The organism is Micromonospora sp. RP3T (assembly GCF_003027925.1).
Taxonomy (GTDB): Bacteria; Actinomycetota; Actinomycetes; order Mycobacteriales; family Micromonosporaceae; genus Micromonospora.
Window position 1 is genome coordinate 56245 of the sequence record NZ_PYPS01000001.1, and the last position, 55252, is coordinate 111496.

Genomic DNA, 55252 nt, shown 5'->3' on the forward strand with positions numbered 1-55252 from the left:
AACTGCCCCCAGGTCGGGTCGTAGCAGTCGGCGAGTTGCGCCGCCGTACCGCTGTCGGTCAGGTCGCCGCCGGCCATCACGGTGCCGGGCTCGCGGGCGATGATCTGCGCGGTCTGCGCGGCGCCGGTGGTGCTGCACGCCGAGATGTCACCAGCGTTGAGCAGCACGTTGTCCCCGGTCGGCGGTGGGCCGGTGGTGACGATCAGCATCGGCGCGTACGTGCCGGACTCCCGGCTGTCGTAGAACGCGCCGTCCGGGTTGGTGGAGGACAGCGAGAACGCCACCTCGCCGTTGCCGGTGACGGCGTCGGTGACGTCCAGCTCGTACCAGGTGTTGCTCCGGACCGTGCCGAGCGAGCCGAGCGGGCCGCCGACGGACGCCGGCCGGTTGGCGTAGGTCAGCGTGCTCTCCGACCAGGACGTGCCGACCTTCTGCGCGGTGCCGCCGTTGGGGCTGGGGGCGTTCGCGGTGTTCCGGACGTGCAGCCGCAGGCGGGCGCTGGAGACCGGGTCGGTCAGGCGGGTGACGGTGAACTGGAGGTAGGAGATCCGGACCGGGGCGGCGCCGACCACGAGGGAGTTGGTGCTGTTGAAGTTGGCGTTCGGGCTGGACGAGCTGACGTAGCTGTCCTGGGTGGGGGCGAACGGGATCGTGGTGGTGGCGGCCGAGGCCGGGGGCGCGCCGGCGAGCAGCGCGGCGGTGAGGGCCGACGCGGCCAGCCCGGCCTGGAGAGCGAGCCTTTTCATGGGATCTCCGATTTCCACGGCCGTTCGCTCGTGCCCGTCCGGGCGGACCGGCCGCCTCGTTGCGGGAACCCAGTTGACGTGGGGGCGCGTGACGCGGCCGTCACCGACGGCGAAAGGGCGGTGACGGCGGCGGTCGGAGGTGAGGACGCCTACGAGGCGGTGACGCGGCGGCTCAGCAGCTCGTCGATCCGACGGGTGATCTGGTAGGCCACCTCGGGCAGGTCGGCCAGGTCGAGGCGGTCGGCCCGGAGCGCGAACTGGGCGTGCAGCTCGCGGGCCACCGCGTCGCGGATCTCGGTCTGGAGCGGGCTGAGCCCGTCAGGATCGCCCACCACGTACGCGTCGTCCATCCGCCCATGATGACGGACGTGTTGCCCTTGCGTAAACATCGATAAATGTCTATGGTTTGCCAGAAAGCGCTTTCTAACTCAGAGTACACACGCGTGAAAGGTGAAACCGGATGAGACGCAAAGTCGCCACTCGGTGGCTGACCGGCGGTGTCGCTGCGGTCGCGGGCGCCGTCGTCGCGCTGGCGTTGCAGGTCCCCAGCGCGTCGGCCGCCACGAACCTGAGCCTCGGCGCCGGCGCTGACGGCTCCAGCAAGGCTGATGGCACCAGCTACGGCAACGTCATCGACGGCAACGCCGGCACCTACTGGTCGCCGAGCGGCTCGACCGGCACGGTCTCGGTCAAGTGGGGCAGCGCCACCACGGTGTCCTCGGCCGTCATCGTGCAGGCCTCGGGCGGCGGCTCGATCAGCGGCTGGCAACTCAAGAACTACGACACGGGCTCCGTCCTGGCCAGCGGCGGCAGCGCCCCGAGCGTCATCACCTTCTCCTCGACGTCGCTGAAGAAGATCTCCTTCGTCATCACCAGCGCGTCCGGCACCCCGCGGATCGCCGAGTTCGAGACGTACGCCAGCGGCGGGTCGACCCCGACCACCAGCCCGACCAGTGGTCCCACCAGCGGTCCGACGTCCGGCCCGACCGGCAACCCGGGTACGCCGACAGGTGCGTGGCCGTCGTCGGCCGGCTCGGTGAACATCTCGAGCACGGTCAACGTCTCCGGCACCTTCGACGGCGGGATGAAGACCTACTGTTGCATGGGTGACGGTGGGCAGGGCGAGTCGCAGGACCCGATGTTCAAGATCGCCAACGGGGGCACGCTCCAGAACGTCATCCTCGGTTCGCCCGCCGGTGACGGCGTGCACTGCGAGGGCACCTGCACGATCCGCAACGTGTGGTGGAACGACATCGGGGAGGACGCCGCCACCTTCAAGCAGACCAACGGCGGTACGTCCTACGTCATCGGTGGCGGCGCGCGCAGTGGCAGCGACAAGACCTTCCAGCACAACGGCAACGGCACCGTCAGCATCTCCGGCTTCTACCTCAAGGGGACCGGCAAGCTGTACCGCGCCTGTGGCAACTGCTCCACCTCGTACACCCGCCACGTGCGTGTCGACAACGTCCTCGTCGACGACATCGACATGCTCGCCGGCATCAACAGCAACTGGAACGACACCGCGACGATCACTCGCGTGGTCGTGATCGGCTCGGCGGTCATCTGCGGCAAGTACAAGGGTGTGGCCAAGGGCAGCGAGCCGAGCTACCTCGGTGAGGGCTGGAACGACGCCAACTGCAAGGTCAACAGAAGTGACGTCATCTTCCGGTAGTGGTGTTCGGACAGGGGCACCCGACGTCGGTCGGGTGCCCCTTTCGTGTCCGTCACCCGCCGAACCAGCCCGGCACGTCGAGGCGGAACACGTCGGCGGGGACCATCCGGCGCAGGTCGTCCTCGATGGCGGCGACCCGGTCCGCGCCGAGCGTGGCCGCCCACCTGTCGCGCAGCGCGTCGAAGACGACCGCCGAGCGGCGTAACCCGTCGTGGCCCCGGGCGGTCATCCGGACCAGTTTCCGGCGCGCGTCGGCGGGGTCGTCCACCCGTTCCAGGTAGCCGAGCGCGACCAGCCGGTCCACCGTCTTGCCGGCGGCCTGCTTGGAGACGCCGAGGCGCTGCCCGAGGTCGGAGGCGGTGGTGCCGGTCGGTCCGACGGCCTGGAGGACGAAGCCGTGGGCCGGGCGCAGCTCGGGGTGCCCGTGCCGGGCCAGCTCGGCGTGCAGGTCGTCGACGAGCGTACGGAAGCCGGCCAGCAGGAGCAGCGGCAGCGCGAAGCCGGGGCGGTCAGGCGTTGCCATGTTCGACAACCTGGTTTACGGTTTGGTCAACCACGTTGACTATCTTACGAGAAGGGACCCCTGATGTCCCGCTTCACCGCGTACCAACCCGACACCGCACCGGCCGCCGCCCGCCCGGTCATGGCCGGCGTCCACCGCAAGCTGGGCCACCTGCCCGCCGCCGTCGGCCTGATGGCCGGCTCGCCCGAGCTGCTCAAGGGCTTCCTCGCAGCCAACGCCGCCTTCGAGGCCACCGACCTCGACCCGGTCGCCCGGGAGGTGGTCGTGCTGACGGTCGCCACCCGCAACGCGTGCCACCTCTGCGTGGCCATGCACACCGCCACGCTCACCCGGCAGGACGCCGCGCCCGAGCTGATCGACGCGCTGCGAACCGGCGGCGTGCTGCCCGAGCCCCGGCTGGAGGCGCTGCGCCGGTTCACCGTCGCCGTGCTCGACCACCGGGGCGCGGTCGGAGACGCCGAGCTGGACGCGTTCCTGGCCGCCGGCTGGCAGCCACGGCACGCGCTGGACGTCGTGCTCGGCGTCGGGACATACACCATCTCGACGTTCGCGAACCGGCTCACCGCCGCGCCGCTCGACAAACCCCTGAGCGCGTACGCCTGGGAGCCGGCCGCCTGAAGCGGGCGTCGGTACGCCTGGGCGCCGGTCGCGGGCGCCGGTCGCGGGCGCCGGGCGTAAGGCGGCGGGCGTTGAGGCGGCGGGCGTTAAGCGGGGGCCCCGCCTCTACCGGAGGCGTTAACAAGGGGCCCCTCCTTCGCGTCGGGGGCGGCGCGGCCCCGGGTCCGACTCCAGGTGGTGCCCGCCTCGGTCGGCGCATATCCCGGTGTCGCCGGGGCCTTCGTGCTGGCTACGCTCCCCACCGGGGAGGACGTCGTCTATCTGGACGATCAGCTCAAGGGCCAGGTGATCGATCACACCGAGGACGTGCTGGCGGTCCGGTCGTCCTGGGAGTCGATCGAGGGGGAGGCGCTGCCGCCCCGGCAGTCGATGGAGTTGCTAGCGGAGGTGGCGGAGACATGGCGGACCTGACCGGCGCCCGGTGGCGCACCAGCACCCGGAGCAGCACCAACGGCGGTGACTGCGTCGAGGTGGCCGACAACCTGCCGCGCGTCGTCGCCGTCCGGGACAGCAAGGACCGCGCCGGAGCGGTGCTGACGTTCCGCCCGGCCGCCTGGCGCGCGTTCGTCGAGTCGGCCCGCCGGGGCTGACCCGCCCGTTCGTCAACCCTTGAGGAACGGCAGCAGCAGCGCGGTGAGCTTCGCCGGTTGCTCCTCGAACAGCCAGTGGCCGCAGTCCTCGACCACCTCGCCGGTGACCCGGTCGGCGTACCGGCGCACCTGCTCGGCCACCTGCCCGCCGAGGCTGGCCTGCGCGCCGACGGCCAGCACCGGCATCGGCAGCTTCGTGCCCCGGTACGCCGTGTTGTCCGCGACGTCCTGCCCGAACGCCCGGAAGTAGGCGAAGCTGGCCCGCAGGTGCGCCTCGTCGCGCAGGTGATCGGCGTACTCCTCGATGTCGTCCGGGCCGAGACTGCCCTTGTTCACCATGATCGAGTCGGTGAACCGGTCGACCCAGAGCGCCTCCCGGCCGGCGACGAGCTGCTCGGGCAGGCCGTTGGGCACGGTGAAGAAGCCGAAGTTCCACACCGCCGGGCCGGCCGCGGTGAGCGCGGGCATGGCGTAGACGCTCTCGTCCGGGACCGGCGCCTCGCTGAGCACCAGCCGGGCGACCGCGTCGGGGTGGGCGGCGGCATAGGCGTACGCGACCATGGTGCCGAGGTCGTGGCCGACCAGCCGGATGTCCCCGGCCAGGTCGAGCGCGGTGAGCAGCCCGTGCAGGTCGGCGGCGACCGTCTTCTTGTCGTACCCGCCGGGCGGGGCGTCGCTGTCGCCGAAGCCGCGCAGGTCGGGGGCGATCACCTCGAAGGAGCGCGCCAGCTCCGGCAGCACGTGCCGCCACATGCGCCAGCACTGCGGGTAGCCGTGTAGCAGGACCAGCGTGGGCCCCTGGCCCCCTCGGACGTAGTTGATCTCCACGTCGCCGACCTGGGCCCGCTGCTCGCTGAACCCCGCCGGCACCCGCTCGTCGTCCATGCCGCCGACTACCCGCCCGACGGGGCGTTAAAAGGGGCCCCCGCCTCTACCGCAGGCGTTAAGAAGGGGCCCTTCCTTGCACCTCAGGGGGGTGGGGGAGGATGGAGGCATGGGGCGTGGCTTTCCGTACGACGATCTCAAGGACTTCCTCGCGGCGCTGGAACGCGCCGGTGAGCTGCGGCGGGTGAGCGTCCCGGTCGACCCCACGCTGGAGATCAGCGAGGTGGTCACCCGGACCGTCCGCGCCGGCGGGCCGGCGCTGCTGTTCGAGCGGCCCACCCGGGGCGAGATGCCGGTGGCGGTCAACCTGTTCGGCACCGAGAAGCGGATGGCCATGGCGCTCGGCGTCGAGTCGCTCGACGAGATCGGCGCGCGGATCGGCGAGCTGCTCAAGCCGGAGCTGCCGCAGGGCTTCACCGGCATGATGGGTGGGCTCGGCAAGGTCATGCAGCTCAAGTCCATGCCGCCGAAGAAGGTCCGGACCGCCCCCTGCCAGCAGGTGGTCTACCGGGGCGACGACGTCGACCTGAACCGGCTGCCCGGGTTGCAGGTGTGGCCGGGCGACGGCGGCATCTTCCACAACTTCGGGCTGACCCACACCAAGCACCCGGAGACCGGCAAGCGCAACCTCGGGTTGTACCGGCTCCAGCAGCACGGCCGGAACACGCTCGGCATGCACTGGCAGATCCACAAGAACTCCACCGCGCACCACGCGGTCGCCGAGCGGCTCGGGCAGCGCCTGCCGGTGGCGGTCGCCATCGGCGCCGACCCGGCGGTCGCGTACGCGGCCAGCGCGCCGCTCCCCGCCGACATCGACGAGTACCTGTTCGCCGGCTTCCTGCGCGGGGAGCGGGTCGAGATGGTCGACTGCCTGAGCGTCCCGTTGCAGGTGCCGGCGCACGCGCAGGTCGTGCTGGAGGGGTACCTCGAACCGGGCGAGCGGCTGCCCGAGGGGCCGTTCGGCGACCACACCGGCTTCTACACGCCGGTCGAGCCGTTCCCGGTGCTGCACATCGAGACCATGACCATGCAGCGCGACCCGGTCTACCACTCGATCGTCACGTCCCAGCCGCCGCAGGAGGACCACGGGCTCGGCAAGGCCACCGAGCGGATCTTCGCGCCGCTGCTGCGGTTCCTGATCCCGGACATCGTCGACTACGACCTGCCCGCCGCCGGCGTGTTCCACAACTGCGCGATCGTGTCGATCCGCAAGCGCTACCCGAAGCACGCGCAGAAGGTGATGAACGCGATCTGGGGCGCGCACATGATGTCGCTGACCAAGCTGATCGTGATCGTCGACGAGGACTGCGACGTGCACGACTACAACGAGGTCGCGTTCCGCGCCTTCGGCAACGTCGACTACGCCCGCGACCTGCTCCTCACCGAGGGCCCGGTGGACCACCTGGACCACGCCTCGTATCAGCAGTTCTGGGGCGGCAAGGCCGGCGTGGACGCCACCCGCAAGCTGCCCACCGAGGGGTACACGCGGGGCTGGCCGGAGGAGATGCGGATGTCGCCCGAGGTGACGTCCCTGGTCGACAAGCGCTGGCAGGAGTACGGAATCTGATGACCGCGGTGGCGGAACGGCCCGGCCGGGTCACGTCCTTCCTGAAGCTCGTCGCGATCGAGCACTCGGTGTTCGCGCTGCCGTTCGCGTACCTGTCGGCGCTGACCGCGATGCGGGTCGACGGGGGGCGGGTGCGGTGGGGGGACCTGCTGCTGATCACGGTGGCGATGGTCGGCGCGCGGACGTTCGCGATGGCCGCCAACCGGATCCTGGACCGGCGGATCGACGCGCGGAACCCGCGTACCGCGAACCGGGAACTGGTCACCGGGGCGGTGAGCGTGCGGACGGCCTGGACCGGAGCGGCCGTCGCGCTCGTGGTCTTCCTGGCCGCCGCCGCGCTGCTCAACCCGCTCTGCCTGATGCTCGCGCCGCTGGCCGTGGTGCCGCTGGTGGTCTACCCGTACGGCAAGCGCTTCACCAACTGGCCGCACGCCATCCTCGCGGTCGCCCAGGCGGTCGGCCCGGTCGGCGCGTGGCTGGCGGTCACCGGCACGCTCGACGGCTCCGGCCCGGCCTGGCTGCTCGGCGCCGCCGTCGGCCTCTGGATCGGTGGCTTCGACCTGATCTACGCCTGCCAGGACTCCGAGATCGACCGGGAGATCGGGGTGCACAGCGTCCCCGCCCGGTACGGCCGGCGCTTCGCGCTGCACGCCTCCACGGTCGCGCACGTGGTGACGTTCGCGCTGTTCATCTGGTTCGGCGCGCTTGTCGGCTTCGGCTGGCTGTGGTGGATCGGGCTGGCGCTCACCGCGGTCGCCTTCGGCTACCAGCACCTGGTGGTCAGCCCCACCGACCTGAGCAAGGTCAACCGGGCGTTCTTCACCGCCAACGGGTTCGTCGGCATCGCGTTGTTCGTGCTCGCGCTGCTCGACCTGGTGGTCCGGCTCGGTCTGCGACCCTGACCGGGTCGGGCGGGTCGGCTCGGCGCCGGTGCCGGTCGTCCGCCGGGCGGTCAGGGCGTCGCGGCGACCGGGTAGCGGGCGCTCTCCAGCGTCCAGTCGACAGTGCCGCGCACGGCGGCGGCCACCCCGTCGAGATGGGTGGTGACGGCCTCGTCCAACGCCGGGCCGAACGACGGCACCGCCGCGCGCAGCGCCATGAAGCGGCTCATCTCGGCGCGCCAGTGCGCGGCCACCAGGTCGACCGCGGCCGGCAACGGCACGCCCCGCTCGGCGGCCACCGCCAGTACCAGGTTGTGCCCCCCGCCGGTGACCCGGTCCCGCTCCAGCGAGGCGATGTCGTTGAACCAGGAGAGCAGGTCGTTGGCGAGGTCGGCGTGACGGCGCAGCGCGGGATGGTGGTAGACCGCGTCGGGCAGCGGACGACCGGCGGCGAACTCGATCAGCGGGTACGACACGTACGCCGCCGAGGTGGCCCGGCGTAACCGGACGTACTCCGCGACGCCGGGCGGCCGGCCGGCCGACGTGGCAGCCGTCTCCCGGGAGACGCCGTCGAGGTGGTCGGCCACCGCGTCGGCGAAGCGCAGCCGCCACCGAGCCGGCATCCGGTGCCGTGGCTCCCGCCACGCCTGCACGAGCAGCCGGCGTAGCGGACCGGTGAACCCCGGGTGGCGGGCTCGCGGGCCCTCGCGGAGCAGCGCGAGCGCGCCGTCGCGCAGCGCGCGGATCTGCGCCGGGGCCAGCCCGTCCGGCCCGTCACAGGCGTCGTCGACCAGGAAGAACCAGGTGAACAGCGCGGCCAGCACCCGCAGGTCGGGCTCGGTGGCGTCCGGGTAGAGCCGGCCGGCGTACCGGGCGAAGCCGGCGCGGGCCAGCCGTCGGCGGGTACCCGGATCCAGCGGCAGGCCGAGCCGGTCGAGGTGGTCGACGAGCCAGCCCTGCACCTCGTCGGCGTACGGGGAGAACCGGGGCGCGACGGGGCAGTCGGAACGCAGCGCCCGCAGCACCGCCGCCGTCATCACCGGCCCTTCCATGGAGGTGGATCGCCGGATCAGAGAATCCCATGCGGCGGGAAGCCCCGTCGACCCACCGGACATTTGGCCTGGCAGGCTTACGGCATGCGCGAACCATGGGTGGTGGGCGTCTCCGGTGCCTCCGGGACGCCGTACGCGGCGGCGGTCGTCCGGGGTCTGCTCGACGCCGGCACGGCGGTCGACCTGGTCGTGTCCCGGGCCGCCCGACTGACCGTGCTCGACGAGACCGGCCGGCCCTTCCGGGACGCGCACTGGGCCGCGGACCTGGCCGCGTGGCTCGACCGCGACCTCGCCGGCGCGGACCTCCGGTACTGGCCCGCCGGTGACCTGGCCGCCGGCCCGAGCAGCGGCTCCTACCGGGTACGCGGCATGGCGGTCGTGCCGGCCAGCACCGCGGCCTGCGCCGGCATCGCGATAGGTCTCTCCAAGGACCTGCTCCAGCGCGCCGCCGAGGTGAACCTCAAGGAGCGCCGCCCGGTCGTGGTGGTGCCCCGGGAGACCCCGGTGACCCGCAGCCACCTGGAACACCTCATCGCGCTGCACGACGCCGGCGCGGTGGTGCTGCCGGCCAGTCCGGGCTTCTACGGTGCCGGCGCGTCGGCCTCCGCGCAGCAGTTGGTCGACTTCGTGGCCGGGAAGGTGCTCGACGCGCTCGGCGTCGAACACACGTTGTTCCGGCGCTGGTCGGGCACGCTCGCCGCGGACCGCCGGGACGTGCCCGACGCGGACCGCCGGGACGTGAGCGGCCGGGACGGCCGGGACGGGCACGGGGCCTGACCGGCTCACCACCGGAGCGGCCGGCACCGGCGCACACCATCGGCCGGGGCGCGGCCCGCCTCACCGGCCGGACCGCGCCCGCTCGCTCAGTACATGCCGGCGTTTGCCGGGCCGGGTCCGGTCGAAGCGGTCGGGCCCATGTTGCGGGCCTTGCCCATGTCCTCCGCCTCGTCCAGCATGCCCTCCCCCTCAAGCAGAGCTCGCACCTCGGATTCCCGAAACCGGCGATGCCCGCCTGGAGTCCGGATGCTGCCGATCCGGCCGGCCGCTGCCCATCGGGTCACGGTTTTCGGGTCCACCCGAAACAGCGCAGCGACCTCACCCGGTGTCAGCAGGCGATCTCCAGTGTCCACAGCCCCCTCCTCGCGTCGACGAAGCCCCCGGCTGAACACACTGCCCCCGGCCGGTGCGAGCCCAGAGCCGTCATGAGGGACGTATGGCAATTACAGCACCAGGGACCGGGCGTGTCCGCCAAACGCGAAATACGCACACACTGCGAAGTTAGGAAATGGTACCGGCGTAGAACCTCCGTGACGGGACGTTTGTGAATGGCAACGTACCGTCATGTTCAACGGGTGCCGTCCGCCTCCGGTCACGGCTCAGAGGATAGGGTCACTCTCCGTGGACACGATCGACCTGGCCCTCGTGGAGCTGCTACGGGGCAACGCCCGCCTGTCGTACGCCGAGCTGGCCCGGCAGGTCGGCCTCTCCGCGCCGGCCGTGCACGAGCGGGTCGGCAAACTGGAGTCCGGTGGGGTGATCCGGGCGTACCGCGCCGAGGTCGAGCCGGAGGCGATCGGGCTCGGGGTCACCGCGCTGATCGGCATCGTGGAGAACTCCGACGCGGACACCGACGACGTGCTGGAGGCGTTCCGCCAGATCCCCGAGATCGAGTCCTGCTACTTCATGGCCGGCGTCGAATCCTTCCTGCTCAAGGCGCGGGTCGGCACCATCGCCGAGCTGGAACAGCTGATCGTCCGGCTGAACCGGACGCCCGGGGTCGCCTCCACCCGCACCGGGATCGCGCTGTCGACCAAGTGGGAGAACCGCCCCCAGCCGCTCGAACCTCCCACACCCTGACGACCCGTCCGCCGGCCTCGCCCGGCCGGCCCGGGGACGCCATTTCGCTGCGCCTACAACCTTGATGGCGTAAACGACTCAGGCGAGCACCAGTGCCTCGCCCCTCCCGCCTCGCCCCTCCCGCCTCGCCCTTCCGCCTCGCCCTCGCGCCTCGCCCTCCCGCACCCCCGCGCCGCCCACATTCACGGAAAGAGTGGTTGTTCGGACCGGAATAAGCACTCTTTCCGTGAAACCGGTGCCGGGGCCGGTGCGGGTGCCGGGGCCGGGGGCCGGTGCGGGGCGCGGCTGCGGATGCGGGCAGGGGTGGGGTGCGCGGATGCTGGGGTGGGCGGGGTGCAGCACGGGGAGCGCCAGGGCCAGCTCACGGCCTCCGGGAGTCCACTCGCTGCGCCGGGCTCGGATGGCGAGCCTCCGGCGGCCACCAGCGGGTCCTGCTTCGCCCGTCGACATCGGTGCGGAACCCGACGACCCGGCCTGACTCATCTGTGCCATCAACCTTGTAGGCGGACGCGCGGGATACCACTGCCGCCTCTCCGCCGGCCCGGCCCGGCCCCGGCAAGGCCCGGCCAAAGGGCTGGCCCGCGACCGGTGCGGGCGGATAGCGTGCGGCGATGACGACCTCGGGGCGGGGTGCCGCCGTGGTGACCGGCGCGGCCGGCGGACTGGGCCGCGCGCTCGCCGCCGCGTTGCACGCCGACGGTTGGCGGGTGCTGCTGACCGACGTCGACGCCGAGGCGGTGGGCGCCGTCGCCGGGCCGCTGGGCGGCTGGTCCCGCCCGCTCGACGTCCGCGACGAGGCCGCCTGCGCGGCGGTCGCCGCCGAGGCGGCCGGCGGGCCGGGCGGGCTTGGGCTGTGGGTGAACAACGCCGGCATCCTGGTCACCGGTCCGGCCTGGAAGCAGGACGCCGAAACCCGACAGCGGGTGATCGAGGTCAACGCGCTCGGCGCGGTCAACGGCACGCTGGCCGCCGTGGCGGTCATGCGGGAGCAGGGCCACGGCCACGTGCTCAATGTCGTCTCGTTGGCCGGGCTGATCGCCGCGCCCGGCGAGACGGTGTACGCGGCCAGCAAGCACGCCCTGCTGGCGTTCAGCCTCGGCACGCTGACCGACCTGCGGATGGCCGGCGTCCGGGGCGTACACGTGTCGTGTCTGTGCCCGGACGGGATCTGGACGCCGATGCTGCACGACAAGCTCGACGACCCCGGGGCGCTGGCGTCCTTCACCGGGTCGCTGCTGACGCCGGAGCGGGTGGCCGCGCGGGCGGTCCGGCTGGCCCGCCGGCCGCGCCCGGTGGTCAGCCTGCCGCGCTGGCGAGGCGCGCAGGTCCGGCTGCTCGACGCGTTCCCCCGGCTCGCCCTGGCCCTCACGCCTGTGGTGCGCGCCGCCGGCCGGGCCGGGCAGCGCCGGCAGTCGCGCCGGGTCCGGACGGATGCGAGTCGGCCTCGCTTGTAACGTTGCCGGCGTGACTCATCTCGACCGGTGTGACGAGGCCGCCCGGCGCTGGCTCACCGAGGCGATCGCCACGGTCGAGGCGGACGCCAACCGGTCCGCCGACACCCACCTCCTGCCGTTCCCGCTGCCCCGGGCATGGGGGATCGACCTCTACCTCAAGGACGAGTCGGTGCACCCGACCGGCTCGCTCAAGCACCGGCTGGCCCGCTCGCTGTTCCTCTACGGGCTGTGCAACGGCTGGATCCGCCGGGACACCACGATCGTCGAGGCGTCGTCCGGGTCGACGGCGGTCTCCGAGGCGTACTTCGCGCGGATGCTCGGGTTGCCGTTCATCGCGGTCATGCCGGCCTCCACCTCGCCGGAGAAGATCGCCCAGATCGAGTTCCAGGGCGGGCGCTGCCACCTGGTCCGGGACCCGGCCAAGGTGGTGATCGAGGCGCGTTGGCTGGCCGAGGACGCCGGCGGTCACTACATGGACCAGTTCACCTACGCCGAGCGGGCCACCGACTGGCGGGGCAACAACAACATCGCCGAGTCGATCTACGCGCAGCTCGCGCTGGAGCGGCACCCGGTGCCGGCCTGGATCGTGGTGGGCGCCGGCACCGGCGGCACCAGCGCCACCATCGGCCGGTACGCCCGCTACCGCCGACTGCCCACCAAGCTGTGCGTGGTGGACCCGGAGAACTCCGCGTTCTACCCGGCGTGGCAGGCCGGCGACTGGTCGGTCCGCACCGGTCGTGGCTCCCGGATCGAGGGCATCGGCCGGCCCGGCGTCGAGCCGTCCTTCCTGCCCAGCGTGGTGGACCGGATGGTGCAGGTGCCGGACGCCGCGTCGCTGGCCGCCATGCGCGCCGGCTCGGCGGTGCTCGGTCGCCGGGTCGGCGGCTCCACCGGCACCAACCTCTGGGGCGCGTTCGGGCTGATCGCCGAGATGCGCGCCGCCGGCCGAACCGGCTCGGTGGTGACGCTGATCTGCGACCCGGGCGACCGCTACGTCGACACGTACTACTCCGACCGGTGGGTGGCCGGGCAGGGTCTCGACCTCGCCCCGTACCTCACCGCCGTCGACCGGTTCCTGGCCGACGGCACCTGGCCGGCCTGACCGGCGTCTGTCGTCACCGCAGGTCCGGCGGGTACTCGACGGCGGACCAGGTGCGGGCCCGGTCCCACAGTCGGCCGGCGACGGCCGGGTCGTTCGCGGGCGCGGCGACCGGATCCAGGTGCACCCGGTCGTCCGACTTCCGGTTGCCGGGGCCGATGAAGACCCCGCCCCGGGCCCCGGGGGCGGTGGCGGCGAACAGCAGCGGAACCGCCGCGCGTTCGGCCGGCCGGCCGATCAGCGCCTGGAGGACCGCCATCGTCGCGCGCAGGGCCGGGCGGCGGATGTCGTCGTTCAACGCGGTTCTCGCCAGGCCGGGATGGGCGACCAGGCTCTGCACCGGCCGGCCGGCGCGCCGCAACCGGCGGTCGAGTTCCAGGCCGAGGAGCAGGTTCGCGAGCTTGGACGCCACGTACGCCCGCGAGGGCGAGTAGGACCGCTCGGCGGCCGGGTCGTCGAACGGCGGCGCCACCCGGAAGATCCGGTAGAGGCCGGACCCGACGTGCACGACGCGCCCGCCGTCGCGGATCAGGTCGAGCAGGCGACCGGTGAGCGCGAAGTGGCCGAGGAAGTTGGTGGCGAACTGCATCTCGATGCCCTGCGGGCTGAGCCGGCGGCCCTGGTGGCCGCCGATGCCGGCGTTGTTGACCAACAGGTCGAGGGGCCGCCCCCGTGCGTGCAGGCCGGTGGCGAAGGCGGCGACCGAGTCCAGGTCGGCGACGTCGAGCCGCCGCGCCTCGACCCCGGGCAGGACGCGGGCCGCCTTGTCCACGTCGCGGACCGCCGCGATCACGGTCGCACCGTGCGCCGTCAACTGCCGCGCGACGACCAGGCCGAGCCCGCTGGTCGCGCCGGTCACCACGGCCGTGCGGCCGGTCAGGTCGGGGATGTCGGCGACGGTCCAGCTCACAGCCATGACAGCTCCTCAGCGGATGTGTGATCCGATCGGATCATCTATCCGATCTGCGCCCAGCCTAGCAGGTCAGCGGATGAGTTATCCTTTCGCCATGTCGACAGGCACGGGCGGACGGCTGCGGGCGGACTCCGCCCGGGTCCGCGAGCAGATGCTCACCGTGGCCGCCGCCCGGCTACACGGCGGCGACCGCGACCTGCCGCTGAACGCGATCGCCAAGGCGGCCGGCGTCGGCGTCGGCACCGCCTACCGGCACTTCCCCAGCCGGCAGGTGCTGATCGAGGCGCTGGCGGCACCGAGCTTCACCCGGCTGGCGGCGGACGCGCGGGCGAGCGCCGCCGCCGCCGATCCCGTCGCCGGGTTCGAGCAGCTGATGTCGACCGGGCTGCGGCTGCTCCGCGAGGAACCGGCGCTGGCCGAGGTGCTGGCCGCAAGCGACGACCTCACCGCCGACGCCGTCGCCCCGGCGGCCGACTTCTTCGACGCGCTCGACCACCTGCTCCACCGAGCCCGGCAGGCCGGCGCCGTCCGATCCGACATCACGGCCGACGACCTGCGCAGCCTGATGTGCGGCGTGCAACACGCCGTGGCGATCAGCGACCAGGCCGCCGCCGACCGCTACCTCGGCGTCCTGCTGCGCGGGCTGCGCACCTGACCGGCCGGCCGGCAGGCGGCGGGCCGTGGTGGCGCTGGTCCGACGGTCAGCGTGGGTCGACCCGCTCCGCGAGCCCGGGATAGCGCACCACGAAGCCCTCCGGGTCGACCTCCAGGTCGGCCGTGAACCCGTCCCCGGCGTACCGCACCCGGCCCGGACCCAGCGAGGTGTAGACCTGCTCGGCGGGGAGCACCGTCAGGCCGGGCAGCAGCACCCATGCCACCGTCACGCTCGTCGCCAGGTCGGCGGGGAGGCGGCCCAGCCCGATCCGGCGGATCGGCAGCGTGTTGGTCAGCGGGGAACCGCCCAGGTCGACGTCGAGCGCCTCGGCCAGCCGGTCCGGGTCGTCCGTACCGGGCAGGCCCACCGGCGGACGCCCGACCGCCCGCAGCGCCGCGTCCAGGTCACCCTCCTCGCCGGTACGCACGCGCCACCCGTCGCCGCCCCGCTCCAGGCGTACGCTCCGCGCCCAGCCGGCGCCGTCCGCGTCGACCTCCAGCCGGCTGGTCGACCAGTCCGGCGCGACCGTCAGGCGGTAACGGCAGGTGTACGGGATCGGGTCCACGGCCAGCGCCACGCCCTGCGCGGTCAGCCCTTGGCGGTCGTCGAGCACGACGTGCTCGGATCCGGCGGTGTCGGTCCGGGCCCAGAAGAGCGACTTCGGCATGGACCGGACGTTACGCGACCCGCCGGGTGCCGGCAGCGGATGCGCGAACGCCGCCACCGAGCGGGTGCTCGACGGCGGCGTTCGCAGTGGTCTTCCGTAGGCTCCGGATCAGTGGGTACGGGCCGGCGGACGCCCACCGAAACCGCGCCGGTCGTCGCGCGGCCGGTCGTCCCGGCCCCGGCCCTCGGGACGGAAACCGCCCCGACGCTCGGCCGGCCGGGCCTCGCCCCGGTCCCCGAAGCGACGCTCGGTGCCGCCGTCCCGGTCCCCGAAGCGACGCTCGGTGCCGCCGTCCCGGTCCCCGAAGCGACGCTCGGTGCCGCCGTCGCGGTCCCCGAAGCGACGCTGTGCGCTGCTGTCCCGGTCCCCGAAGCGACGCTCGCCCTGCGGGCGGTCCCCGTGGCGGCGCTCGCCGACGTCACGCCCGCCGGTGGGGCGGTCGTCGCGTCCCCGGTCGTCCCGGTCGAAGCCGCGCCCGCCGGTCGGCCGGTGCCGGTCCCCGAACGGCCGGTCGCCACCGGTCCGGTCGCGCTGCGCCCGCTCGCCGAAGCGCCGGTCGTCGGACTGCCGGCCCTCGAAGCGGTCCCCGCGGTCGTCGGACCGCCGGTCCCCGAAGCGCCGGTCGTCGCGGCGCTCGGTCCGGTCGCTACCGAACCGGTCCCCGAAGCCGCGCTCGCCGGTCGGCCGGTCGCCGTAGCGACGCTCGCCGGTGGGCCGGTCGCCGTAGCCGCGTCCGCCGGTGGGTCGGTCGCCGTAGCGGCGCTCACCGCTGGGTCGGTCGCCGAAGCTGCGCTCACCACTGGGGCGGTCGCCGTAGCGCCGCTCGCCGGTCGGCCGGTCGCCGTAGCGGCGCTCACCGCTGGGTCGGTCGCCGTAGCCGCGTCCGTCCCGGTCGCCGAAGCGGCGGGCACCGCCGCCACGGCGGGGCTCCGGCTCCTCGCGGACCGGTACGCCGCTGGGCTCGCGCGCACCGGTCAGCTCGGCCAGCGCCTCGTCGCCGGCGCGGACCCGAGCCTGGGACGGCTCGACGCCCGCCTTCTCCAGCATGGCCAACGTGGTCCGGCGCTGCTTCGGCAGCACCAGGGTCGCCACCGCGCCGGACTCGCCGGCCCGGGCGGTGCGGCCGGCCCGGTGCAGGTAGTCCTTCGGGTCCTTCGGCGGGTCCACGTGCAGCACCAGCGAGACCCCGTCGACATGGATGCCCCGAGCCGCCACGTCGGTGGCGACCAGCACGTTCATCCGGCCCTCGCGGAACTCGGCGAGCGTCCTGGTGCGCATCCGCTGGGTCTTTCCGCCGTGCAGGCCACCGGCCCGTACGCCGACCGCGGTGAGCTGCTCGACCAGCCGGTCGACGCCGAGCTGCGTACGGGCGAAGACCATGGTGCGGCCCTCACGGGCGGCGATGGACGCCGTCACCGCGAACTTGTCGTGCGGCGGGATCAGCAGCATGTGGTGATCCATGGTGGACACCGCCGCGGTGGCCGGCGCGGTCGAGTGGGTGACCGGGTCGGTCATGAACCGCTTGACCAGCGAGTCGACGTCGTTGTCCAGAGTGGCCGAGAAGAGCAGCCGCTGGGCGTCCGCGGGCGTCTTCGCCAGCAGCTCGGTGACCTCGGGCAGGAAGCCCATGTCGGCCATCTGGTCGGCCTCGTCCAGCACGGTGACCTCGACGTCGTCGAGCCGGCACACGCCGCGCGCGATCAGGTCGCCGAGCCGCCCCGGCGTGGCCACCACGATCTCCACGCCCCGGCGGAGCGCGTCGATCTGCCGGTCGTACGGCACGCCGCCGACGGCGGTCTTCAGGAAGATGCCCACCGCCTTGCCGAGCGGCACCAGCGCGTCGTTGACCTGCATGGCCAGCTCGCGGGTGGGAACCAGGACCAGCGCGCGGGGGTGCAGCGGCCGGGCCCGGTTGCGGTCGGCGAGGCGGGCGATCACCGGCAGGCCGAAGGCCAGCGTCTTGCCGGAGCCGGTCTGACCCCGGCCGAGCACGTCGCGGCCGGCGAGCGCGTCCGGCACGGTGGCCCGCTGGATCTCGAACGGGGTGGTGATGCCCTGCCGGGCGAGCGCGTCGACCACCTGCGTCGGAAGGCCGAGCGAGGCGAAGTCGGGGGCGTCGGTGATCGGGTCGGTGGACGGGGACATGCCGGATTCAGCGAAGGTGGTCAAGAAATACCTTTCGAGCGGGGCGCATCTTCGCGATGGCCTGCCGCGGCACCGTCACGCCGCCGAATCGCCCGCAAGATCGCCCATGGGCGCGCAGTCGGACGCGCCGGGTCAGTGATCCCGACAAGTGTACGGCGCTTCGCCGACACGGCCACCGCACAGCGCGGCCGTAGTGGGCGGGCTCACCCCGTCAGCGCGTCAGCACGGTGCCGGTCAGGCCGCTCAACGCGTCGTTGGCCAGGAACACCACGAGCAGACTGATGGCGATCAGCGCCGTCAGCGCGACGGCCAGCACAATGATGACCTTGGTGTTGCTGGCCCGGGTGGTCGGGGTGTCCTCGGCCCAGCCCTGGGCCAGGATGTGCCCGGTCAGCGAACCGGTGTTCTCCGACGGGCTGCTCTGCGGGAGCGCGACAGTGGCGAAGCCCGGGCCCTCCGTGCCGCCGTACGCGGTTCCGGCCAGGTCCTGACTGCCGAGCTGCGGGCGTACCGGAGGAGCGGTTTCGGTCTGCCGTGCGGAAGCGGCCGGCGGCGGCCAGGTCGGCAGCGCCGGGGCCGGGACGGCCGGGGCCGGCGGCGCGGACGTGGGGGGCCAGACCGGCTGCGCTCCGGGCACGCCGGCCATCGCCGGCGGCGGCGGGAACGGGGGCGCGGGCATCGGGCCGGGCGGCGGCGGTGGCGGTGGCACCGCGGGCCCCGGGGGCGGTACGGGTGGCCCGGGCATCGGCGGAACCGGCCCCGGCGGATTCGGTCCGGGCGGATTTGGTCCGGGCGGATTTGGTCCGGGCGGAACCGGCCCCGGCGGAACCGGGGACGGAGCCGGCCCGGGGGCCGGCATCGGGGGCGTCGGGCGGAGCGGGGGCTCCGGCTCGGGTACGGGCGGAGCCGGGGACGGGGGCGTCGGCCCGGGCACCGGGGTCGGAGCCGGCTCGGGCTCGGGACCCGGCGGGGACGGCGGCTGCGCCGGCTCCGGCGGCTGGGCGGGCTCCGGCGGCTCCGGGTTGACCGGGGCGGCCCGGTAGAGCTTCGCGGCGGTGGGCGCGGCCGCCACCGACACGGCGACCTCGTCGGCCGAGACCCGGCTCAGGCCGGGCACCGATGCGCTGGCCCGGGCGGGCGCTGCCGGGGAGTCGGTGCGCGGCGCGGGCGTGATCCGGCCGGCGAACCGGTCGGCCGGCTGCTGCCCGGCGTCGCCGACGGGGTGGGCGTCCCGGCTCGCGTCCGGGGACCCCGCGCGCGGCGCGGGCACCTGGGCGGCCCCGGCGACCTGGGCGGCGCCCGGCACCTGGGCGGCGTTCGGCGTCTGGGGGGCGCTGGGCATCTGAGTTGAGCCGGGCACCTGGGCGGAGCCGGGCACCTGGGCGGAGCCGGAGATCCGGGCGGCGCTGGGGGCCGGGGCGGCACCGGAGGCCGGGGTGGTCGGGGAGTCGCCGTCGGTCGGGCCCGCCGCCGCGGCGTCGTCGGGACCTGGCCCGGAACGGTCAGCGGCGTCCACGGTCGGAACGGGCGCCGGCGTCGCGGCGGCCGGGAGCGGGATCGGAGCAGCCGTGGTCGGGGCAGCCGTGGTCGGGGCAGCGGGGGGCGGGGCGGCCATGGTCGGGGTGGCCGGGGTCGGGGTGGCCGGCGGTGGCGGGACCGGGGCCACCGGAACCGGCGTCGGCGGCGTCGCGGCGGCCGGCGAACCGGCGTCGTCGTCGGTCGAGGCCGGCCGGTCGGCCGCCGCGAAGGCGGACCAGCTGGACGGCGGCGAGACGGTCGCCCCGGGGCGGCGGCGGTCCAGCGGCGGGACGCTCTCCGCCGGGGCACCCGCCCGGTAGGTGGTGGCGGTGGCCGGCGGACCGGGCCGTTCCCCGCCCGACGGCGGCGCCACGGCCGAGCCGGCCACGCTGACCCGGGCCCGCGCGACGGCGACCGGACCCGGCTGCGCCGGGCGCTCGTCGGCGTTCCCGACGGGGTCGGGCGTGGATCCCGGTTGGACCGTCTCCGCCGGAACCTCGTGCTCGCCCATCTCGCCCCTCCGCACCCACGCTCGCCCCCGACCGTGGCGCCGGCCGGAAGTGCCTGGATCTCACCGTGCCACATTCCGGCCCGGGAACACAGTCGGAGCGGACGGTTGGGTCAGCCGGCGCTGGTCGGGCTGGCGGACTTGCTGCCGGCCGTGCTCTCCGTCGGCTTCGCCGTGCTGCTCGACGGCGCGGCGGCGCTCTCGGTCGGTTCCGCCGAGGTCGACGACGGCGCGACGGTGGCGGTACGGCTCGGCGTCGGGCTCGGCGTGTCCGACGGGGTGGGCGTCGGGCTGGTGCTCGTCGACGGGGTGGGCGTCGGACTGGACGTGGTCGGCGTGGGCTTCGGCGTGGCGGACTTCGTCGGCTTCGGCGTCGGCTTCGGCGTGGCGGACTTCGTCGGCTTCGGGGTCGGCTTCGGCGTGTTACCGGGCTTCGGCGGGTTGACCGGCACGGTCGGGAGCGGCACCGGCGTGGCGGGCCCGGAGACGGCGCCGACCACCCGGGTCGCCGCGTAGAGCCGGGACCACCGGACCACCGAGATCTTGACCACGTCACCGGTCCGAGGCGCCTCCACCATCTTGCCGTCACCGATGTACATGGCGACGTGGTGGATGCTGCTCCAGCTGCTGCCGGAGGCGAAGAAGAGCAGGTCACCGGGGAGGAGAGCGGTCGGGCTGACGGTGCGGGAGCGGGTCGCGTAGTACTGGTCCCGGGAGACGCGGGGCAGGCCCCGGTAGCCGGCCGACTGGTAGGCGGCGAGCATCAGACCGGAGCAGTCGAACCGGTTCGGGCCCTCCGCCGCCCAGAGGTAGGGGTCACCCAACTGGGCCAGGGCGTAGCGCACGGCGGCCAGTGCCCGCGGGTCGGCGACCAGGCCGTTGATGCTCTGGTTGACGACGTACGGGTTGCCGAGCCGCTGCTCGGCGGCGTCCTCGCGGCGCTCGATGTCGAGCAGCTTGGCGGCGTTGTCGCGGCGGAGCTTGAGCAGCGCGGCTTCCTGCTTGTGCAGGTCGGTCTCGACCCGGGTGAACTCCGCGGTCTTCTCGGTGACCCGGCGCTGGACCGAGGCGTGCGCCTCGCGCGCGACCCGCTCGTCGGTGGTGGCGCGCAGCAGCTCGCCGGTCACCGAGGTGGTGGCCCCCTCGGCCTTGTCGCCCCGGGTGATCCGCTGGAGATCGGAGAACTGGCGCAGGCTGGTGCCGAACTCGCCGGGCGGCAGCGCGGCGTCGGCCTTGACCGCGTCGGCTGCGGCGCTCTTGGCGTTCTCCTGGGCCCGGGCCAGCGCGGCCTGGGCCTCCTTGAGCCGGGCGGCGGCGGCGTTCAGCTCGGCCTGGGCCGCGTCCCGCTCGCCCTTGACCCGCAGGAGGTTGTCGCCGAGTTGGGCGACCTGACCGTCGACCTGGTTGATCTGCGCGATCAGCGGCCCGTCGGCCGGGTTCGTGACGCCGGTCGTGGCGCCCGGCAGGACCGGCGCGCCGGGCACGGCGGCACCGGGCAGGCCGGGCACCGGGACGCCGGGCTGGCCGGGGACGGCGGCACCGGGTCGGCCGGCGGTGGCGCCGGGCACGGTGGGGAGCTGGAGCGGGCCGGTGACCTGCGGCCGGGACCCGGTGCTGGGAATGGTGTCGGGCAGCGGATCGGCCCAGGCCGGGGTGGCGAGCGCCGCGGCCGCGACCGCCCCGAGCAGGGCGGACCAGAGCGCCGGGCGCAGCACCGGTGAGATCACCGGTGAGCGTCGCCGTCGCCTTCGGGCCTTGGTGCTGTCGACCATTCCGCTCCCCGTCCGGTCTGGTGCGCGCCACGCGTCGTGGGCGTGATGAGACAGGGCGGCCCCTGGTGTGTGTTCCGCCCCACCCTGTCTTACCTCACCGACGCAACGATGTCGATGTGCGGAGCGTGACGACCGGTGAACTGGGTCGCTGCGGTCGACCGCGCGGGCGGCGCTCCGGACCCGCGACGTACGCTCGATCGGGACCCCAGGTGGAAGGACGTGGCTTTCGGATGGACGCCGGACTCAAGCGTGAGCTCGAAGCGAAGGTCTACGCGGGGGAGCGGCTGACCCGCGAGGACGGCATCGCGCTCTACGCGAGCGACGACCTGACCTGGTTGGGCCGGCTGGCCCACCACAGGCGTACGGAGCTCAACGGCGACCGGGTGATGTTCAACGTCAACCGGCACCTCAACCTGACCAACGTCTGTTCCGCGTCGTGCGCGTACTGCTCGTTCCAGCGCAAGCCGGGCGAGAAGGACGCCTACACGATGCGGATCGACGAGGCGGTCCGCAAGGCCAAGGAGATGGAGGACGAGCAGCTCACCGAGCTGCACATCGTCAACGGCCTGCACCCGACGCTGCCCTGGCGCTACTACCCCAAGGTGCTGCGCGAGCTGAAGGCCGCGCTGCCGAAGGTCAACCTCAAGGCGTTCACCGCGACCGAGGTGCAGTGGTTCGAGAAGATCAGCGGGCTGACCGCCGACGCGATCCTCGACGAGCTGATGGACGCCGGGCTGGAGTCGCTGACCGGCGGCGGCGCGGAGATCTTCGACTGGGAGGTCCGCCAGCACATCGTCGACCACGCCTGCCACTGGGAGGACTGGTCGCGGATCCACCGACTGGCCCACTCGAAGGGCATGAAGACGCCGTCGACCATGCTCTACGGCCACATCGAGGAGCCCCGGCACCGGGTCGACCACGTGCTGCGGCTGCGTGAGCTGCAGGACGAGACCGGGGGCTTCCAGGTTTTCATCCCGCTGCGCTACCAGCACGACTTCGTCGACTCGGCGGACGGCAAGGTCCGTAACCGGATCCAGGCCCGCACCACGATGGCCTCCCCGGCCGAGTCGCTCAAGACGTTCGCGGTCTCCCGCCTGCTGTTCGACAACGTCCCGCACGTGAAGTGCTTCTGGGTCATGCACGGGCTCTCGGTGGCCCAGCTCTCGCTGAACTTCGGCGTGGACGACCTGGACGGCTCGGTGGTGGAATACAAGATCACGCACGACGCCGACTCGTACGGCACGCCGAACACCATGCACCGGGACGACCTGCTCCACCTGATCTGGGACGCCGGCTTCCGCCCGGTGGAGCGGAACACCCGCTACGAGACCGTCCGTGAGTACGCTGCCGCGCCGTCGATGGCCGAGCGCCGCTCCGAGCCGCAGCAGGTCTGGGCCTGACCCGGCGATGAGCACCGGCAGGTCTGGGCCTGACCCGGCGACGAGCACCGGGGATCAGCAGCGCGGCTTTCCTCGGCGGGACGCCGAGGGGCGCATCCTGACGCTCGGTGACCTGCTCGGCGTGACGCTCGCCGGGCTGGTCATCGGCGTGCTGGCGCTGCTGCTCTTCGAGTGGGCGTTCGCCGCCGTCGGCGCCGGCGGGTTCGGGGGGACCAACGGCTGGCTGGCGGTGATCCTGCCGCTCTGGCTGTTCTGGGACGACTTCCGGGCCTGGGAGTTCGGTGCCGCCCGGGTGCTGGCGGCGCTGGTCGGGCTCGGGGTCGGCGTGCTGGCCGGGTTGCTGGCGGCCGGGCTGGCCGCGGGGCTGCCGGCGCTGTTCACCGGCGCGCTGGCCGCGGCGGTTTTCACCGTGGTCTACGCGGTGATCTGGTTTCATGGCGTGCACTGGCTGGCCCGGCGGACGGGCTGAGGCGGCGGAGAGAGTGGGAATGCGGGCATGAGCGCGGCGGTCAAGTACACGCTGGGCCGGATCGGGCTGTTCGTCGCGGTGCTGGCGGCCCTCTGGTTCATCGAGATGAACATGTTCCTGCGGCTGATGCTGGCGCTCGTCTTCTCCGCCACGCTGTCGTTCTTCCTGCTGAAGGGGTGGCGGGACGAGATGGCCGGGGAGATGTCCGAGGCGGCGGAACGCCGTCGCGCGGAGAAGGACCGGCTGCGCTCCGCCCTGGCCGGCGACGACCAGCCCGAGCCCAAGGACTGAGTGGTGAGAAGGGGCCCCTTCTCGACGCCAGGCGTTAAGCAGGGGCCCCTCCTTTCAGCTCACCAGTTGGTGGAGCCCGGGACGGTGGGCCAGGGGCGGTTCAGCGGCTTGATCAGGTACGCGATGCCGCCGGAGCCGGAGGCCACGGTGCCGTTGGCCCGGTAGCGCTTGGTGCGCTGCCAGATCTGCTCGAACTGCTCGCGCTGGTAGACGTTGCGCACCGCCTCGTTCGAGGACGACGCCGGGTCGTTGACGATCACGTCGCCGTCGGCGGTGAAGCCGACGATCACGAACAGGTGCCCGGAGGTGCCGTAGTTCGCCCCGTCCAGCTCCTCGGCCAGGAACGACTGCGACGTGACCACCGGGATGCCGGCGGCGATGAACCGTTCCGCCTCGTCCAGCGAGTGCAGCCGGGTGACGCGCGCCTCCAGACCGGGGAAGCCGGCGGCGTACGCGGTGTTGAACGGCCAGTTGCCGGCGCCGTCGTACTCGTGGTCGTAGGTCATCCGGGCGGCGTGGTCGACGGTCGGGTCGGCGTAGGCGGGGTCGACCCAGGCGGTGTCCTCGGCCGAGGGCTTGCGTCCCCAGTACTCGACCACCATCTCGGTGGAGGTGGGCGAGCACCACGCCTCGCCGCCGCCGTCGTACTCCGGGTACTCGCCGATGTGGACGTTCTGCGAGTAGCGGGGCACGGCCAGCTCGGTGCCCCAGGCGATGCCGCCCCGGCTCGGGGTGACGGTGAACCGGTCCGGCACGTTCGAGGCCATCGCGCCGACCATCCGGACCTGCGGCGCGGCGGCCTGTCCGGGCGCGCGGTAGAGCGTCAGCCGGAGCTGGTACGAGCGCAGCAGCACCCCGGCCGAGGCGTCGTCGACGGCGAACGTGTCGGTCCAGATGCTCGACCAGGGGTCACCCTGACCGTCCAGCGTGGCCCGCTTGATGTCCTGGTCGCCGGAGGCCCAGCGGCCCATCACGTACCACGGGGTCTGGGCTCCGGTGTTGTAGGTGCCGTGCAGCTCGACCTGGATCCAGGTGCCGGCGGGGGTGCTGGCGTTCCAGGACGCGACAAGTTCGGTGGCGTCGAACCCGATCCGCCGCTCGGGTGAGGTCCAGGTGGCGTACTCCCAGGTGCGGGTGGCGCCGGTGTGTTCGTCGGTGAACTCGACTGTGCCGGCGGGTCGGGCGATGGTGAGCGCCGGCTGGCGGCCGGGCACGGCGCGGGTGCCCTGGTGCGTGCCGGTACGCCAGTCGGGGTAGCGGGAGAACTCCTGGAACGTGATCTGTTCGTCGTGGGTGACGCCCGGCCGGGGGCCGTGGGCCTGGGCGGGTGCGGTGGTGCCGAGCAGGGTGAGCGCGGTCAGGCCGGCGAGGGCGACCGCGCGCAGGGGTCTTCCGAACATGGCAGCTCCACGGGGAAACGGCATCGTTGCCGTTCACTGTCGTCCTTGGCGGGAAGTTTCGCCAGATGTTCAGCCATGGAAAATCATTGCCGACGTGAGGATCAGGTCGGGATGGTTCATGACAACGACGGATGTTGATATGACCATGTGACTGCTGGTGAAGTGTGCGGACAACGGGATCTCCCCGTACCCCGAGGAGGTTGTCCATGGCCCTCCGCACGTCCCCGCTGCGCCGCCGGCTCGCGATCGTCGCCGCCGTCGGCCTGATCCTGGTCACCGCCGCCGCCGGGCCGGCCGCCGCCCGCCCCGACCCGGACCGGGCCGGCGAGTCCGCCGCCGTCGCCTACCGGGTGCTCGGCCCGCGCACCGTCGCCGACCGCACCGCGGTCGCCCGCACCGGCGCCGCCATCGACTACTCCGAGCACGGCGTGCTGCACGTCACGGCCACCACCGCCGAGGCGAACGCGATCACCCGGCTCGGCTTCCGGCTGGAGAAGGACGTCGCCCCGGCACCGGCCGGCGGCGCGACCGCGTACGCGTTCCCGCCCGCCGACTCGAACTACCACGACTACGCCGAGCTGACCGCGGTGGTGAACCAGGTGGTCGCCGACCACCCGAGCATCGCCCGCAAGCTCAGCATCGGCACGTCCTACCAGGGCCGGGACCTGATGGCCGTGAAGATCTCCGACAACGTCGGCACCGACGAGAGCGAACCGGAGATCCTGTTCAACGCCCAGCAGCACGCCCGCGAGCACCTGACCGTCGAGATGGCGATCTACCTGCTCAACCTGTTCACCGACAACTACGGCACCGACTCCCGGATCACCGGCATCGTGAACTCCCGGGAGATCTGGATCGTGCCCACCGTCAACCCGGACGGCAGCGAGTACGACATCGCCACCGGCTCCTACCGCTCCTGGCGGAAGAACCGGCAGCCCAACAGCGGCTCCACGTACGTCGGCACCGACCTGAACCGCAACTGGGGCTACCAGTGGGGCTGCTGCGGCGGCTCGTCCGGCACGAAGTCGTCGGACACCTACCGCGGCCCGTCCGCCTTCTCCGCCCCGGAGACCGCCGCGCTGCGCAACTTCGTCAACAGCCGGGTCGTCGGCGGGGTGCAGCAGATCAAGGCGAACATCGACTTCCACACCTACTCCCAGCTGGTGCTCTGGCCGTACGGCTACACGTACAGCAACACCGCCACCGGGATGACCGCCGACCAGTACAACACGTTCGCCACCATCGGCCAGCAGATGGCGGCCAGCAACGGCTACACCCCGGAGCAGTCCAGCGACCTCTACATCGCGGACGGCACCAGCATCGACTGGATGTGGGGCACCCACAAGATCTGGGCGTACACGTTCGAGATGTACCCCGGCTCGGCCTCCGGCGGCGGCTTCTACCCGCCCGACGAGGTGATCCCGGCGCAGACCTCGCGCAACCGGGACGCCGTGCTGACGCTCTCCGAGTACGCCGACTGCCCGTACCGGGCGATCGGCAAGCAGAGCCAGTACTGCTGACCTCACCCGGCGGCGGGGACCCCGGTCCCACCCCCACCGGGGTCCCCGCCCACCCCCGCCCGTCCGGGTGATCTTCGCTGGTCGTGCGCTACGGTGGCACCGACCGTGCCACAGCGAAGCCGGTGCGAAACCGGCGCTGTCCCGCAACTGTGATGCCCCGTACGGTCGGCGTCGGCCTCCCGCCGGCGCCGACGGACGTGGGACGAGCCAGGTCGCCTGCGGCCCGGTCGCGACACGCGCCTTCGAGGAAGGGCGCCTCGCGGACGGGGCCCTTTCAACCTGTCGGCGAAGCACCACGCTCCTCGACCGACAGGAGGACCTGTGACCCGACGTACCCCTCGGCTCTTCGCCACCGCGCTCGCGGCCGGCGTGCTGCTGCTCGGCGGCTGCGCCGAGAAGACCTCGACCGACACCCCCGCCACCGGCGCGTCCGGCGGCTCGTTCCCCGCCAGCGTGGGCAACCTGACGCTGGAGAAGCGCCCCGAGAAGATCGTCTCGCTGTCGCCGACCTCGACCGAGATGCTCTTCGCCATCGGCGCCGGCAAGCAGGTCACCGCCGTCGACGACCAGTCGAACTACCCGGCGGACGCGCCGAAGACCGACCTCTCCGGCTACCAGCCGAACGCCGAGGCGATCGCCGCGAAGAGCCCCGACCTGGTGGTGATCACCAATGACACCAACAAGATCGCCAGCCAGCTCGTCGCGCTGAAGATCCCGGTCCTGCTCACCCCGGCCGCGACCACGCTCGACGACACGTACCGGCAGCTCACCGACCTGGGCAAGCTCACCGGCCATCCGACCGAGGCGGACGCCGTGGTGCGGAAGATGAAGGACGACATCACCGCGCTCACCAAGGACCTGCCCAAGCGCGCCGAGAAGCTGACCTACTACCACGAGCTGGGTCCGGAGCTGTACACCGCGACCAGCAAGACGTTCATCGGCACCATCTACGCGCTCGCCGGGCTGGAGAACATCGCCGACCCGGCCGACGCCGGCGGCAAGAGCGGCGGCTACCCGCAGCTCTCCCAGGAGGTCATCGTCAAGGCGAACCCCGACTTCGTCTTCCTGGCCGACACCAAGTGCTGCCAGCAGAGCGCCGACACGGTCAAGGCGCGCAGCGGGTGGGCCGGCCTCACCGCGGTCAAGAACAACCAGGTCGTGGCGCTCGACGACGACATCGCCTCGCGTTGGGGCCCGCGCGTCGTCGACCTGCTGAAGGCGATCGTCGACGCCACCGCCAAGGTTCCGGCCTGACCGTGGCCGTACGACCGGCGGACCCCGCGCCGGCCGGGACGCCCGACGCGTCCCGGCCGGCCGATCGACTGCCACACCCCCGTCGGGGCGCGACACCCGCCGACGCTCCGGCCCGGTCGGCCGGGCTGCGCACACGTTGGCTGCTCGCCGGCCTGGTGGCGGTCCTCGTCGCGCTGGTGGCCGGCGTCTCGTTCGGCCCGGTCAGCCTGCCGCCCGGCAGCGTCGCGGCGGAACTGCTCAACCTGCTGCCCGGTGTGCACCTGGACAGCGGCCTCACCGCGCAGGAGGTCGCCATCGTCACCGAGCTGCGCCTGCCCCGGGTCGTGCTCGGTCTGCTCGTCGGCGCGCTGCTCGCCCTGGCCGGCGGCTGCTACCAGGGCGTCTTCCGCAACCCGCTGGCCGACCCGTACCTGCTCGGCGTGGCCGCCGGGGCCGGGCTCGCGGTCACCGCGGCGATCGTGCTCGGCGCCGGGGCCGGGGCGCTCACCGGCCTGCCGGTCACCGTCCCGCTCGCCGCGTTCGTCGGCTCGCTCGGCGCGGTGGCGATGACGTACCTGCTCGGCGCCGCCGGCGGCCGGGACCGCTCCCCGGCCACGCTGATCCTGGCCGGGGTGGCCGTGTCGGCGTTCCTCGCCGCCGGGCAGACCTACCTGCTGCAAGCGCACTCGGACAGCCTCCAGCAGGTCTACTCCTGGCTGCTCGGGCGGCTCTCCACCGCCGGCTGGCACGACGTGCTGCTGGTCCTGCCGTACTTCCTGCTCACCGCCGTGGTGGTGCTGGCGCACCGGCGGGAGCTGGACGTGCTCGCCCTCGGCGACGACGAGGCCACCAGCCTCGGGCTGCACCCGCAGCGGTCCCGCTACCTGCTGATCGCCGCCGCCTCGCTGGGCACCGCCGCCGCGGTCTCCGCCTCCGGCCTGATCGGTTTCGTCGGCATCATCGTGCCGCACACCGTCCGGCTGCTCGCCGGCTCCAGCCACCGGGTGATCCTGCCGCTGTCGATGCTCTTCGGCGGCGCGTTCCTGGCGCTGACCGACGTGGTCGCCCGGACCGCCGCGGCACCCGCCGAGATCCCCATCGGCGTGGTGACCGCGCTGCTCGGCGGCCCGTTCTTCGTCCTGATCCTGCGCACCGCCCGCGGGGTGCGCGCGTGAGCGCGAGGAGTGAGCCGGGTTTGCGAGCCCCGCAGTCGCACGCCCGGGGGACCAGCGTGAGCGCGAGGAGTGAGCCGGGTTTGCGAGCCCCGCGGTCGCACGCCGGGGGACCAGCGTGAGCACGGCGGTCGAGGTCCGGGACCTGCGGGTCGAGTTGGGCGGCAGTCCGGTCCTGGCCGGCGTCGACCTGACCGTCGCGGTGGGCGAGTGGGTCACCGTCATCGGCCCCAACGGCGCCGGCAAGTCGACGCTGCTGCGCGCCGTCGGCGGCCTGCTGCCCGCGCCGGACGCCGTCTCCCTCTTCGGTACGCCGATCCGCGCGCTGCGCCGTCGCGAGCGGGCCCGGGTGGTGGCCACCGTGGCGCAGTCGCCGGTGGTGCCGGCCGGCATGGCGGTCGTCGACTACGTGCTGCTCGGGCGCACGCCCCACATGCCGCCGCTGGGCCGGGAGTCCGCCGCCGACCTGACCGCCGTGCACGAGGTGCTGGACCGGCTCGACCTGAGCGGGTTCGGCCGCCGCGAGCTGGCCACCCTCTCCGGCGGGGAGCGGCAGCGGGTCTTCCTGGCCCGGGCGCTGGCCCAGGGCGCCACCCTGCTGCTGCTCGACGAGCCGACCAGCGCGTTGGACATCGGGCACCAGCAGGAGGTGCTGGAACTGGTCGACCAGCTCCGCCGCGAGCACGACCTGACAGTGCTCGCCACCATGCACGACCTCTCCATCGCCGGCGAGTACGCCGACCGTCTGGTGCTGCTCGCCGAGGGCCGGGTGGCCGCCGCCGGCCCACCCGCCGAGGTGCTCACCGAGGACCTGCTCGCCCGCCACTACCGCGCCCACGTCCGGGTCATCCCCGGCCCGCACGGCCCACACGTCGTCCCCCTCCGCCGGGGGTAAGGCGGGGGCCCTTCTTAACAGGTGGCGTTAAGAGGGGCCCCCGCCTCTACCAAATGCGTTAAGAAGGGCCCCCGCCTTACACCTCAGCGGAGGGTGGAGATGGAGAAGAGCGCGCCGTGGGGGTCGCGGAGGGCGGCGGAGCGGCCGGCCGGATTGTCCCGGGGCGGAACGAGGATGGTGCCGCCCAGTTCGGCGGCGCGGGCCGCGGTGGCGTCGGTGTCCTCCACCCCGAAGTAGACCGTCCAGTACGCCGGCAGGTCGGCGGGGAGCGGCTCGGCCGCCGGCAGCATGCCGGCGACGATGCGGGCGCCGCAGCGCCATCCGATGTAGGGGGCCGGCCCGGTCGACCGTTCCTCGGGATGCCAGCCGAAGACCAGCGCGTAGAACTCCCGGGCTCCCTCCGGATCCGGGGTGACCAGCTCGTTCCAGCACATCGCGCCGGGCGCGTTGAACAACTCCGCGCCGCGCATCGCCATCGGCTGCCAGACGCTGAACACCGCGCCGGCCGGGTCGGCGAGCACCGCCATCCGGCCCTGCGCGGCGACGTCGAACGGGGCGACGACCACCTGCCCGCCGGCCGCCGCGACCCGGGTGGCGACCAGGTCGGCGTCGTCCGTGGCTACGTACGTCGACCAGACCGGCACCTGGTCCGGCGTGGCCGGTGGGCCCACACCGGCGACCGCCTTGCCGTCCTTGAGGAAGACGGTGTAGCCGCCGGCGTCCGGCACTGTGGAGATCCGTCCGGTCCAGCCGAACAGTTGCGGGTAGAACCGTCTCGCGTCATCCAGTCCGGGGGTGGCCAGGTCGGTCCAGCAGGGTGTGCCGGGCTCGACGCCGTTCACGGTGACCCCTTCCGCCGGGGGTGGCCCCGCTGGCCCGCCCTGCCGGCATCGTGGCACCATCGGACCGGCCGCCGGGCCGGAACCGGACAAAACGTCAGCGGAAGCGGCGTCCCTCGTCCCGCCGGTACGCCCAGCCGGCGACCGCGGCGAGCGCCACCACCCAGACCACCAGCATCACCAGCGCCCGGGGGTCGGGCCGCCAGTCGGTGACCGCCGCCCACATCAGCTCCACCGCGCCCCGGGTCGGCAGGTAGGGGGCGACCGCCCGGACGAATCCGGGGGCCTGGTCCGGTGCGGAGAGCAGGCCACCGCCGAACGCCAGTGGGAAGAAGAGCACCTGGGCCACCACGATCGCCGCCTTGCTCGGCAACGAGTAGCCGATCGCGAGGCCGAGCAGCGTGAACGGCACCGAGATCACGGCGACCGCGGCGAGCCCGATCAGGAACTGCGCCACGGTGACCCGCGCCGCGGTGGCCACCGCCGCGATCACCACCACCGGCACCATCGACAGGTAGGTCAGCACCAGGCCGGCCAGGATCCGCCCGGCCAGGCGCGGCGCCGGCCCGGCCGGCAGGGTCCGGGTGTACGGGTTCCAGGGCTGGTCGCGGTCCTCGGCGACGCCCACGCCGTACTGGAAGATGTTGGCGCTCATGGTCGCGAACGTGACCATGGCGGCGGTGGCGTAGGTGGCGCCGGTGGGATCGTCGCCGGCGAACGGCACCACGAAGAAGAGCATCGCGGCGGCGGGGAAGAACGCGCTGCCCACCACCGCCACCGGGATCCGGATGATCTCCAGGAGCTGGTAGCGGGCGTGGACCAGGGCGAGCGGCACGGTGGTCTCCTAGGCGGGGGTGGGCGCGGGCCGGGCGTCGGCCGTGATGGCGAGGAACGCCTCCTCCAGCGAGGTGGGGCGGACCTCCAGGTCGCGGAACGCCACGCCGGCGGTGACCAGGTCGCGGACGAGCTGGTCGGCGTCGGTGGTGAGCAGGTGGACCCGCCCGTCGACGCGTTCGGTGGCGACCACCCCGGGCAGCGCCGGCAGGTCGTCGGCGACCAGGCTGACCCGGCGTACGCCGACGATGCCCCGGATCGCCGCCACCGAGTCGTCGGCGAGCACCCGACCCTGGCCGATCACCATCACCCGCTGGGCGAGCGCCTCCACCTCCTCCAGGTAGTGGCTGCTCAGCAGCACCGTGCCGCCGTCGGCGTGGAAGCCGCGGATCGCGTCCCAGAGCGCGTGCCGTGCTTCCACGTCGAGCCCGGTGGTGGGCTCGTCCAGCACCACCAGCCGGGGCCGGCCGACGAACGCCAGCGCCACGGCCAGCCGCCGGCGTTGCCCGCCGGAGAGGCCGCCGGTCTGCCGCCGCACCTGGTCGGCGAGGCCGAACCGGTCGAGCAGCTCACCCCGGGGCACCGGGTCGGGGAAGTGCGCGGAGACGAAGTCGACCACCTCGCCGACCCGCAGCGTGCCGGGCAGGCCGGTCTCCTGCGGGGTCACCCCGAGCTGCCGCCGGCTCGCCGGGTCGCGTGGGTCACCGCCGAGCAGCTCGACCCGGCCGGCGGTCGGACGGCGCAGCCCCACCAGCAGGTTGATCAGGGTGCTCTTGCCGGCGCCGTTCGGGCCGAGCAGGCCGACCAGTTCCCCGGCCCGGACGGTCAGGTCGACCCGGTCCAGCGCCAGCACCTCGCCGTAGCGGCGGCTGACCTGTTCGGCGCGGGCCAGGATCATCACAGGCTCCTCGGGCGGGGGACGGTCCTTCCCTGTGTACCGCGTCGGTGCCAGCCGGGTTGCCCCGGGCCGGTCAGCCGGCCAGCGGGGCGGGCAGCGGGGCGCGGTGCAGCACCGCCAGCCCGGAGACCGCCCGGGTCAGCACCACGTAGAGGCGGTGCAGGCCGCGCGGCTCGGCCGCCACGATCGCGGCCGGTTCGACGACCACCACGTGGTCGTACTCCAGGCCCTTGACCAGCGTCGCCGGGACGACTGTGACGCGCGCCGCGGCCTCGACGTCGTCGGCGGTCGCGGTCTCGACACCGGCGGCGTCGAGCGCCGCGCGGAGCCGGTCCACCGTGTCGTCGGCGGCGATCACGCCGACCGAGCCGTCGTGCGCCAGCGCCGCCCGCACCTCGGCCACCGTCGCGGCGGTCAGGTCCTCGACGGTACGCACATCGAGCGCCCCGTCGTGGCGCAGCGACCGGGCCGGGGGTACGTCGACGGCGAGCGCGGGCAACAGCCGGTTCGCGAACGCCACCACGGCGGCCGGCACCCGGAAGCCGACGCTCAGCGGCACCACCGCGGCGTCCGGCTTGCCCAGGTGGGCCAGGGACTCCCGCCAGTCGGTCGCGGCCCAGGGCGCGGTGCCCTGCGCCAGGTCGCCGAGGAGCGTGATGGAGCCGTGTTCGCTGCGGCGGGCGATGGCCCGGCACTGCATCGGCGAGAGGTCCTGCGCCTCGTCGACCACCACGTGACCGAACCCGGCGGGTCGCTCCAGCAGCCCGGCGACCTCGTCGAGGAGGACCGCGTCGGCGGCGGTCCACCGGGTCGCCTTCGCGGTGCGTCCGACCTTGCCGGCGCGGAACAGCTCCTGCTCGTCGGCGTCGAGCAGCCCGTCGGCGGCGGCGGCGAGCGCTTCGGTGTCGGTCCGCAGCCGGTGCAGCAGCCCGTCCGGGGTGAGCGCCGGCCAGACCGCGTCGAGCAGGTCGGTGACCGGCTTGATCCGGCTCATCCGGCGCAGCCAGGCGTCGGACGGCGACTCGGCGCGGCGGGCCTCGGCCTGGCGTTGCAGCAGCCCCACCACCCGGGCCCGGACCCGGTCCCGGCCGGTGGCGTAGGGCAGCCCCTCCTGCCGCGTCTCGGTGACCAGGCGGTGCAGCGGGTCGAGCCCGATCCGCCAGCGGTACGAGCCGTCCGAGACCATGATCGGCTCGGTGGGCGTACCGATGTGGGCCTCGACGGCGCGACGCAGCACCTCGGCCATCCGGATGTCGTGCTTGAGCGCGGCGGCGGCCGGGTCGTCGACCGCGCGGACCGGCACCCGGGCGACCAGGTCCTCGACGGTGGCCTGCTCGACCTCGACCTCCCCGAGCGCCGGCAGCACCGCCGCGATGTACGACAGGAACGCCCGGTTCGGCCCGACGATCAGCACACCCGAGCGGCGCAGTCGTTCCCGGTGCAGGTAGAGCAGGTACGCGGCGCGGTGCAGCCCGACCGCGGTCTTCCCGGTGCCCGGCGCGCCCTGCACGCAGATCGAGTCGGCCAGGTCGGCCCGGACCAGCTCGTCCTGCTCGGGCTGGATGGTGGCGACGATGTCCCGCATCGGGCCGACGCGGGGGCGTTCGATCTCGGCGGTGAGGATGCGGCTGGCCGTGCCGAGTTCCTCGCCCCGGTCGAGGTGTTCGTCCTCGAAGCTGGTCAGCACGCCGGCGCTGAAGCCGAACCGGCGGCGCACGGCGACGCCCTGCGGGTCGCGGGCGCTGGCCCGGTAGAACGATCGGGACACGGGGGCCCGCCAGTCGAGCACCAGCGGTTCACCCAGGTCGTCGGTGACGTGGCGCCGACCGACGTGGTAGTTCCGCCCGGCGTGGTCCGGGTCCGTCTCCCCGCCAGGCGGGCTGTCGGCGGGCCCGCCGAAGTCCAGCCGGCCGAAGAAGAGCGGGGTGGTCGGGTCGTCGGCCAGCTCCTTGACCCGCCGGGCCATGTGCCGGCCGAGCTGTTCGGCGGTGTACGCGTCGCCGGCCACCTTGTCGCCGGTGGCGAACAGGGACTCGGCGCGCTCCCGCATCCGGCGCAGCGCGGCGCGGGAGGTGTCCAGGTGGGCCCGTTCGGCGACGAGTTCGTCGTCGAGCGGGGTGGTGGCGGTCAGTTCCGGTGCGGGCACTGTGAACTCCCAGGGCTCAACATGATGCTCGCTCGCGTGTCCGGGGGCGGTTGGCCTGCTCCCGGCGCGGGGACGTCCGCTGCGGTGCATGCTCACCGCGGCCGTCGGGCGGTCATCCACTATAAGGAACTGCCAGGGGCGTGCGATAGCCGTTTGCGTTGTCACGGAACGTGTTCGTCTGCTCGACCCCTGGAGGTGTGGCTGCGGTGCCTTTGCTCTGCAGCCGCCGACGCATCACTGCCTTGAGCTGGGGTGATGGCCCGACCTTCGGGCGGCAGGCGCGAGCGGCCCGGTTGCTCCGTGTGCCCGCTGCGTCCATGGGTGCAGAGCAAAGGGCACCCGACGTGGAGGTCCACCGCCCGAGTCGTCGCGCTGTCGCCGCCACCGAGCGCGCCGTCCGGGCCTCACCTCCCGCGCCCGTCGTCGGCCGACGCGGGATCATGGGGGCATGACCGAGGCGCGTCCCGAACAGCACCGGGTGAGGATCAGCGACCCGCAGGTGATGCGAGCGCTCGCCCATCCGGCCCGCATGGCGATCATCGAACATCTCAGCGCGGTGGAGGGCGGCGCGACCGCCACCGAGTGCGCCGAGATCGCCGGGTTGTCGCCGAGCGCGACCAGCTACCACCTGCGCGAGCTGGCGAAGTTCGGCCTGGTTCAACAGGCGCCGGGCCGCGGTGACGCGCGGGAGCGGGTGTGGCAGGCGGTGAACCCGTCGTACTCCGTCGAGGCGGCGCCGGACGCCGACCCGGACACGCGTGCCGCCGAGGCAGCGCTGGTCGAGGCGCACCTGGTCCGGGACGCCCAGCGGGTCCGGGACTGGATGCGCCGCGCGCCGGACGAGCCGCGCGAGTGGTACGAGGCGACCTGGCTCAGCGACAGCGTGCTGCTGCTGACCGCGGAGGAGTTGGTCGAGCTGAACGAGGCGGTCCGGGCACTCACGTCTCGGTACCGGCAACGGAACCGGACCGAACCGCCGGTGGGGGCGCGCAAGGTGGCGGTGCAGTACCGGGCGATGCCGATCGACTGATCGGGGTTGCGCGCACCGGTTGTGAAGGATTATTTTCGAAGTATGTCCTTCACAACTGGTGGGTCGCGCTGGCCGGACGTCTGGCTCGCCGCCACCGCCCGAGGCATCTCCAGCTGCGGGGACTTCCTCGCCGCCACCGCGCTGACGCTCGCGCTCCAGTCCGCCGGCGGGGGCGGCCTCGCCGTCTCCGGGCTGCTGCTCGCCGCGACGCTGCCGCTCGTCGCGCTCGCCCCGCTGACCGGGCGCCTCGCCGACCGGGTGGACAGCCGGACCCTGCTGATCGTCGCCGGCCTGGCCCAGTCCGCGATCTGCGCGGCGCTGGCGTACGCGACGGCACCGGCCCTGGTCCTCACGCTGGTGGCGCTGCTGGCGACCGGGCTCGCGGTCACCCAACCGGTGCTCGCCGCGCTGGTGCCGGTCATGGTCCGGGCCGAGGACCTGCCCCGGGCCGGCGCGCTCAACCAGACCGCCGGCACGCTGGGCGCGCTCGCCGGGCCCGCGCTGGCCGGGTTGCTCGTCGGGCAGTTCGGCACCCGGGTGCCGCTGCTCGTGGACGCGGTCAGCTACCTCGCGCTGGTGGTGGCCGCGCTGCTCATCCGTACCCGACGGGGTCGCCGGGCCACGGCGGCGGCCGGCGTCGCCGCGCCCACGCCCGCCTGGCGGCTGCGTCGCGACCCGATGCTGCTGGTCATGGTCGGCAGCGTGGCAGCGGTGGTCGGCGCGGTGGGGGCGATCAACGTGATCGAGGTCTTCTTCATCCGGGAGACGCTGAACAGCTCCACCACCGTGTACGGCCTGGTCACCGGCGCCTGGACGGCCGGCATCGTGCTCGGCGCCTGGCTGTTCGCCCGGGTCGCCCGCCGGCTCGCGGACGACGGCGCGCTGCTCGGGGCCGGGCTGCTGCTGCTCGGCGGCTGCTGCCTGGCGGTGCTCGTCTCGGCGGCGGTGCCGTCGGCGTGGCTGCTCGTGCCGATCTGGCTGGTGGGGGGCACCGCAAACGGCGGCGACAACGTCTTCAACAACCTGCTGCTGGCCCGCCGGGTGCCGGAGGCGGCCCGGGGGCGCGCGTTCGCGGTGTTCGGGGCGGCGGTGCAGGGTGCCGCGATGGGCGGCTACCTGGTCGGCGGCCTGCTGCTGGCGGTGGCCGACCCCCGGCCGCTGGTCGTCGGCTGCGGGGTGGTCGGCCTGCTGGTCGTGGCGGCGCTGGCCGGGCCGGTCCGCCGCGCGGCACGCGCCGAGCGCGCCGCGGTGGGGGATGGGCCACTCCCGGGGCTCCCTGCGGGGCGGGGCGGCGATGACGGGGATACGGTCGGGTCATGGCCGACCGCATCGCCCGCCCCCGGGTGGGGCACATCCAGTTCCTCAACTGCCTCCCGATCTACTGGGGGCTGATGCGGTCCGGCGCGCTGCTCGACGTCGACCTGCACAAGGACTCACCGGACCGACTGAGCGCCGACCTGGTCCGGGGCGACCTCGACATCGGCCCGATCACGCTCGTGGAGTTCCTGAAGCACGCCGACGAACTGCTGCTCCTGCCCGACCTGGCGGTCGGCAGCGACGGTCCGGTGCTCTCGGTCAACATGGTCTCCACCCGGCCGCTGACCGAGCTGGACGGCGGCAAGGTGGCGTTGGGGTCCACCTCGCGTACCGGGGTGCTGCTGGCCCAGGTGCTGCTCGCCGAGCGGTACGGGGTGCGTCCGGAGTATTTCCGCTGCCCGCCCGACCTGACCCAGATGCTGCTGGAGGCCGACGCCGGCGTGCTGATCGGCGACGTGGCGCTGCGCGCCCTCTACGAGGCGCCCGGCAAGGGCCTCGCGGTGACCGACCTCGGGCAGGCGTGGCACGAGTGGACCGGAATGCCGATGGTGTTCGCCGTCTGGGCGGTCCGCCGCGACTTCGCCGCCGCCCACCCGGGGCTGGTCAAGGAGGTGCACGAGGCGTTCCTGCGCTCGCGTGACCTGTGCCTGGCCGAGCTGGACCAGGTGGCCGAGGCGGCGGCCCGCTGGGAGCCGTTCGACGCGGCGACGCTGGCGACCTACTTCCGCACGCTCGACTTCTCGCTGGGCGAGCGACAGGTGGCCGGGCTGCGCGAGTTCGCCCGCCGCGCCGCCGCGTACGGGGAGGTGCCGGCGCTGCCGCCGGGCGGCCCGGAGTTCTTCCACCGCTGACCGGGGCGGCGGTCAGCGCCGTCGCGCCGGGATCAGGTCGGCTCGCGCAGCAGCGCCTCGGTGATCTGCTCGCACGCCTTCATGCCGTAGTCCCACCCGCCGACGCTGAACGGGCTCTTGACCATCACGCCCATCGTCCAGGTGTCGCCGATCGCCAGGCAGTTGACGTGGTACTCCTGTTCCTTCTGCCGGTCGATCCAGCCGTTCTTGATGGCGATCTTCTTCTGCTCGGCGGCCGGGAACGCCTTGCGGATGCCGAAGTCGCCGGAGCCGCGCACCAGGCGCATCTCGTTGAGCAGCCACTTGGTCCACTTCGGCCCGGCCGCCCGGCCGTCGTCGATGCAGAGGCCGAGCCGGGCGGTGTCCCGCGGGGACAGCAGCGTCCGGCTCCAGCCGCCGTCGGCGGCGACCTTGCTGTCGGTCAGCTTGCAGATCGAGATCAGCCGCTTGATCGAGGCGGCGCTGCCCACGCTCTCGTAGAACTGTTGGGCGCGGGTGTTGTCGCTGTCGCGGATGATGCGCGTGGCGTCGTCGAGCTTGGCGTCGCTCGGGGTCTTTCCCGCCTCGGCGCTGCGGCGCAGGTAGTCGGCGACCACCCAGGACTTGATCAGGGACGCGGTGGTGCTGGTCTCGCCCATGTTCTTCGAGCCGATGATCTGTCCGGTCCGCTTGTCCAGCACAGACCAGGCGTACCAGCCCTTGAGGTCGAGGTCGTCGAGGTTTCTGGCCTGGAACGGCAGCGGCTCCAGCGACGCCGACGGGGCTGGCGCCGGCCGGTCGTTACGGTCAGTGGGCTGTGTGGTGGATCGCTCACCCGCCACGTCGGGGTGCGTGGCGGCGGTCGGCCGCAGTGGTGAGCCGGGGACCAGCCGGAGCGAGAGGACCAGCAGGCCGACCAGGGCGACCGCCACCGCGCTGAACGCCAGCGGGCGGCGGTGACTGCCGGGCCGTCGCCGGGCGCCGGCCATCAGAGCTTCCCGATCGGCTGCTGCGGCACCTTGAGCGCGGCGCCGGGCTGCGGGGTGACGAGCTGCGTGGCGACGCTCGCGCAGAGCTTCGAGCCGTACGAGAGGCCGACGGCACCCGGGTAGCGCATCATCACCGCGAGGCTCCACTTGTCGGTGACCGCCAGGCAGTTGACGTGCCAGTTGCCGTCGTAGGCGAGCCGGGTCCAGCCGTTCTTGATGCTCACCGGGCCCTGGGCCTTGATCGAGGCGGGCAGGCCGTCGATGATGCCCCACTTGCCGCCGCCGGACTTCTCCTGCTGGCTCTTGATGCTGCCCCGGACGTTGGCCATCTCGTTCATGACCCACTTTGTCCACTTCGGCCCGGCGGCCTTGCCGTCGGCGATGCAGTCGCCGAGCCGGACCGCGTCCCGGGGGGACATCTCGGTGAAGCTCCACCAACCCAGGTACGCGGGCACGCTGCCGGCCCTGGTGTCGGTCAGCCCGCAGATCTTGACGGCGCGCTGGAGCACCGGGTTCAGCTTGTTGCCCGGCTGCTTCTGGTAGGAGCCGCCGGCCGCCCGGTAGACCCGGTTCGCCCCGTCGTCGTTGCTGTCCCGGATGGCCACACTCGCCGCCTTCTTGAGATCGGCGGGGGGTTCCTTGTCGCCGAGCTGGCGCAGGTAGTCGGCGACGATCCAGGTCTTGAGCATCGACTCGGTGGAGCTGGTCCGGTTCATGTTCTTCGCGCCGGTGACGGTGCCGGTCGTGCGGTCCATCAGCGCCCAGGAGAAGAAGTCGCCCCGGAAATCCACCGAGACCGGGGCGTCGGCCAGCGTCGGGGACGGGGGCGCGCTCGGGGCGGGCGCCGGCACCTGCTCGGCGCCGCCGCCAAAGCCGCCGAGGCTGCTCGGGCCGTCTGAGCCGGAGAGCTGGGCGTACGCGGCGGGCACCAGCATGCCGCCGCCGACGAGCACTGCCACGACGGCGAGCACCATGGTCACGCGAGGTCGCATGAGTGGGTGAACTCCAGATGTATGGCCGGGGGGACCGGCTTCCGCATGTGTTCGGCCCGATCACCACGAGGCCGGGGGACGGTGGCCTGAAGGTGGCGATCAACGGCAGCCGATCGGTGTGCCGGGGGAAGTCTACTTCCGGACTGGCATTCCGCCAGATCCCGACACCCGGCGACTCGCCGGGTGGGCGGGATATTGAGCAGATATGCGGCTCCTGGGAGGTTTCATTTCCGGCAAGTGGTCGACGTCACAAACGTTTTCCCAGCTCAGGGGCGACCACCCTCGGCTGCCGCGTGGCCACCGGAGGTGATGGCGGAATCCTGTTACACCCTCTGGTGTCGCGCGTCGCGAGCTGTAACACTGGCCTCATGTATGGCAACGACTTCGCCCCGCCCGAGGACGCTCCGGGCGGCGGCCTGCTCGGCGAGGTGGAAGCCGCGGAGGCGGCGCTGCGCGAGGCCGCGGCGCGGGCCCGCCGGGGCGGCCCCGGGCCGGACGAGGACTTCGAGGCGTACTTCGCCGACGTGATCGACGCCGACCAGAAGATCGAACCCCGGGACTGGATGCCCGAGGCGTACCGGAAGACGCTGATCCGGCAGATCGCCCAGCACGCCCACTCCGAGATCATCGGCATGCAGCCGGAGGGGAACTGGATCAGCCGGGCCCCCTCGCTCAAGCGCAAGGCCATCCTGCTGGCCAAGGTGCAGGACGAGGCCGGCCACGGGCTCTACCTGTACGCGGCGGCCGAGACGCTCGGCATCAGCCGCGACGAGCTGGTGGAGCTGCTGCTCGACGGCCGGCAGAAGTACAGCTCGATCTTCAACTACCCGACGCTGACCTGGGCCGACGTGGGCGCCATCGGCTGGCTGGTGGACGGCGCGGCGATCGTCAACCAGGTGCCGCTGTGCCGGTGCTCCTACGGCCCGTACGCCCGCGCCATGATCCGGGTCTGCAAGGAGGAGTCGTTCCACCAGCGCCAGGGCTACGAGATCCTGCACACGCTGGCACACGGCACCGGAGCCCAGAAGGCGATGGCCCAGGACGCGCTCGACCGCTGGTGGTACCCGTCACTGGCGATGTTCGGCCCACCGGACGGCGATTCCACGCACAGCGCGCAGTCCATGGCCTGGAAGATCAAGCGCTTCTCCAACGACGAGCTGCGTCAGCGCTTCGTCGACATGTGCGTCGGCCAGGCGGAGGTGCTCGGCCTGACCATCCCCGACCCGGGCCTGCGCTGGAACGACGAGCGGCAGGCGTACGACTACACCCAGCCCGACTACGCCGAGCTGATGCGGGTCATCAAGGGCGACGGGCCGTGCAACCGGGAGCGGATGGCGCACCGGCAGCGGGCCCACGCCGACGGCGCGTGGGTACGGGAGGCCGCCGTGGCGTACGCCGCGAAGCGGGCCGACAGGAAGAAGGAGAAGGTCGCGGCATGAGCGAACGCACCGAGCGGAGCGAGGGCCGTGAGGGCATGCCCGGTCAGCACGGCATGAGCACCGAACTCACCCCGCTGTGGGAGGTCTTCGTGCGGGCCCGACGCGGCCTGTCGCACACCCACGTCGGCAGCCTGCACGCCCCCGACGCCGAGTTGGCGCTGCGCAACGCCCGCGACCTCTACACCCGCCGGCAGGAGGGCGTCTCGATCTGGGTGGTGCCGGCCGGCGCGATCACCGCGTCCAGCCCGGACGAGAAGGACGCGTTCTTCGACCCGGCGGCCGACAAGGTCTACCGCCACCCGACGTTCTACGAGGTGCCGGACGGGGTGGCCCACCTGTGAGCGCGAGGAGTGAGCCGGTGTTGCGAGCCCCGCAGTCGCGAACGGAAGGCGGCCCGGTGAGCGGCGTCTTCGACTTCACGCTCGCCCTCGGCGACGACGCGCTGATCGCCGCGCAGCGGCTCGGCGAGTGGACCACCCGCGCGCCGGAGATGGAAGAGGACATCGCGCTGGCCAACATCGCCCTCGACCAGTTGGGCGCGGCCCGGCTGCTGCTCACGTACGCGGGCGAGCTGGAGGGCGCCGGCCGGGACGAGGACGACCTGGCCTTCCTGCGCGACGACCGGGAGTTCCGCAACTGCCTGCTGGTCGAGCTGCCCAACGGCGACTTCGGCGTGACCATGGCGAAGCTGTTCTTCCTGGCCGCCTGGCAGCTCCCGCTCTACACCGCGCTGGCCGGCGGCGGCGACGACCGGCTGGCCGCGATCGGCGCGAAGGCGCGCAAGGAGTCGGCGTACCACCTGGACCACGCCTCGCTCTGGGTGAAGCGGCTCGGCGACGGCACCGACGAGTCGCACCGTCGCATGCAGGACGCGGTCGACCAGGTCTGGCCGTACGTCCACGAGCTGTTCACCAGCGACCCGGCGGCGCCGGTCGACCCGGCCACGCTGCGGGCCGACTTCGACGCCACCGTGGCCGCGGTGCTGGACGAGGCCACGCTGACCCGGCCGGAGACGCGCTGGACGCCCGGCGGGGGCCGGGACGGCGTGCACACCGAGCAACTGTCCTACCTGTTGGCCGAGATGCAGGTGCTGCACCGCGCCCACCCCGGAGCAAGCTGGTGAATGCGCGGGCGGCCGTGGCGGCGGTGGTGGATCCGGAGATCCGGGTCGTCACCATCGACGAGCTGGGCATCCTGCGCGCGGTCGAGGAGGAGCCGGCCACCGGCCGGGTCGTCGTCACCATCACCCCCACCTACACCGGCTGCCCGGCGATGGACGTGATCCGCGCGGACATCCGCCGCGCGCTCGCCGCCGCCGGCCATCCGGACGCCGAGGTCCGCACCGTCTACGCGCCGGCCTGGTCCACCGACTGGATCTCCGACGCGGGCCGGGCCAAACTGGCCGCCGCCGGCATCGCCCCGCCCGCCCGGCGCGGCGACGACACGGTGGTGCCGCTGACCCTGGCGGTCCGCTGCCCGCGCTGCGGATCACCGGAGACCACGCAGGTCAGCCGGTTCGGCTCCACCGCCTGCAAGGCGCTGTGGCGCTGCCGCTCCTGTGCCGAACCCTTCGACCACCTGAAGGCGCTGTGACTGTCACCATCACCCGGCCGGTCCGCCGTCGGCCGGTCTTCCACCCGCTGCCGGTCGCCGCCGTCGACCGGCTCACCGACGACTCCGTGTCGATCACCTTCGCGGTGCCGGAGGAGCTGCGGGAGACGTTCGCGTTCTCCGCCGGGCAGCACCTCACGGTCCGCCGCCCGGCCGTCGCCGACGACCCGGAGTCCGGCCAGGCGCGACGGTCGTACTCGATCTGCTCCACCCCGGACGAGCTGGCCCGGCACGGCCGGTTGCGGATCGGGGTGCGCGAGGTCCCGGGCGGGGCGTTCTCCGGGTATGCCTGCGGCGCGCTGCGCGACGGGGACACCGTCGAGGTGCTGCCGCCGCTCGGGCACTTCACCTCCGCGTTCGCGCCGGACCGGGTCCGCCGGTACGGCGCGGTGGTCGCCGGTTCCGGCATCACGCCGGTGCTCGGCCTGGTCGCGACCGCGCTGGCCGTCGAGCCGCGGAGCACGTTCACCCTGGTGTACGGCAACCGCACGGCGAACACGGTGATGTTCGCCGAGGAACTGGCCGACCTGAAGGACCGCTACCCGACCCGGCTGCACCTGGTGCACGTGCTCAGCCGCGAGATGGGCGAGTCGGCGCTGCTGTCCGGGCGGGTCGACGCGGACCGGCTGAACCGGCTGCTGGACACCGTGGTGCCGGGCGACCGGATCGAGGAGTGGTTCCTCTGCGGCCCGTACGGCATGGTGGTGGACGCCAAGGCGGTGCTGGCCGGGCGCGGCGTACCCGACGCGGCGGTGCACACCGAGCTGTTCCACGTGGACGCCCCGCCGGAGCCGGTGCGCCGTCCGGTCGAGCAGCCGGACGCGGGCGCCGAGGTGACGATCGTGCTGGACGGGCGCTCGTCGAGTTTCACCATGGGCCGGGACGAGCGGGTGCTGGACGCCGCGCTCCGGGTGCGGGGCGAGCTGCCGTACGCGTGCAAGGGCGGAGTCTGCTCGACCTGCCGGGCCCGGGTCACCTCCGGTGCGGTGACGATGGCCCGCAACTATGCGCTGGAGCCGGACGAGGTGGCCGCCGGCTACGTCCTGACCTGCCAGTCCAGCCCGGTGAGCGAGCAGCTGACGGTCGACTACGACGCGTGACGGGGCAGTGGGTTCGCCGCTGACGCCGTAGATTGCCTCTCGTCATCGTCCCGGGCCGATGCGTGACGCCACGAGCGTGTGCGTCGGCGCGGGTGGTCGCGCCGCGTCCGGGTCCGGGCGCGGCGCTCGTCATCAACGGGGGCAGTGTGTCGAATGGACGTGTGGGACGCCGGCGGCGGCGGTGGACGGCGGTGGCCGGGACGATCGCGGTCGCCGGCGCGGGACTCGTCGGCGGGGTGCCGGCCGGGGCGGTGAGCGGCGGCAGCCCGGTCACCGATCCGGCGTTCGCCTTCGCCGCCAGGCTGGCCTTCGGCGACGACCGGGTCTGTTCCGGGGCGCTGGTGAGCGCCCAGTGGGTCATCACGGCCCGGTCCTGCCTGAGCGTGGCCGGTGCGCCGGTGGTGGCCGGCCCGCCGGCCCGGCCGACGACAGTGACGGTGGGCCGGCTCGACCTCACCACCACCGCCGGCCAGGTCCGGACGGTCAACCGGGTGGTGCCGCACCCGAGCCGCAACATCGCGCTGGTGCGCCTGGCCGGCACGGTGCCCGGCATCCGGCCGGTCACCCTGGGCACGACCGCCCCGGCGGCCGGCGACACGCTGCGGGCGGTCGGCTTCGGCCGCACCGCGACCGAGTGGATCCCGGACCAGCTGCACGGCGTGGACGTGGCGGTGGCCGCGGTGACGACCACCGGGCTCGATGTCGCCAACCAGGACGGCTCCGGTCCGACCACGTGCCGGGGCGACGCCGGTGGGCCGACGGTCCGGACGGGCGGCGCCAATCCGGAGCTGGTCGCCGTGCACGACACGTCGTGGCAGGGCGGCTGTTTCGGTGAGGCGGAGACCCGACGGAACGCGGTCGAGGCGCGCACCGACGACCTGGCGACCTGGATCCGGCAGAACACGCCGGCGAACTGCAACGCGCAGGGCGGCACGGCCGGCACCGGTGACCAGGCCACCGTCGTGCTGCCGGGCGACTTCACCGGGGACTGCAAGGACGACGTGCTCGGTCAGCTCACCACCGGCGACCTGCGGCTCTACCAGTCGTCCGGCACGATCCCCGGCACCCTGTTCCCGACCCCCTTCCCGACCGTGGGCGCCGGCTGGACCGCGGCCGAGAAGCCTCGGGTGATCGTCGGCGACTTCAACGGCGACGGAAAGTCCGACCTGATGGCCCAGTGGGCCGACGGCGACCTGATGGTCTGGCCGTCCACCGGCGACCCGTCGCGGCTCTTCTCGCCGGGTCGACTGGTCGGCTCGCCCTGGACCACCACCCAGTACCCACGGATCTTCCCGGGGGATTTCAACGGCGACGGGAAGACCGACCTGATCGGTCAGACCACCACCGGCGACCTGTGGCTCTGGCCGTCGACGGGTGACCTCTCCGCGGACAACCGGCTCTTCACGTCGAGCACCCGTCGCCTGGTCGGCGGCGGATGGACGACGACCCAGTACCCGCGGATCTTCCCGGGCGACTTCAACGGCGACGGCCGGACCGATCTCATCGGCCAGGTGTCCAACGGTGAGTTGTGGGCCTGGGCGTCCTCCGGTGACGTGTCCGCGGACAACAGGCTGTTCACCGGCCGCCGGACGGTGGGTGGCAACTGGGCGATCTCGGTCTACCCGCGGGTGGTGCCGGCCGACCTCGACGGCGACGGGATCACCGATCTGCTCGCCCACGGCACGGACGGGACGCTGCGGGCCTACCGCTCGACCGGGGACCTGTCGGCTGACAACCGGCTCTTCCCGAAGCCTCACCCGATCGTGGGCGCGCCGTGGGACAAGGCGAGCAAGCCCCGGATGATCGTCGGGGACATGACCGGGGACGGCCGGGCGGACCTGCTCGGCCAGTCGGCCGACGGGACGCTGACCGGGTTCGAGTCGACCGGCGACATGAGCGCCGACAACCGGCTCTTCGCGGGCAACCGGGGCACCGTAGGGACGGGTTGGACCACCTCCGCCCTGCCCCGCCTGTTCTAACTGACCCTTTCCGGCTGCCGGCCCTCGTCCCATCCGTGGACGAGGGCCGCAGTCGTCGGTCCTGGCTGAGCGCGCGAAGCCCGGCTCACCCACCGTCCGGAAGGCTGCCGGGTTCACTTCCAGGGGGCTACTGCCCCCGGCAGTTACCAAGCTACCTCTGTCCGTTGGCCGTCGACGGACTTCCTGTCAGCGGTCGGTGGCCTGGTCAGGTCGTACGTGGGCGGTCCAGTAGGTGAGGTCGGAGTGGTGCTCGGTAAGGCTGACCGGCTCGCCGCAGGCTTCCTCGATCATCTTGACCGCCTCGTCCAGGTGCGCCGGCTGGTGATCCCAGTCGTCATCCAGGAACAGGTGCAGCCCGACCTCGCCCCGGTCGTCGCCGAGCGCTTCGGCCGCCTCCGGCGACACCAGCACGACGGTGTATCGGGCCGCCTCTCGCTCCGCCTCGGTGAGGGACTGCCGCTCGGCGCGACCGTGTCGGCCGAAACGGTCGATCACGGACGGGATCGGGCCCGGCGAGTCCGCCGGGTCGTGCGGCCGAAGCCAGGTGGGCTGACAGGTCTGCATCGAGACTCCCGAGAGACGGAATCGCAACGTTGCTCTACATGGTTGCGTTTCGGTAAGGCGGTAGTCAATACTCAATGCCACGGTGCATGTCCTGAGCGTGACGATCCACGGGTAGGTCGGAAGGGGCGGTATGGCAAAGGCGAATTTGCCCACCGTCGTCGGGCGTGGGCTCGGCGGCGAGCTGCGCGAGCTGAGGAGGGCGCGAGGGCTCGCGCTGCGGCGGGTGGCGGCCCGGCTGGAATGGCAGGCGTCCAAACTGTCCCGGATGGAGACCGGTGTGCAGGGCATCCAGGCCGCTGACGTGGCGTCCCTGCTGGTGATCTACGGCGTCACCGGGGAGGAACGCCGGCGGCTGCTCGCGATGGCCGAACGCTCGGCCGAGACCGGCTGGTGGGAGGCGATCGGCGGGCTGTCCGACGAGTCGCGCACGCTGATCCGGCTGGAGGCCGAGGCGGCCGGCATCGTGAACTGGGAGCCGCTGCTGGTGCCGGGCCTGTTGCAGACGCCGGACTACGCCCAGGCGGTGATGGTCGGCTGCGGCGTGCCGTCCGACGAGGCGCAGGGGCGGGTGGCCGCCCGGCTGGGCCGGCAGGCGATCTTGAGTCGCCCCGCTCCGCCCGCTCTCCACGTGCTGCTCGACGAGGCGGTGCTGCGCCGGGCGCTCGGCGGTCCCCGAGTGATGGCCCGTCAGCTTCGGCACCTGCTTGAGGCGGCCGAGCGGCCCACGGTCACGCTGCGGGTGGTGCCGCTGGCGGTCGGCGCGCACACCGGCCTGGATGGCTCGTTCGCGCTCCTCGACTTCCCGCGCAACCGGTCGGTGGTCTGTCTCGACCACAAGCTGACCGGGCTGTTCCTGGAGGAGGCCGCGCAGGTGGCGCACTTCCGGCGGGAGGCGGATAGGCTGACCGCTGCGGCGTTGAGTCCCGTCGATTCGATGGCGCTTGTCGCGCGGTACGTGGCGGAGCACGAACGAGAGTGAGCCGAGGATGACCACCCCTGAGCTGTCCGGCGTGACCTGGCGCAAGTCCACCCGTAGCGGCTCCAACGCCAACTGTGTGGAGGTGGCCACGGCGGCGCGGGTGGTCGGCGTACGCGACTCGAAGGACCCGGCCGGGCCGGTGCTGGCCTTCGGCCGGCGGTCCTGGAATGCCTTCGTCGCCGGCCCACCGAACCGCCCCTGACGGCCCGTCAGCTCGGGGATCACCGAGCCAAGCCCTCAGGGCAGCGGTGGGTCGCGCCGCAGTTGGCAGGCGGTTGGTTCGTTGCGGTCCGCCCGGTCGCTGAATCAGACACGATCGCGGGCTGAAAATCATCTCGCACTACCGGGAGTGAGGCGCAAAGCGGTCGTCACTGCCCGAACCCGACCAAGCCTCCCTCAACTACGCCCTGTACGGATTTTCTGGTACACAATACCGTTTTCTGGTGCACGGACGACTGTTCTGATGCACGAGTTGAGGGAGTCGTGTATCAGAACCCACTGGCCCGCATGCGGCTGACGAGGTCGGTTCCGGCCCGACGTAGGCTCGGGGGCGTGACGGCGAACCGGGAGATCGACGACATCCTGCAGCGCGGCGCGGACGGCGGGCGGATCACGCCCGAGGAGGCGCTGCTGCTCTACACCGAGGCGCCCTTCCACGCGCTGGGCGAGGCCGCCGACGCGGTACGGCGGCGCCGGTACCCGGACAACATCGTCACGTACCTGATCGACCGCAACATCAACTACACGAACGTCTGCGTGACGGCGTGCAAGTTCTGCGCGTTCTACCGGGCCCCCAAGCACGCCGAGGGCTGGACCCACCCGACCGAGGAGATCCTGCGCCGCTGCGGCGAGGCGGTCGAGCTGGGCGCCACCCAGGTCATGCTCCAGGGCGGCCACCACCCGGACTACGGCGTGGACTACTACGAGGAGCTGTTCTCCTCGGTCAAGCGGGCCTACCCGCAGCTCGCCATCCACTCGATCGGCCCGAGCGAGATCCTGCACATGGCGAAGGTCTCCGGCGTGAGCCTGGACGAGGCCATCGCCCGGATCAAGGCGGCCGGCCTGGACTCGATCGCCGGCGCCGGCGCCGAGATGCTGCCGGACCGGCCGCGTAAGGCGATCGCGCCGCTCAAGGAGTCGGGCGCGCGCTGGCTCGAGGTGATGGAGTTGGCGCACCGGCAGGGCCTGGAGTCGACCGCGACCATGATGATGGGCACCGGCGAGACCAACGCGGAGCGCATCGAGCACCTGCGGATGATCCGGGACGTGCAGGACCGCACCGGTGGCTTCCGGGCCTTCATCCCGTGGACGTACCAGCCGGAGAACAACCACCTGAAGGGCCGCACCCAGGCCACCGCGCTGGAATACCTGCGCCTGGTCGCGGTGGCCCGGCTCTTCTTCGAGACGGTGCCGCACCTCCAGGCCTCCTGGCTGACCACCGGCAAGGACGTCGGGCAGCTCGCGCTGCACATGGGCGTGGACGACCTGGGCTCGATCATGCTGGAGGAGAACGTCATCTCCTCGGCCGGCGCCCGGCACCGGTCCAACCTGCACGAGTTGATCGGCATGATCCGGTCGGCGGACCGGATCCCGGCCCAGCGGGACACGCTCTACCGCCGGCTCGCGGTGCACCGCACGCCCGCCGACGACCCGAGTGACGACCGCGTGGTCTCGCACTTCTCCTCGATCGCGCTGCCGGGCGGCGGCGTCGGGAAGTCGTTGCCGCTGGTGGAGGCGAACTGACCGGTCCACCGTTCGGTCGGTCGGGAGCGTCGTGCGGCCGGGTGTCGTCCCGTTTCCGGTGGAGCTTCGGCGTGGCCCTCGACGGGCCTGATCGGGAGCCGCTAACGTCCCCGCTCGACACCGCCCATCCGGGCCGCGAGCTGCCAGGTAACAGGTCGGCGGCGACCCGGGCGAGCGTGGCCACGCCGGTCGCCGTCGCGGCTACGCTGGCGGCGTTCGGCGGACCGTCGTCCTCCATCGGCCCATGAGGGCCGTTCACATAACGCACCGCGGCAGGGGCGGGATGGGTGACCATCCCGCCCCTGCTGTCGGTGGGGGACGGTGGCAATTCCCACCCGTGGGACGCTGGCGCCGCGCCGCGTCGCTCCGGTACCGTCCGTTCGTTCCGTGCCTGATCGGCACGTCCCTACCCCCGGGGGAACCATGACTTTCCGATACCGATCCACTCTGGCGCGTGCCGGTGTGGTGGCGCTGCTCTCCACCGCCGGCCTCGCCGCCGCCGGCCCGGCGCACGCCGCCGACGAGGCCGACCTTCAGCTCGTCCCGCTCAGCTACCAGCTCGCCAAGGGCGTCGACGAGGCCCGGGCCAAGCCGTTCAAGTTCCAGGTGGACAACACCACCGGCGCCGTCGACGCGAAGGGCGTCCGGGTCACGGTGGAGACGAAGGGCCTGAAGGACCGCAAGGTCGGCGTGTTGGTCCCGGAGGGCTGCGAGGTGACCGGCACCTCCTTCACCTGCCTGCTCGGCGACCTCGCCGCGGGTACCACCGAGGACTTCGGCATCCCGCTGTTCTCCACCGGCGGCAAGGGTGCGGCCGGCACGCTGAAGGTCTCCATCAGCGCGGCCACCGCCGACCCCGACCTGGAGAACAACTCGGTCGAGCACGACATCACCGTGACCGCCCCCGGCTACGACCTCACCACCTGGGTGCAGGACGTGTACGCCGACGTGCAGGTCGACGGCGACGATGCCGGCGAGGCGAACCTGCGTCCGGTCCGGCCGGGCGAGACCGCGCCGCTCGACTGGGCCGTCTTCAACGACGGCAGCCGGAAGGCCACCGGCGTCGCGTACGGCATCACGTTGCCGGCCGGCGTCACCTTCGCCGAGCTGCCCGAGGGCTGCGTCGAGCAGGACCTGGGCGGCTTCGCGCAGGCGTACTGCGAGGACCGGGGCGCGGTGCTGAAGCCGGGCCAGTTCTACACCGCCGGCGTGCGGGTGAAGGTCGGCGCGGACGTGACCGAGAAGCTGCTCCGGCCCGGCTTCGTCTTCGCCGCCGGCCTGGACTCCGCGTCCGGCGAGCCCGAGGAGGAGCCGCGCGTCGCCAGCTCGGCGCAGCGCCGGGCCTTCTCCGAGGTCGACGACGTCGACAACACCGCCCAGTTCGACGTCTTCGTGGACCCGAACGGGCAGCCGACCCCGACCCCGACGCCGACCGGCACCCCGACCGCCGAGCCGAGCCCGAGCGGCGGCGCGACCGCGGTCCCGACCCCGACTCCGACCCCGACCACGGGTGGCGGCAGCGGCGGCGGCTCCGGTGACGGCGGCCTGCCGGTGACCGGTATGCAGGTCGGCCTGATCGGCGGCATCGGCGCGCTGGTGCTCGCCGCCGGCGCGGCGCTGGTGGTGCTGTCCCGCCGTCGCAAGGTGGTTCTGGTCGCCCCGACCGACGAGCGCACCGGGGACTGAGCCGGACGCTCCGGACACGGCGGGGGCGGGGTGGGCGACCACCTCGCCCCCGCGCCGTACCCGGGTCGTCGCGGCTGGCAGAGTGGAGGGGTGAGCCGTACCCCGCAGGGCCGACGCGCCAGCCTGGAGAAGCAGCCGCACGAGGTCGCCGCCATGTTCGACGGCGTGGCGGCCCGCTACGACCTGACCAACACCGTGCTCTCCTTCGGGCAGGACCGGCCCTGGCGGCGGGCCACCCGGGCGGCGCTCGGGTTGCGCCCCGGCGAGCGGGTGCTGGACGTGGGCGCCGGCACCGGCGTCTCGACCGAGGAGCTGGCCCACTCCGGGGCGTACGCGGTCGGCGCGGACCTGTCGCTGGGCATGCTGCACGCCGGCAAGCGGACCCGCCCGGCGGTGCCGTTGCTGGCCGGCGACGCGCTGCGGCTGCCGTTCGCGGACGCCACCTTCGACGCGGTGACCATCTCCTTCGCGTTGCGCAACGTGAACGACACCGACGCCGCCCTGCGCGAACTGGCCCGGGTGACCCGGCCGGGTGGGCGGCTGGTGGTCTGCGAGTTCTCCACCCCGGTCAACCCGGCGTTCCGCACGGTCTACCTGTCGTACCTGATGCGGTCGTTGCCGACGGTGGCGCGCGCGGTCTCCAGCAACCCCGACGCCTACGTCTATCTCGCCGAGTCGATCCGGGCCTGGCCGGATCAGGCGGCGCTGGCGGCGCGCGTCGGCGCGGCCGGCTGGGGTCGGGTGGCGTGGCGGAACCTGACCGGCGGTGTCGTCGCGCTGCACCGGGCCGTCCGGAACTGATCGCCCTGGCTCTCAGCGGGGCATTTCGTGAATGTCCGGCTTGAGCCTGATTCCCGTCGTAGGCTCGCGCCCATGACGGGACCCGACCACGCCGCCGCCACCGACGACGACGCCGCCGAACTGATCGCCCAGCTCAGGGAGCTGGCCGGCGCGGATCCCACCGAGGTCCGTCAGGTGGTCGCCGAGGTGCTGGCGGCGCTGGACCGCGCGGCCGGGGGCGCGCTGCGCGACCACCTACCCGAGACGATCCGGCTCGACGCCGGGTTGGGACCGACCGCGCCGGCCCGCCCATGACCGATCTGCGCGCGCTCACCGGCGGGTTCCTGCGGAAGTTAGGCCCCCCTCAGCGCATACAGGTGTAACGCCGGTCATAGACTCCAACCCGATCGGCTTGTGAAGCATTTCACGAGCATGCGGGAGGAGGCGCGGATGACCGCGGTGGAGAACGACGCCGACGTCATCGTCGTGGGCGCCGGTCCCGGAGGATCGGCCACGGCATACCACCTGGCGCGGCACGGCGTACGCGTGCTGCTGCTGGAGAAGACGGAGTTCCCCCGGGAGAAGGTCTGCGGTGACGGGCTCACGCCCCGTGCCGTACGGCAGCTCGTCCGGATGGGCGTGGACACCTCGCCCGAGGCCGGCTGGCTGCACAACAAGGGCCTGCGGGTGATCGGCGGCGGGGTACGCCTGGAGCTGGACTGGCCCGACCTGGCCAGCTTCCCCAACTACGGCCTGGTCCGGACCCGGCTCGACTTCGACGACCTGCTCGCCCAGCGGGCCGTCACCGCCGGCGCGAAGCTGCGCACCGGCGTCAACGTCCTCGCCCCGGTGCTCGACGCCGACGACCGGGTGACCGGCGTGCAGGCCGAGGTCGGCCCCGACAAGGAGCCGGCCACCTTCCACGCGCCGCTGGTGGTCGCCGCGGACGGCGTCTCCGGCCGGTTCCCGCTCGCGCTCGGCATGGCCAAGCGGGAGGACCGGCCGATCGGGGTGGCGGTCCGCCGCTACTACCGTTCACCCGCCAAGCACGACGACGACTACCTGGAGTCCTGGCTGGAGCTGCGCGCCAAGGGCAACGACGCGTTGCTGCCCGGCTACGGCTGGATCTTCGGCCTCGGCGACGGCCGGGTGAACGTCGGCCTCGGTGTGCTCAACTCCTCCACGGCGTTCGGCAGGACGAACTACCGCCGGCTGCTCACCGACTGGTTGGCCAACACCCCTGAGGACTGGGGGATGACCGACGAGACCAACGCGGACGGGCCGATCCTCGGCGCCGCGCTGCCGATGGGCTTCAACCGGGTCCCGCACTACAGCCGCGGCGTGCTGCTGGTCGGCGACTCCGGCGGCATGGTCAACCCGTTCAACGGCGAGGGCATCGCGTACGCGATGGAGTCCGGTGAGCTGGCCGCCGAGGTCGCCGTGCAGGCGCTCGCCCGTCCGGCCGGCGCGGAGCGGGAACGGGCGCTGATGGCGTACCCGCAGGAGCTGAAGGCCCGCTTCGGCGGCTACTACCGGCTCGGCGGGATCTTCGTGAAGCTGATCGGTCGGCCCGAGGTGATGCGGATGGCCACCAAGCACGGCATGCCGCACCCGCTGTTGATGCGCTTCGTGCTGAAGCTGCTGGCGAACCTGACCGACCCGCGCGGCGGGGACGCGATGGACCGGGTCATCAACGCCATGACGAAGGTGGCCCCGGCCGTGTGACGAGACCACCGGCCCGCGGTCGACCGACCACGGAGCGGAGAGATCGACCCCCGCCGACCGCTGTCGTCAGGGACGTGAATAGTGTGATTTTGGCCAACCACCGAGGTCAGGGAAGGACGAGCAGGGGACAACGATGACGCTCTCTCCTTATGCACCCATCATCGGGCTGTTCGCCCTCGCCGCGGGGTTCGCGCTGTTCTCCGTGGCCGCTGCCCGATTCGCCGGCCCCCGGCGTCTGAACAAGGCCAAGCTCGAGGCGTACGAGTGTGGCATCGAGCCGAGCCCGCAGCCGGTCGGCGGCGGCCGGTTCCCGATCAAGTTCTACCTGACGGCGATGCTCTTCATCGTCTTCGACATCGAGATCATCTTCCTCTACCCCTGGGCGGTCTCCTTCGACGCCCTGCCGATCTTCGGCTTCGTGGAGATGGTCATGTTCATCGTCGCGGTCTTCGTCGCCTACGCCTACGTCTGGCGGCGCGGCGGGCTGGACTGGGACTGAGGAGGTAGCAGATGGGCATCGAGGAGAAGCTTCCCTCCGGCGTCCTGCTCACCAGCGTCGAGAAGCTGGTGAACTGGTCGCGGAAGTCGTCCGTCTGGGGCGCCACCTTCGGTCTGGCCTGCTGCGCCATCGAGATGATGGCCGCCGGTGGCCCGCACTACGACATGGGCCGGTGGGGCATGGAGGTCTTCCGCGCCTCGCCCCGGCAGGCGGACCTGATGATCGTGGCCGGCCGGGTCAGTCAGAAGATGGCCCCGGTGCTGCGGCAGATCTACGACCAGATGGCCGAGCCCCGCTGGGTCATCTCGATGGGCGTCTGCGCCAGCAGCGGCGGCATGTTCAACAACTACGCCATCGTGCAGGGCGTCGACCACGTCGTTCCGGTCGACATGTACCTTCCCGGCTGCCCGCCCCGGCCGGAGATGCTCATCGACGCGGTGCTGAAGCTGCGCGAGAAGATCATGTACGAGCCGCTGGGCCCGAACGGCCGCAAGATGCTGGAGGCCCGCAAGGAGCGCGGTGACGTGCCGGTCGTGCCGTACGGCTCGATGCCGTCGTCGTACCGCAACGACAAGGCCCGGCGTGCCGAGTGGACGAAGGCGGTCCGCGAGGGGCGCGAGGAGCAGTTGCGGATCGAGAACTGGATGAAGGCGCAGAACCACCTCCAGACGCAGGGAGGCCCGAAATGACCTCGCCGAACGACAGGAACAACGACGGCGGGGTGCCGGTGCCGACCACTCCCGCCGGGGCCAGCGGCACCGCGCCGGCGGAGTACCCGCCGGCCAGCCCGGCCGGGCGGGGCATGTTCGGCAACCAGGGCACCGGTGACGTCTCCGGCTACGGCGGCCTGGTCCGCCAGCGCAAGCCGATCGAGGAGGCCGCCCGCCCGTACGGGAGCTACTTCGACGAGGTGCGGGACGCGCTGGAGGAGGCGTACCCGGCCTTCGGTGACGCGATCGAGAAGGTGGTGGTCGACCGGGGCGAGCTGACCCTGCACGTCCGCCCGGAGCGGATCGCCGAGGTCTGCCAGGTGATGCGCGACGACCTGTCGCTGCGCTTCGAGCTGCTCTCCTCGGTGTCCGGGGTGGACTACCTGGGCGCCGACGCGCGCCGGCTGCACGTGGTCTACCAGCTCACCTCGATGACCTACCGGCGGCAGGTCCGGCTGGAGGCCGCGGTCTCCGTCGAGGAGCCGCACCTGCCGAGCGTCACCGCCGTCTACCCGACCGCCGACTGGCAGGAGCGGGAGGCGTACGACATGTTCGGCATCGTCTTCGACGGCCACCCCAACCTGACCCGGATCCTGATGCCGGACGACTGGGAGGGGCACCCGCAGCGCAAGGACTACCCGCTCGGCGGCATACCCGTCGAGTACAAGGGTGCGGAAATTCCCCCGCCGGACCGTAGGAGGTCCTACCAGTGACCACGTCGAACTACGCGACCGAGCGCGAGACCACCGAGGGCAAGGTCTTCACCGTCACCGGTGGGGACTGGGACCAGGTGGTCTCCGGCACCGACCCGATCAACGACGAGCGGATCGTCGTCAACATGGGTCCGCAGCACCCGTCCACGCACGGCGTGCTCCGGCTGATCCTGGAGCTGGAGGGCGAGACGGTCCGCGAGGCCCGCTCCGTCGTCGGCTACCTGCACACCGGCATCGAGAAGAACCTGGAGTACCGCAACTGGGTCCAGGGCTCGACGTTCGTGACCCGGATGGACTACCTCTCGCCGATCTTCAACGAGACGGCGTACGCGCTCGCGGTGGAGAAG

55 protein-coding genes, 2 pseudogenes and 1 riboswitch (2 of these 58 running past the window's edge) are annotated in these 55252 nt (G+C 72.9%); of the genes and pseudogenes, 38 read left to right on the plus strand and 19 right to left on the minus strand.

Translation table 11 applies throughout. The features are described from left to right. Positions 1-746, minus strand: partial view of a DNRLRE domain-containing protein gene (locus tag C8054_RS00270; RefSeq protein WP_107154625.1) — the 5' portion only. Its footprint begins 616 nt before the window's first position; the window shows 746 of its 1362 coding nt (coding positions 1-746); the start codon lies at positions 744-746; its stop codon lies off the left edge, out of view. Between the two features lie 149 nt (positions 747-895). Then, positions 896-1096 carry a hypothetical protein gene (locus C8054_RS00275; RefSeq protein ID WP_107154626.1) on the minus strand — a complete coding sequence of 67 codons (201 nt, stop codon included), beginning with the start codon at positions 1094-1096 and terminating at the stop codon, positions 896-898. 110 nt (positions 1097-1206) lie between these two features. On the opposite strand from C8054_RS00275, the gene C8054_RS33145 reads away from it, so the two are divergent. Further along, the gene (locus tag C8054_RS33145) at positions 1207-2418 is read left to right on the plus strand and encodes a pectate lyase (protein WP_107154627.1); all 1212 of its coding nucleotides are present in this window, start codon (positions 1207-1209) and stop codon (positions 2416-2418) included. Between the two features lie 52 nt (positions 2419-2470). Here C8054_RS33145 and C8054_RS00285 read toward each other — a convergent pair whose 3' ends face one another. Continuing rightward, complete coding sequence (locus tag C8054_RS00285; protein WP_107154628.1) at positions 2471-2941, minus strand: MarR family winged helix-turn-helix transcriptional regulator; 471 nt, start codon at positions 2939-2941, stop codon at positions 2471-2473. Between the two features lie 63 nt (positions 2942-3004). Between C8054_RS00285 and C8054_RS00290 the strand changes: the two genes are divergently transcribed. From C8054_RS00290 to C8054_RS00300, 3 genes and pseudogenes are all read left to right on the plus strand, one after another. Then, the gene (locus C8054_RS00290; RefSeq protein WP_107154629.1) at positions 3005-3559 is read left to right on the plus strand and encodes a carboxymuconolactone decarboxylase family protein; all 555 of its coding nucleotides are present in this window, start codon (positions 3005-3007) and stop codon (positions 3557-3559) included. Positions 3560-3718: 159 nt separating this feature from the next. After that, positions 3719-3970, plus strand: a pseudogene (locus tag C8054_RS00295) (Scr1 family TA system antitoxin-like transcriptional regulator); the annotation flags it as partial. Continuing rightward, a complete protein-coding gene (locus C8054_RS00300) occupies positions 3958-4149 on the plus strand; it encodes a DUF397 domain-containing protein (protein WP_107154631.1) in 192 nt (63 codons plus the stop codon). The pseudogene C8054_RS00295 and the gene C8054_RS00300, both read left to right, overlap by 13 nt. A 12-nt stretch (positions 4150-4161) precedes the next feature. Here the strand turns inward: C8054_RS00300 and C8054_RS00305 are convergent, their stop codons facing one another. Next, on the minus strand, positions 4162-5034 hold the full coding sequence (locus C8054_RS00305; RefSeq protein WP_107154632.1) for an alpha/beta fold hydrolase: 873 nt from the start codon (positions 5032-5034) through the stop codon (positions 4162-4164). 109 nt (positions 5035-5143) lie between these two features. On the opposite strand from C8054_RS00305, the gene C8054_RS00310 reads away from it, so the two are divergent. Beyond that, positions 5144-6601: a menaquinone biosynthesis decarboxylase gene (locus C8054_RS00310; protein ID WP_107154633.1), complete on the plus strand. Its 1458-nt coding sequence runs from the start codon at positions 5144-5146 to the stop codon at positions 6599-6601. Continuing rightward, positions 6601-7503: a menaquinone biosynthesis prenyltransferase MqnP gene (mqnP, locus tag C8054_RS00315; protein WP_199199439.1), complete on the plus strand. Its 903-nt coding sequence runs from the start codon at positions 6601-6603 to the stop codon at positions 7501-7503. Before C8054_RS00310 ends, mqnP begins: the two co-directional genes overlap by 1 nt. Positions 7504-7553: 50 nt before the next feature. Here mqnP and C8054_RS00320 read toward each other — a convergent pair whose 3' ends face one another. Continuing rightward, positions 7554-8519, minus strand: coding sequence for a terpene synthase (locus C8054_RS00320; RefSeq protein WP_107154634.1), 966 nt, complete (start codon positions 8517-8519; stop codon positions 7554-7556). Positions 8520-8618: 99 nt separating this feature from the next. Between C8054_RS00320 and C8054_RS00325 the strand changes: the two genes are divergently transcribed. Next, positions 8619-9311, plus strand: a complete 693-nt coding sequence (locus tag C8054_RS00325; protein ID WP_107154635.1) for a UbiX family flavin prenyltransferase — start codon at positions 8619-8621, stop codon at positions 9309-9311. An 86-nt stretch (positions 9312-9397) separates the two neighbouring features. On the opposite strand, the gene C8054_RS00330 is transcribed toward C8054_RS00325, so the two are convergent. After that, a complete protein-coding gene (locus tag C8054_RS00330; protein ID WP_013473529.1) occupies positions 9398-9664 on the minus strand; it encodes a BldC family transcriptional regulator in 267 nt (88 codons plus the stop codon). A 268-nt stretch (positions 9665-9932) separates the two neighbouring features. Between C8054_RS00330 and C8054_RS00335 the strand changes: the two genes are divergently transcribed. The 3 genes from C8054_RS00335 (at position 9933) to C8054_RS00345 (ending at position 12947) form a co-directional block, all read left to right on the plus strand. Continuing rightward, the gene (locus tag C8054_RS00335) at positions 9933-10391 is read left to right on the plus strand and encodes an Lrp/AsnC family transcriptional regulator (RefSeq protein WP_107154636.1); all 459 of its coding nucleotides are present in this window, start codon (positions 9933-9935) and stop codon (positions 10389-10391) included. 611 nt (positions 10392-11002) lie between these two features. Further along, positions 11003-11845: an SDR family oxidoreductase gene (locus tag C8054_RS00340; protein ID WP_107154637.1), complete on the plus strand. Its 843-nt coding sequence runs from the start codon at positions 11003-11005 to the stop codon at positions 11843-11845. Positions 11846-11855: 10 nt separating this feature from the next. After that, positions 11856-12947, plus strand: a complete 1092-nt coding sequence (locus C8054_RS00345; RefSeq protein ID WP_107154638.1) for a PLP-dependent cysteine synthase family protein — start codon at positions 11856-11858, stop codon at positions 12945-12947. A gap of 13 nt (positions 12948-12960) precedes the next feature. Here the strand turns inward: C8054_RS00345 and C8054_RS00350 are convergent, their stop codons facing one another. Further along, positions 12961-13860: an SDR family NAD(P)-dependent oxidoreductase gene (locus tag C8054_RS00350; protein ID WP_107154639.1), complete on the minus strand. Its 900-nt coding sequence runs from the start codon at positions 13858-13860 to the stop codon at positions 12961-12963. A gap of 91 nt (positions 13861-13951) precedes the next feature. Here C8054_RS00350 and C8054_RS00355 point away from each other — a divergent pair, with 91 nt between their 5' ends. After that, entirely contained in the window at positions 13952-14512 is a 561-nt protein-coding gene (locus tag C8054_RS00355) for a TetR/AcrR family transcriptional regulator (protein ID WP_158273772.1), read from the plus strand. A gap of 46 nt (positions 14513-14558) precedes the next feature. On the opposite strand, the gene C8054_RS00360 is transcribed toward C8054_RS00355, so the two are convergent. From C8054_RS00360 to C8054_RS00375, 4 genes are all read right to left on the minus strand, one after another. After that, the gene (locus C8054_RS00360) at positions 14559-15179 is read right to left on the minus strand and encodes a putative glycolipid-binding domain-containing protein (protein WP_107154925.1); all 621 of its coding nucleotides are present in this window, start codon (positions 15177-15179) and stop codon (positions 14559-14561) included. Between the two features lie 108 nt (positions 15180-15287). Continuing rightward, entirely contained in the window at positions 15288-17348 is a 2061-nt protein-coding gene (locus tag C8054_RS00365; protein WP_107154641.1) for a DEAD/DEAH box helicase, read from the minus strand. A gap of 187 nt (positions 17349-17535) precedes the next feature. Beyond that, positions 17536-19353 carry a hypothetical protein gene (locus C8054_RS33150; RefSeq protein WP_306766799.1) on the minus strand — a complete coding sequence of 606 codons (1818 nt, stop codon included), beginning with the start codon at positions 19351-19353 and terminating at the stop codon, positions 17536-17538. Positions 19354-19463: 110 nt separating this feature from the next. After that, entirely contained in the window at positions 19464-21122 is a 1659-nt protein-coding gene (locus C8054_RS00375; RefSeq protein WP_199199441.1) for a C40 family peptidase, read from the minus strand. A gap of 230 nt (positions 21123-21352) precedes the next feature. Here C8054_RS00375 and mqnE point away from each other — a divergent pair, with 230 nt between their 5' ends. Genes mqnE through C8054_RS00390 form a run of 3 tightly spaced genes read left to right on the plus strand, consistent with a single transcriptional unit; the run spans position 21353 to position 23282 of the window. Next, entirely contained in the window at positions 21353-22522 is a 1170-nt protein-coding gene (gene mqnE / locus C8054_RS00380) for an aminofutalosine synthase MqnE (RefSeq protein WP_107154643.1), read from the plus strand. 7 nt (positions 22523-22529) lie between these two features. Next, on the plus strand, positions 22530-22991 hold the full coding sequence (locus tag C8054_RS00385) for a hypothetical protein (RefSeq protein ID WP_107154644.1): 462 nt from the start codon (positions 22530-22532) through the stop codon (positions 22989-22991). 27 nt (positions 22992-23018) lie between these two features. Next, positions 23019-23282: a DUF4229 domain-containing protein gene (locus C8054_RS00390; protein ID WP_107154645.1), complete on the plus strand. Its 264-nt coding sequence runs from the start codon at positions 23019-23021 to the stop codon at positions 23280-23282. 59 nt (positions 23283-23341) lie between these two features. Here the strand turns inward: C8054_RS00390 and C8054_RS00395 are convergent, their stop codons facing one another. Then, entirely contained in the window at positions 23342-24682 is a 1341-nt protein-coding gene (locus C8054_RS00395) for a C39 family peptidase (protein WP_107154646.1), read from the minus strand. A gap of 206 nt (positions 24683-24888) precedes the next feature. On the opposite strand from C8054_RS00395, the pseudogene C8054_RS00400 reads away from it, so the two are divergent. From C8054_RS00400 to C8054_RS00415, 4 genes and pseudogenes are all read left to right on the plus strand, one after another. After that, positions 24889-26199: pseudogene (locus C8054_RS00400) on the plus strand (M14 family metallopeptidase); the annotation flags it as partial. Between the two features lie 121 nt (positions 26200-26320). Further along, positions 26321-26414: riboswitch (cobalamin riboswitch) on the plus strand. A 109-nt stretch (positions 26415-26523) separates the two neighbouring features. Beyond that, positions 26524-27456, plus strand: coding sequence for an ABC transporter substrate-binding protein (locus C8054_RS00405; protein WP_107154648.1), 933 nt, complete (start codon positions 26524-26526; stop codon positions 27454-27456). 68 nt (positions 27457-27524) lie between these two features. Then, positions 27525-28610, plus strand: a complete 1086-nt coding sequence (locus C8054_RS00410) for an iron ABC transporter permease (RefSeq protein WP_233219428.1) — start codon at positions 27525-27527, stop codon at positions 28608-28610. Positions 28611-28725: 115 nt separating this feature from the next. Further along, positions 28726-29502 carry an ABC transporter ATP-binding protein gene (locus C8054_RS00415; protein WP_107154650.1) on the plus strand — a complete coding sequence of 259 codons (777 nt, stop codon included), beginning with the start codon at positions 28726-28728 and terminating at the stop codon, positions 29500-29502. Between the two features lie 83 nt (positions 29503-29585). On the opposite strand, the gene C8054_RS00420 is transcribed toward C8054_RS00415, so the two are convergent. From C8054_RS00420 to C8054_RS00435, 4 genes are all read right to left on the minus strand, one after another. Then, entirely contained in the window at positions 29586-30344 is a 759-nt protein-coding gene (locus C8054_RS00420) for a VOC family protein (protein WP_107154651.1), read from the minus strand. 94 nt (positions 30345-30438) lie between these two features. Further along, positions 30439-31176 carry an ABC transporter permease gene (locus C8054_RS00425; RefSeq protein WP_107154652.1) on the minus strand — a complete coding sequence of 246 codons (738 nt, stop codon included), beginning with the start codon at positions 31174-31176 and terminating at the stop codon, positions 30439-30441. Between the two features lie 9 nt (positions 31177-31185). Further along, positions 31186-32073, minus strand: coding sequence for an ABC transporter ATP-binding protein (locus tag C8054_RS00430; RefSeq protein WP_107154653.1), 888 nt, complete (start codon positions 32071-32073; stop codon positions 31186-31188). A 73-nt stretch (positions 32074-32146) separates the two neighbouring features. Continuing rightward, positions 32147-34219, minus strand: coding sequence for an AAA family ATPase (locus C8054_RS00435; RefSeq protein ID WP_107154654.1), 2073 nt, complete (start codon positions 34217-34219; stop codon positions 32147-32149). Positions 34220-34667: 448 nt separating this feature from the next. On the opposite strand from C8054_RS00435, the gene C8054_RS00440 reads away from it, so the two are divergent. Genes C8054_RS00440 through C8054_RS00450 form a run of 3 tightly spaced genes read left to right on the plus strand, consistent with a single transcriptional unit; the run spans position 34668 to position 37417 of the window. Next, a complete protein-coding gene (locus tag C8054_RS00440) occupies positions 34668-35249 on the plus strand; it encodes a helix-turn-helix transcriptional regulator (RefSeq protein ID WP_107154655.1) in 582 nt (193 codons plus the stop codon). Positions 35250-35291: 42 nt separating this feature from the next. Next, complete coding sequence (locus C8054_RS00445) at positions 35292-36641, plus strand: MFS transporter (protein ID WP_107154656.1); 1350 nt, start codon at positions 35292-35294, stop codon at positions 36639-36641. Further along, positions 36566-37417 (plus strand): menaquinone biosynthetic enzyme MqnA/MqnD family protein, encoded by an 852-nt coding sequence (locus tag C8054_RS00450; protein WP_107154657.1) that lies wholly within the window; start codon positions 36566-36568, stop codon positions 37415-37417. The genes C8054_RS00445 and C8054_RS00450 overlap by 76 nt, the downstream gene beginning before the upstream one ends. 32 nt (positions 37418-37449) lie before the next feature. On the opposite strand, the gene C8054_RS00455 is transcribed toward C8054_RS00450, so the two are convergent. Then, a complete protein-coding gene (locus tag C8054_RS00455) occupies positions 37450-38385 on the minus strand; it encodes a hypothetical protein (protein ID WP_107154658.1) in 936 nt (311 codons plus the stop codon). Further along, the gene (locus C8054_RS00460) at positions 38385-39377 is read right to left on the minus strand and encodes a hypothetical protein (RefSeq protein ID WP_107154659.1); all 993 of its coding nucleotides are present in this window, start codon (positions 39375-39377) and stop codon (positions 38385-38387) included. The genes C8054_RS00455 and C8054_RS00460 overlap by 1 nt, the downstream gene beginning before the upstream one ends. 368 nt (positions 39378-39745) lie before the next feature. On the opposite strand from C8054_RS00460, the gene paaA reads away from it, so the two are divergent. The 6 genes from paaA to C8054_RS31900 all read left to right on the plus strand — a co-directional run bounded on the left by paaA (position 39746) and on the right by C8054_RS31900 (position 45506). Beyond that, the gene (gene paaA, locus C8054_RS00465) at positions 39746-40816 is read left to right on the plus strand and encodes a 1,2-phenylacetyl-CoA epoxidase subunit PaaA (RefSeq protein ID WP_107154660.1); all 1071 of its coding nucleotides are present in this window, start codon (positions 39746-39748) and stop codon (positions 40814-40816) included. Between the two features lie 53 nt (positions 40817-40869). Then, complete coding sequence (gene paaB / locus C8054_RS00470) at positions 40870-41157, plus strand: 1,2-phenylacetyl-CoA epoxidase subunit PaaB (RefSeq protein WP_107154926.1); 288 nt, start codon at positions 40870-40872, stop codon at positions 41155-41157. Positions 41158-41177: 20 nt separating this feature from the next. Then, positions 41178-41939 carry a 1,2-phenylacetyl-CoA epoxidase subunit PaaC gene (paaC, locus tag C8054_RS00475; protein WP_233219429.1) on the plus strand — a complete coding sequence of 254 codons (762 nt, stop codon included), beginning with the start codon at positions 41178-41180 and terminating at the stop codon, positions 41937-41939. Further along, positions 41933-42409 carry a 1,2-phenylacetyl-CoA epoxidase subunit PaaD gene (paaD, locus tag C8054_RS00480; RefSeq protein WP_107154927.1) on the plus strand — a complete coding sequence of 159 codons (477 nt, stop codon included), beginning with the start codon at positions 41933-41935 and terminating at the stop codon, positions 42407-42409. The genes paaC and paaD overlap by 7 nt, the downstream gene beginning before the upstream one ends. Further along, a complete protein-coding gene (gene paaE / locus C8054_RS00485; RefSeq protein ID WP_107154662.1) occupies positions 42406-43527 on the plus strand; it encodes a 1,2-phenylacetyl-CoA epoxidase subunit PaaE in 1122 nt (373 codons plus the stop codon). Before paaD ends, paaE begins: the two co-directional genes overlap by 4 nt. Before the next feature lie 191 nt (positions 43528-43718). Then, entirely contained in the window at positions 43719-45506 is a 1788-nt protein-coding gene (locus C8054_RS31900; RefSeq protein WP_158273773.1) for an FG-GAP-like repeat-containing protein, read from the plus strand. Between the two features lie 186 nt (positions 45507-45692). On the opposite strand, the gene C8054_RS00495 is transcribed toward C8054_RS31900, so the two are convergent. Then, positions 45693-46070, minus strand: a complete 378-nt coding sequence (locus C8054_RS00495) for a hypothetical protein (protein WP_107154663.1) — start codon at positions 46068-46070, stop codon at positions 45693-45695. A 130-nt stretch (positions 46071-46200) separates the two neighbouring features. On the opposite strand from C8054_RS00495, the gene C8054_RS00500 reads away from it, so the two are divergent. From C8054_RS00500 to C8054_RS00550, 11 genes are all read left to right on the plus strand, one after another. Then, positions 46201-47049: a helix-turn-helix transcriptional regulator gene (locus C8054_RS00500; RefSeq protein ID WP_107154664.1), complete on the plus strand. Its 849-nt coding sequence runs from the start codon at positions 46201-46203 to the stop codon at positions 47047-47049. A gap of 7 nt (positions 47050-47056) precedes the next feature. Then, entirely contained in the window at positions 47057-47251 is a 195-nt protein-coding gene (locus tag C8054_RS00505; protein ID WP_107154665.1) for a DUF397 domain-containing protein, read from the plus strand. A gap of 350 nt (positions 47252-47601) precedes the next feature. Beyond that, positions 47602-48792 (plus strand): cyclic dehypoxanthinyl futalosine synthase, encoded by a 1191-nt coding sequence (mqnC, locus tag C8054_RS00510; protein WP_107154666.1) that lies wholly within the window; start codon positions 47602-47604, stop codon positions 48790-48792. Positions 48793-49215: 423 nt separating this feature from the next. After that, entirely contained in the window at positions 49216-50478 is a 1263-nt protein-coding gene (locus tag C8054_RS00515) for a cell wall anchor protein (protein WP_107154667.1), read from the plus strand. A gap of 90 nt (positions 50479-50568) precedes the next feature. Beyond that, positions 50569-51279, plus strand: a complete 711-nt coding sequence (locus tag C8054_RS00520; protein ID WP_107154668.1) for a demethylmenaquinone methyltransferase — start codon at positions 50569-50571, stop codon at positions 51277-51279. Between the two features lie 72 nt (positions 51280-51351). After that, entirely contained in the window at positions 51352-51573 is a 222-nt protein-coding gene (locus C8054_RS00525) for a hypothetical protein (RefSeq protein WP_107154669.1), read from the plus strand. Between the two features lie 135 nt (positions 51574-51708). Continuing rightward, positions 51709-52983: a geranylgeranyl reductase family protein gene (locus tag C8054_RS00530; RefSeq protein WP_107154670.1), complete on the plus strand. Its 1275-nt coding sequence runs from the start codon at positions 51709-51711 to the stop codon at positions 52981-52983. A 133-nt stretch (positions 52984-53116) separates the two neighbouring features. Next, positions 53117-53482 carry an NADH-quinone oxidoreductase subunit A gene (locus C8054_RS00535; protein ID WP_089154551.1) on the plus strand — a complete coding sequence of 122 codons (366 nt, stop codon included), beginning with the start codon at positions 53117-53119 and terminating at the stop codon, positions 53480-53482. Positions 53483-53493: 11 nt separating this feature from the next. Next, positions 53494-54171, plus strand: a complete 678-nt coding sequence (locus tag C8054_RS00540; protein WP_091062855.1) for an NADH-quinone oxidoreductase subunit B family protein — start codon at positions 53494-53496, stop codon at positions 54169-54171. Beyond that, the gene (locus C8054_RS00545; RefSeq protein WP_107154671.1) at positions 54168-54905 is read left to right on the plus strand and encodes an NADH-quinone oxidoreductase subunit C; all 738 of its coding nucleotides are present in this window, start codon (positions 54168-54170) and stop codon (positions 54903-54905) included. Before C8054_RS00540 ends, C8054_RS00545 begins: the two co-directional genes overlap by 4 nt. Further along, on the plus strand, positions 54902-55252 hold the 5' portion of the coding sequence (locus tag C8054_RS00550) for an NADH-quinone oxidoreductase subunit D (RefSeq protein ID WP_107154672.1). Its footprint extends 975 nt past the window's final position; 351 of the gene's 1326 nt are visible here — the first part of the coding sequence; it begins with the start codon at positions 54902-54904; its stop codon lies beyond the right edge, outside the window. The genes C8054_RS00545 and C8054_RS00550 overlap by 4 nt, the downstream gene beginning before the upstream one ends.

Bases quoted from the DNA above. Each gene is read 5' to 3' on its own strand.
- mqnP (WP_199199439.1), top strand. From the start codon at position 6,601: ATGACCGCGGTGGCGGAACGGCCCGGCCGGGTCACGTCCTTCCTGAAG.
- C8054_RS00375 (WP_199199441.1), bottom strand. From the start codon at position 21,122: ATGGTCGACAGCACCAAGGCCCGAAGGCGACGGCGACGCTCACCGGTG.
- C8054_RS00360 (WP_107154925.1), bottom strand. From the start codon at position 15,179: ATGCCGAAGTCGCTCTTCTGGGCCCGGACCGACACCGCCGGATCCGAG.
- C8054_RS00495 (WP_107154663.1), bottom strand. From the start codon at position 46,070: ATGCAGACCTGTCAGCCCACCTGGCTTCGGCCGCACGACCCGGCGGAC.
- C8054_RS00290 (WP_107154629.1), top strand. From the start codon at position 3,005: ATGTCCCGCTTCACCGCGTACCAACCCGACACCGCACCGGCCGCCGCC.
- C8054_RS00505 (WP_107154665.1), top strand. From the start codon at position 47,057: ATGACCACCCCTGAGCTGTCCGGCGTGACCTGGCGCAAGTCCACCCGT.
- paaB (WP_107154926.1), top strand. From the start codon at position 40,870: ATGAGCACCGAACTCACCCCGCTGTGGGAGGTCTTCGTGCGGGCCCGA.
- C8054_RS00320 (WP_107154634.1), bottom strand. From the start codon at position 8,519: ATGACGGCGGCGGTGCTGCGGGCGCTGCGTTCCGACTGCCCCGTCGCG.
- C8054_RS00300 (WP_107154631.1), top strand. From the start codon at position 3,958: ATGGCGGACCTGACCGGCGCCCGGTGGCGCACCAGCACCCGGAGCAGC.
- C8054_RS00395 (WP_107154646.1), bottom strand. From the start codon at position 24,682: ATGTTCGGAAGACCCCTGCGCGCGGTCGCCCTCGCCGGCCTGACCGCG.
- C8054_RS00305 (WP_107154632.1), bottom strand. From the start codon at position 5,034: ATGGACGACGAGCGGGTGCCGGCGGGGTTCAGCGAGCAGCGGGCCCAG.
- C8054_RS00355 (WP_158273772.1), top strand. From the start codon at position 13,952: ATGTCGACAGGCACGGGCGGACGGCTGCGGGCGGACTCCGCCCGGGTC.
- C8054_RS00310 (WP_107154633.1), top strand. From the start codon at position 5,144: ATGGGGCGTGGCTTTCCGTACGACGATCTCAAGGACTTCCTCGCGGCG.
- C8054_RS00325 (WP_107154635.1), top strand. From the start codon at position 8,619: ATGCGCGAACCATGGGTGGTGGGCGTCTCCGGTGCCTCCGGGACGCCG.
- C8054_RS00350 (WP_107154639.1), bottom strand. From the start codon at position 13,860: ATGGCTGTGAGCTGGACCGTCGCCGACATCCCCGACCTGACCGGCCGC.
- C8054_RS00515 (WP_107154667.1), top strand. From the start codon at position 49,216: ATGACTTTCCGATACCGATCCACTCTGGCGCGTGCCGGTGTGGTGGCG.
- C8054_RS00450 (WP_107154657.1), top strand. From the start codon at position 36,566: ATGGCCGACCGCATCGCCCGCCCCCGGGTGGGGCACATCCAGTTCCTC.
- C8054_RS00385 (WP_107154644.1), top strand. From the start codon at position 22,530: ATGAGCACCGGCAGGTCTGGGCCTGACCCGGCGACGAGCACCGGGGAT.
- C8054_RS00530 (WP_107154670.1), top strand. From the start codon at position 51,709: ATGACCGCGGTGGAGAACGACGCCGACGTCATCGTCGTGGGCGCCGGT.
- C8054_RS00540 (WP_091062855.1), top strand. From the start codon at position 53,494: ATGGGCATCGAGGAGAAGCTTCCCTCCGGCGTCCTGCTCACCAGCGTC.
- C8054_RS00445 (WP_107154656.1), top strand. From the start codon at position 35,292: ATGTCCTTCACAACTGGTGGGTCGCGCTGGCCGGACGTCTGGCTCGCC.
- C8054_RS00440 (WP_107154655.1), top strand. From the start codon at position 34,668: ATGACCGAGGCGCGTCCCGAACAGCACCGGGTGAGGATCAGCGACCCG.
- C8054_RS00340 (WP_107154637.1), top strand. From the start codon at position 11,003: ATGACGACCTCGGGGCGGGGTGCCGCCGTGGTGACCGGCGCGGCCGGC.
- C8054_RS00285 (WP_107154628.1), bottom strand. From the start codon at position 2,941: ATGGCAACGCCTGACCGCCCCGGCTTCGCGCTGCCGCTGCTCCTGCTG.
- paaA (WP_107154660.1), top strand. From the start codon at position 39,746: ATGTATGGCAACGACTTCGCCCCGCCCGAGGACGCTCCGGGCGGCGGC.
- C8054_RS00460 (WP_107154659.1), bottom strand. From the start codon at position 39,377: ATGCGACCTCGCGTGACCATGGTGCTCGCCGTCGTGGCAGTGCTCGTC.
- C8054_RS00275 (WP_107154626.1), bottom strand. From the start codon at position 1,096: ATGGACGACGCGTACGTGGTGGGCGATCCTGACGGGCTCAGCCCGCTC.
- C8054_RS00545 (WP_107154671.1), top strand. From the start codon at position 54,168: ATGACCTCGCCGAACGACAGGAACAACGACGGCGGGGTGCCGGTGCCG.
- C8054_RS00430 (WP_107154653.1), bottom strand. From the start codon at position 32,073: ATGATCCTGGCCCGCGCCGAACAGGTCAGCCGCCGCTACGGCGAGGTG.
- C8054_RS00535 (WP_089154551.1), top strand. From the start codon at position 53,117: ATGACGCTCTCTCCTTATGCACCCATCATCGGGCTGTTCGCCCTCGCC.
- mqnE (WP_107154643.1), top strand. From the start codon at position 21,353: ATGGACGCCGGACTCAAGCGTGAGCTCGAAGCGAAGGTCTACGCGGGG.
- C8054_RS00455 (WP_107154658.1), bottom strand. From the start codon at position 38,385: ATGGCCGGCGCCCGGCGACGGCCCGGCAGTCACCGCCGCCCGCTGGCG.
- C8054_RS00500 (WP_107154664.1), top strand. From the start codon at position 46,201: ATGGCAAAGGCGAATTTGCCCACCGTCGTCGGGCGTGGGCTCGGCGGC.
- C8054_RS00390 (WP_107154645.1), top strand. From the start codon at position 23,019: ATGAGCGCGGCGGTCAAGTACACGCTGGGCCGGATCGGGCTGTTCGTC.
- C8054_RS00525 (WP_107154669.1), top strand. From the start codon at position 51,352: ATGACGGGACCCGACCACGCCGCCGCCACCGACGACGACGCCGCCGAA.
- C8054_RS33145 (WP_107154627.1), top strand. From the start codon at position 1,207: ATGAGACGCAAAGTCGCCACTCGGTGGCTGACCGGCGGTGTCGCTGCG.
- C8054_RS33150 (WP_306766799.1), bottom strand. From the start codon at position 19,353: ATGGGCGAGCACGAGGTTCCGGCGGAGACGGTCCAACCGGGATCCACG.